This is a genomic window from Flavihumibacter sp. ZG627, assembly GCF_000814325.1.
GTDB lineage: Bacteria > Bacteroidota > Bacteroidia > Chitinophagales > Chitinophagaceae > Flavihumibacter.
In genome coordinates this window covers 461,374-519,044 of the sequence record NZ_JPHF01000002.1, presented here as the reverse complement: position 1 = coordinate 519,044, position 57,671 = coordinate 461,374, and the positions used below count along the sequence as shown (strand labels likewise).

The following is a 57,671-nucleotide window of genomic DNA, read 5'->3' as shown; positions in this document are numbered from 1 at the left end:
GTGTCTGTTGGTGGAAGGTTATACGGATGTGATATCACTGCACCAGGCAGGCATTGAAAATGTAGTTGCCAGTGGAGGAACATCGCTTACCACTGAGCAGATAAGGCTGGTGCGCAAGTACACCAATAATCTGACCATCATCTATGATGGTGATGCAGCGGGCATTAAAGCAGCTTTAAGAGGGCTTGATATGGCCCTTGAAGAAGGGCTGAATGTAAAGCTGGTACTGATACCCGACAAGGAAGATCCCGACAGTTATGTAAACAAGGTAGGCGCAGAAGCATTCCGCCAGTTTGTTGCAGAGAATAAAAAAGACTTTATCATTTTCCAGCTGGAGGTAGCGTTGAAAGATGCCGGCACAGACAGCCAGAAGAAGGCGGCGGTAGTGAACCAGATGGCAGAAACATTATCAAGGATCAATAAGGCGGAAGATTTTACTCGGCAGCAGGATTATATCCGTCAATGTTCCGAATTGCTGCAAATAGAAGAAAGCGGATTCACTAACCTGGTGAATAAATTTATAAGGGAAAAGGTTAATAAGCTGGAAAGCAAACAGTTTTCTGAACAGGCTTATTCCCATAATGAGATGCCGCCACCGATGGACTTTGATGGTTCGGCATCAGATGAAGGATTTCAGTTGTTGCTGAAAGATGAATTACAGGAAAGGGCTGTTGTGCGTGCGCTCATTGAATTTGGCAGTATGCAATGGGATGATAACAATAAGGTGGCAGACCATATTTTCAGTGAATGTGTGGAAGATGATCTTTTTGATAATAAGAAATTGCTTGAGGTGATCAATACCTATAAGCTCTGGTATGATGCAGGGCTTGAGCCCACAGCAAAGAATTTTTTCTATCATGAGAACCAGGAATTAAGTGCGGTGGTGGTTTCGCTGCTGGAGTTCCCTTATGAGTTAAGTGATAAATGGAAAGACAAATTTGAGATGGCTGTTAGTTCAAGAGAGGAATCCTATAAACAGGAAGTGATCTCTACGCTGGGGTATTTAAAGCTGAGAAAGATCAAAAGGATGATCGATGAAAACCAAAAGGATCTTGGTGTGCCGCACTCACCCGAAGAGCAGCTCAATTTATTAGCTACGCACAAAGCATTGAAAGATATGGAGCGCGAATTACTCCGTCACCTCGGAACGGTTATTGTTCGTTAAGTATCCTGTTTATTCATGGTCGATGAATGGCAACGGCTCCTGACCGGGAGGCAGCAATAGATGCACCACTAAGACTATTTTTTCTGTTGGGCGTTCTTTTAAGATTGGCTTGGAATGCCTCTTGCGCCGCTTCATTTTTACCTGCAGCCAGCAACATATCTCCCAGCAATTCCCTTGCAGGGATAACCTCTCCCGGTGTTACCGGGTGCTTTCCTGTTTTCTCTTCCAGATCTGCGGCAGCCTGCATGCCGGCTAAGGCCTTTTCTTTATCACCCTCTGCAAATTGAATCCATGCATCGGCCATTTTAACCTGTATAAGAACCTGGTTGGCCTTATAGTCATCCCCGGATTTCACCAGACGGGCATGCTGGTTTTGCAGTGAGGAAAGATCTTTTCTGGCAGCAGCAATATCGCGTGTATGTACCGCTCCTAAAACACGGGTGAAATGAATGATGGCCTTACTCCAGGGGTATTTATCCATATCGAATAAAGTAGTAGTAGTGTCGAGGGTTGCGGCTTCTTTCCAGTTGCGAAGTTCCAGTACATAACGGGCCGGCATAGCCGCAATTGCATAGGTTGATGTCTGCCCTTCGGGGAACATACTTTTCATGGAACGGAGATAATCGATTTGTTCTTTTGCCTTCTGTTCCTGTCCGGTTTGCAGATAGGCATACACAAGGTAATCCATGGCATGAAGTTCCTGGTCATTGTGTGCATTGGCACCTAGCGCTTCTGCATAGCATTTAGCGGCCGCTGCAGAAGCGAGGTTCGACTGTATAGATTCATCCCACAAACCCATGCGGGTGAAAATATGGGAAGGCATATGCAGTGCATGGGCCGATGAAGGCGCTACGGAAGCATATTTGCGGGCAGCTTCGAGTCCCAATGGTGCGAGCTCGGGATAATCATAATTATGAATGATATAATGAACAACTCCGGGATGATCGGGCCTGCCAGGATATAGTTTATTAAGAATGGCACCAGCCTTTTTCTGGTTGGTATAAGTTTTATCAGCGGGATCAGCTGTAGCATCCAGGGCGAGGGTATATAAAATTGCTGCCTCTTTATCATCAGGATATTCGAGGTAGATCTTTTCCATTGCCTGTTCATACTGCTTTGCCCTTGCCGCATGTTTTAGCTCTTCATGCCCGTTAAAGAATGTATGGATGGCTTCTATATAGGCTTGTTCCCTTTTATTACTTCCTTTCAGTTTAAGCGCGATTGCACTAGCCTTCGCTCCTTTTTGTAATTCCTCTTTATTTGGAGCAGCCCATAGCGGATGAAAATTGGCCATAGCGATTCCCCAGTAGGCCATGGCGCAGTCAGGATCATTCTCCAACACTTTTACAAAAGCTTTTTCTGCTTCACTATATTCAAAGGAATGCAATAAGGCAAGGCCCATATTGAAGGTATCTCTCGACTTTTCAGAACAGGAAAAACTGAAGTCTGTTTTGCCAAGCTGGCGTTGGTCGGGGCCGCATAGGACTATATCCCCTCTGCGTAAATTTTCTATGCTATTGATTGCATTAGCTGATTCCTGATTCTTACCCTTGCAATAAGCAAGCAATAGGCTGATTGATAGCAGCAACAGCCAGGTGGACAAGATTGATTTTTTCATTTTTGAGAGATTAAGGTTTACAGTTATCCGGCAACTCTCTCAAAAATGCCTGCAATAAGGAAGATCCAGAGACCGGCTTATCTTTCTGCCGGATTCTTCTTTCCTGCCATTAGTTTTTCAACCGTAGCAGAGAGTCGATTCTGTTTTGTTTCCTCTTTGCGGGCGCTGGTGATCCATTCAACGTATTCCTTTTTGTTGGTAAAGGAAAGTTTCTCAAAATGTTCCAGGGCCTTTTTATGCTTCTTGAGAGTGAGTTGTTTCTGAAGAGCTTCAGGGATTTCAACAGTTCGATTTTTGAAATCAACACCTTCCGTTTCAGCTGGCAGTCCACCATTAGCGGAAGCCCTTGCCATGTTCCTGATCTGCTCACATTTTTTGAAACGAAGTGCGCTCCAAACTGAATCGAGGGCCACCTGGCGTACACCTTCATAGCCGGCGCTTACCACCATATTCCAACTGCAATCACGGTTAAGATTGGAGACGATCTTGCTGGTGGTTTTGGGATAGGCGATCCAGAGTTTTGATTCTTCATGGAGAGCAGGGAGAACATCCTGGAGAATACCATTCAATTGGTTTTCGTTGATGGCAAAAACCAGGGCAAAATCTATCCTCCTGCTTTTTAGCAGCGGGGTAACATTTTTTGCGAAGGTCAGCTTGCTGAATTGCTTCTCGATGGATGATGGTAATCCCTGGATCAGCAGATTTTTTTCTTCTTTGTATTGGAGTTTCTCGAATAAAGTCTGCATCATACCTGATCTAAATTAACTGAAGAGATAATATAGCGGGAGGCAAATTTACAAAAAATCGGGCGCTATGGCAAGTAAAACCATGAAAAAATCCCACCGCATGGCGGTGGGACCTTGGTATAATAGGGTAATCGATTGATTATCTGCCAATAGGCTTGTAATATTTCATTGCTTCAGGCATCATCTTCTGCAACTGCCTGATCCTTGTTTCTTCTGCAGGGTGGGTGCTGGCAAATTCCGGCGGACGCTGACCTTTGTTAAGGGCTGCCATACGCTGCCATAATGGAACTGCCTCCTGTGGGTTGTAGCCTGATAAGGCAGTGAAGATAAGTCCCAGCTTATCGGCCTCTAATTCATTGCTACGGCTGAAAGGCAGCATCACACCATAGGTTGTTCCAATACCATAAGCATTCATGAACAAATTCTGTGTTTCAGCTGGCTTATTACTCATGGCTACTGCAAGGGCAACACCACCAAGCTGTTGTAGAAGTCCCTGGCTCATACGCTCACTTCCATGATGCGCAAGCGCGTGTGCAACCTCATGTCCAACAACTACTGCCAGCGCAGCTTCGTTTTGAGTAACAGGCAGAAGACCGGTATACACTACGATTTTACCGCCCGGCATACACCATGCGTTTACTTCTTTGGAATCAACGAGATTATATTCCCACTTGAAACCTGCAAGTTCTTCAGAAAGTCCTTTCTCTCTATAGAATTTGGTAACGGAGTTGGCAATTCTTTGTCCAACCCTTCTTACCATCTCTGCATCTTTACTTGCGGAGGCGCTAACAACTTTATTCTGCGAGAGGAATGATTGGTATTGTTCTACTGCCATCGCTTGCACCTGTGATTCAGGTACCAGTGCTAACTGGTTTCTGCCAGTGATGGGATTTTTGCTACAGGATACGATGCTGGTAGCAATAGCAGCGGCTATTAAAATCTTCTTCATGCTATTCGGGTTTACAGGTTATATATTCAATTCTTATACCAACCACTGTAAAATTACAGAAGAAGACGTTAAACCACTTAAAAAGAAGAAGTTAAAGCCGTCGTTTACGTCGCCGGTCGCGATATTTCAAGATGGGAACCTTGCTTTCACTACCCTTTAGGAGACGGGTAATATTTTTCTGGTGGGTTAAGATCACCAGCAAGGCAACAACAATGGCAAACACACGATACGCGTGATTATCAACATTGAAAATTATCAGGATAAAAACAGGGAATGCAACACTTGCAAGTATAGAACTCAGCGATACAAAACGGGTGAGATAAAGAACAAGCATAAATACGCCGGAGCATCCAAGTGCCGTCCAGGGAGAGATCCCTATTACCAATCCAAAAAGTGTTGCTACACCTTTTCCCCCCTTGAAATCGGCCCAGAGCGGAAATACATGTCCAAGTACTGCTGCCATTCCTAACCCAAGCTGAAGATTGGTAAAAGCTATATCATTATCAAAATAATAGGGAACCAGTAAGGAGAGTTTAACAGCAAGAAATCCTTTCAGCACATCAATGACCATTACAAGTGTTCCCCACTTTGAACCAAGAACCCTGAAGGTGTTAGTAGCGCCGGCATTACCACTGCCATAGTCGCGTATATCAATACCGAAATAATGTTTACTTACCCATACTGCGGTAGGTATAGAGCCGATACAATAGGCCAATAATATCAGCAGAGCCTCTTTCATGTAGTGTTTAAGTTGGATTTCAAAAATAGGGAAAACAGGCTATTAAAAATTCATCTGTTTGTTTCTTTAACAACAAGCTCCCAGCATAACCAGCTATTTCTTTCCAGCTTATTAATTAACGTAAGTGAATGCTCTTCTATTGCAGACAGGAGATCAGAACCATCAGATTGCAATAAGCCGCTGATCACAATGAAACTGCCTGCAGCACTGTGTTTCACCATTTCGCTCAACTGTGATAAAACAACATTCCTGTTGATATTTGCAAGAATAATATCATATGTTTCTGAAACAGGAATGCTATCTGTCAATTGTATTTCTATCTTAGAACAACCATTACGAGCAATATTTTCCCCGGTGTTTTCAATGCTCCACGCATCAATATCAATGGCCATTACTGATGCTGCTCCCATCTTTTCAGCAAGTATTGCGAGTATTCCTGTACCGGTTCCGAAATCAAGCACTTTTTTGCCATCAAAATTGATGGAACGCATTGCTTCCACCATCATAAAAGTGGTTGCATGATGGCCTGTTCCGAAACTCATTTTAGGCGTGATGATTATTTCATGCGTAACGCCGTTAACAGATTCATGGAAATCGGCCCTGATGGCACAATATCCATCCACCACTACAGGTTCAAAACCTGCTTCCCACTCAGCGTTCCAGTTGCGCTGTTCTATTGTTTCAGTTTCCCATTTTACTCCTAAAGGCTGCAGGATCTCCTCCACCATCGCCGGTTCAAAATTGGTGGATGGAATAAAGGCTTTTAAAACAGAGCGTTCATCCACGAATCCTTCAAAACCTGCGTCGGCCATCAGGGCCAGGATAATATCTTTCTGTTCTTCATTGGTAACAGCAATGGATACCTGCTGATAGCTATTCCTCATATAATACTAATTAAAAACCCCGACCAATGATCGGGGTTTTGGTTGTAATCTTATAATTTAATCATTACCATATTCCTGCCTTGAGTTGCCCTGGCCTTCCGGCTTGGGGAGCAGAATTTTACGGCTCAGTTTGAACTTACCTGATTTAGGATCGGTACCGGTAAGTTTAACCTTAACCATATCCCCTTCTTTCAGAACACCTTCCAGTGTTTCAAGACGTTTCCAGCTTACTTCAGAGATATGCAGCAAGCCCTGTTTGCCGGGAAGGAACTCTACAAAAGCGCCATAAGGCTGGATGCTCTTCACAGTTGCTTCATATACATCTCCAACAGTTGGCTGGGAGGCTATACCCTTGATCCAGTTTACTGCCTTATCAACATTTTCCTTCTTGGTACCAAAGATGCTTACTTCACCTTGATTATTTTTCTCCTCGATATTGATGGTAGTACCTGTTTCACGCTGCATTTCCTGGATCACTTTACCACCTGGTCCGATCACTGCACCGATGAATTCTTTATCGATAAAGAGTTTAACCATCCGTGGTGCATGTGGCTTAACATCTTCGCGAGCCTTGTCGATGGTTGCATACATGGCATCAAGGATGTGCATGCGACCACGGTTGGCCTGCATGAGAGCCTGGCGCATGATATCCATGCTAAGTCCATCCACTTTAATATCCATCTGTACACCACAGATACCGTCGCGGGTACCGGTCACTTTAAAGTCCATATCACCAAGGTGATCTTCATCACCAAGGATATCAGTGAGGACGGCAAATTTTCCTTCCTTGGTGATCAGTCCCATTGCAACACCAGATACGTGCTTAGGCATAGGGATACCGGCATCCATAAGGGCAAGTGAACCTGCGCATACAGTAGCCATGGAAGAAGAACCATTCGATTCCAGGATATCACTTACCACGCGAACTGTGTAAGGGAAATCATCACCTGGCATCATCTGCTTGAGGGAGCGCATGGCAAGGGCACCATGACCAACTTCGCGGCGGCCCGGACCTCTCATCATCTTCACTTCACCTGTTGAGAACGGAGGGAAGTTATAATGCAGGATGAATTTAGTATAGTCAGATGTGGCTGCACTTTCAACGAGTAATTCGTCGAGTGGTGTACCCAGGGTAACAGTAGTAATTGATTGCGTTTCACCACGGGTAAAGAGGGCAGCACCATGGGGAGAAGGCAATACATCAATTTCCATCGCGAGCGGACGAACATCTTCAAGGCCACGGCCATCAAGACGAACACGGTCGTTCAGGATCATATCACGAACAACATAGTATTGAAGGTCGGCATAGAAATTCTTCGCCTGCTTCTTGATGGTATCATCAAGACTTCCACCTTCTTCAACATTATATTCAGCTTTCAGGTGTTCCATCAGTTCAACACCGATAGCATCAAACTTATCGCTGCGATCATGTTTTGCAAGGGCAGCTTTGGCAACAGCATAAACCTTGTCTTTTGCGAATGCTTCAACCTTAGCTTTCAATTCTTCATTGAGAGCAGGTTTCGCATATTCACGCTTGGTAGTAACGCCCTTGAGTGCACGAAGTTCGAGTTGGGCTTTTACCTGCACCTGGATTGCTTCATGTGCGAGTTCAATAGCACGGATAAGATCTTCTTCCGAACACTCTTTAGAACCGCCTTCCACCATCATGATATTCTTTTCGGTGGCAGCGATGATGAAATCCATATCAGCTTTAGCGAGTTCAGAGCGGTAAGGGTTCACGACGAACTCACCGTTGATCCTGGCGATACGAACTTCAGAAATACTTTCCTGGATGGGAATATCTGAAACAGCGAGTGCTGCAGAGGCAGCGAGGCATGCAAGAGCATCGGGCATAACTTCAGGATCGCTCGACATGAGGGTAACGAGGATCTGAACATCGCAGAGATAGTCTTCGGGGAAAAGAGGGCGAAGTGCGCGGTCGATCAAACGGCTGGTAAGTACTTCATAATCGTTGAGCTTGCTTTCGCGCTTGAAGAATGATCCGGGGATACGACCTGCAGAGGCGAATTTCTCCTGGTAGTCGACCGTGAGAGGAAAGAAACTCTGACCTTCTTTGGGTTCTTTATTGGCGACAGCTGTAGCGAGGATAATACAATTTCCCTGGCGTACGGTAACCGCACCATCGGCCTGGCGAGCCAGCTTACCTGTTTCAATAGTGACTGTGCGGCCACTGCTGATCTCGAAGCTGACGTTAATAGGTTGTGATAACATAGAATGCTATGGTTTAAATGCTGTTAGACAAAAACAGATGGCATGCAAAAAAAACTATTCCCAACCGTTCAAATTAGTTGGGAATAGTTATATCATATCATCAGTTCACTTACTTTCTGATACCGAGTTTCTCAATCAGCTGGCGATAGCCAGTCAGGTTGTGCTTGCTCATATAAATAAGGAGGCGCTTACGCTTCCCTACCATTTGCATCAGTCCGCGGTGAGTAGAAAAATCTTTCTTGTTTGCCTGCAGGTGTTTAGAGATAGAGCTGATACGTTCTGTGAGAAGGGCGATCTGTCCTTCTATAGAACCTGTATTTGCAGCGCTGCCACCAAATTCAGTGAAAATGTTAGCTTTTTTTTCTTTAGTTAAATAAGACATCTTTTCTTTTTTTAAGAAACATCCAATAGTTAAATCTGCTTAAATTGGCGGCAAAGTTAAGGGAAATATCCAGATTTAGCTTTCAATATGCCATTTTTTTTGGATTTTGCCTCCTTATTCTACGCCCATGCCCTATCGTTATGCAATCATCGGATGTGGCCAGATCGGCCGGCGACACGCCAGCCTAGCTGCCGGCATGGGGCGGCTGGTGGCTTTATGCGATACCGACCCGGCAAAATTAACTGATCTCTGCATACAATATGGTGTGCCCGGATATGGTCAGATGGATGAACTCCTGGCAGCGGAAAAGCCTGATATTGTTGTGATCTGCACGCCAAACGGGCTTCATGCATATCAGGCTATTGATGCCCTCAGGGCGGGCTGCCATGTACTTTGTGAGAAGCCGATGGCTATTTCGGGCACGGATGCCAGGTTGATGGTTGAAGCAGCCCAAGAAGCCGGTAAGCGCCTTTTCGTGGTGAAGCAGAACCGTTTTAACCCACCGGTCACCTATATAAAAGGATTGCTGGATGAAGGGGCCCTTGGTGATATCCATGGTTTTCAGCTCAATTGTTTCTGGAACCGAAGTGCCAACTATTTTGCGTTTTCTACCTGGCGGGGTAGCCTTGATCTGGATGGCGGCCCCCTCTACACCCAGTTCAGCCATTTTATTGACCTGCTCATCTGGTTCCTGGGTAAGCCAGCCAATATTCTTCATGCATCGGGAAATAATTATTCGCATCCGGATATTTCATTTGAAGATGAAGGTCGGGTTGTACTGGAATTAGAGAATGGGGCGACAGGAACCATCCAGTATAGCCTAAATGCATGGCGCGAAAATATGGAAGGATCGCTTGCCATCTTTGGCAACAGGGGAACGGTAAGGATTGGTGGAACTTATTTGAATGAACTGACCCATTTTGCGGTGGAGGGATTAGCATTGCCTGAATTGCCGCTGGCAGCCGCGGCCAATGATTATGGATCTTATAAGGGCAGCATGAGTAATCATCATCTTGTTTATAAAGCGATGATCGATTCACTCCAGGATGATTCATACAAGTACATGGACCCGGCGGAAGGAATTCTATCGGTGGAGCTGATTGAAGATATCTATGACATCATGCGGCAACCCGGAGGGAATATTAATGGGTAAGAAAAAACTCATCTTTTCAGTAACGAACGACCTTGTGTTTGACCAGCGAATGCAAAGGATCTGCACCAGTCTGCAGCATGCAGGTTATGATGTTATGCTGGTAGGTTTTTCAACAAAATCCTCTCCCCCCCTTTCTGCACAGGTATTCAAACAGAAAAGATTCCGGCTCTTTTTTTCAAAAGGGAAGTTGTTTTACCTGGAATATAATCTGCGGTTATTTATATGGTTGCTTTTTCAGTGGGCCGACCTGATGGGTGCTATCGATCTGGATACTATTATCCCCGTTTATTATGCCTCTCGCATAAGAAAGAAAAAAAGGGTATATGACGCCCATGAACTTTTTTGTGAGATGAAGGAGGTTGTGAGCAGGCCAATTATATTTCGGATCTGGAAATGGGTGGAAAGAAAATATGTTCCGCGCTTCCCAATAGGATATACAGTGAATGCTCCGTTAGCGGAGATTTTCAAAAATGATTACGGGGTTGTTTATGAGGTAATACGGAATGTGCCGGTATTGGTGGAGAATAGTTTTTCATTGGAAAAAGAACCTTTCCTCTTATACCAGGGAGCTGTGAATGAGGGTCGTAATTTTGAAACACTTATTCCGGCCATGCAATGGGTGGAGATGCCCCTTTGGATATGTGGTGATGGAAATTTTATGGAACAGGTTAAAGAGTTGGTAGCAAAATATAATGTACAGGATAAAGTAATATTTAAGGGTAAATACTTACCTGAAAACCTGAGAACAATTACAGCAAAAGCATCACTCGGATTTACCTTATTTGAAAATAACGGGTTAAGCAACTATTTGTCGCTCGCAAATCGCTTCTTTGATTATCTCCATGCAGCCACTCCACAAATTTGTGTAGACTTCCCTGTTTACCACCAACTAAACAATATAGCCCCTGTTGCTGTTCTTGTGGATAGTAATGATCCTGTTGTGCTGGCTGTTATAATCAACAAAACTCTGACAGATACTTCCTTTTATAGAAAATTGCAGGAGAACTGTCTGATAATGCGTGAAAAATGGTGCTGGCAACAGGAAGAAATTACCCTAACCCGATTTTATCAAAAAATATTTTCTATTGGTGCCTGAGCCTGGAATTATACATATAATTAGTCATGATGTGCCATATCCTCTTGATTATGGTGGTGTGATCGATATCTTCTCTTCTATTAAGGCACTCAATGAAGCAGGTGTTGGGATAATTCTTCATTGCTTTGATTATGGCAGGGGTCCTCAGCCTGAATTAAACAAATATTGCAGAGAAGTATATTACTATGAAAGGCAGGAAGGGCATAAAGGTTTTTCATTCAGTTTACCCTATATGGTAGCGTCAAGATCAAATCCGGAGTTGCTAAACCGGCTGGCAGAAGACGACTACCCCATTTTGCTGCAGGGAGTTCATTGTACATTCCTGTTACAGGATGAGCGTTTCACTAAAAGAAAAATGGTACTCCGATTATTCAATGTGGAAAGCAGGTATTACCGGCAGTTATCTAAACACGAAAGGTCGCTGGCTAAAAAAGCGTATTACCTGAATGAAAGCAGGCTGTTATGCTCATACGAAGCAAAAATTGCAGGCAGGTTGCCTATACTGGCACTATCAGATAAGGATACCCGTTATTATAAGGAGAAGTTTAATGCCAGTCAAGTCACGACTGTTCCGGTATTCCTTCCTCACCAGCAAATAAGATCCTCTGAGGGGGCTGGTTCATTTTGTTTGTACCATGGGAACCTGGATGTTGCAGAAAATAACAAGGCGGTAGAATGGTTGCTTGATAAAGTATTTGACGAAATGAAGATACCGCTGGTTATAGCGGGAAAAAATCCTTCTTCACGCATGGAAAGGTTGGCACATCTACGCACCCATACCTGTCTTGTTGCAAATCCTGAGGAGCGTGAACTGGACGATCTTATCGCCAAGGCCCAGATCAATATTCTCCCCTCTTTTAATGAAACGGGTGTGAAATTAAAACTACTCAATGCGCTCTATAATGGCAGGCATTGCGTAGTGAATGACGCAGCGGTAGATGGAACACCACTGGCAGCGCTTTGTCATATTGCAGAAACACCGGCGGCCATGCAGCGCATAGTTCAGCAGTTATTTCATCTTCCCTTTGGAGAAGAGGAAATTAACTTGCGAAAAAATGTATTGAATGAACATTATAACAATGCCGGAAATGTAAAAAAGCTTATTGCATTCCTACAGTAGCATTGTCTTCCACCCGTCCACGTTCTGTTTTAAGTGTTCTCGCAGGGTATTTACGGATCACCACATAATCGTGGGTAGCCATAACAACTGCCGCACCGAAATCGCGACTGATATGAAACAGTAGTTGCATGATCTCGTCAGATGTTTCCGGATCGAGGTTGCCGGTTGGTTCATCAGCCAATATCAATTTGGGAGAATTTAGGAGAGCCCGGGCAATATCGACCCTTTGTTGTTCACCACCACTCATTTCAAAAGGCATTTTGAAACCTTTTGATTTCAATCCCACTTTTTCCAGAACGTCGGAAATCTTTTCATCCATGAGTTTATCGTCTTTCCACCCTGTTGCACGAAGAACAAATTTGAGGTTCTCATTCACGCTGCGGTCGGTCAGTAATTGGAAATCCTGGAAAACCACTCCCAGGTTCCTGCGCAGGAAGGGGACTTTTTTCCAGTCCATTTCTTTGAGGTTGAACCCTACTACCGAGCCCTCTCCTTCTTTCAGGGTGAGGTCACCGTACAAAGTTTTGAGGAGGCTTGATTTTCCGGTACCTGTTTTTCCCACCAGGTAAACAAACTCACCCCTGTTGATACTGATATTCACATCCTGCAGGATAAGGTTATCACCCTGGTATATATTTGCATTCTGTAATTCGATGATCTTTTCTGCCATTGCCGGATTATTGATTCCGACAAAAATAAGGAAGGTGTCTGACACATGTTCGATAAATGTTAGCTGATAAAACCAACCCCAACCGTGCTGTTGGAGCCTTCATCGATCAGGATAAACCTGCCGTTATGCCTGTTGTTCACATATTTATCTGCACTAACCGGGCGGGCAGTTTTGATGGATACATAACCGATTTCATTCAAGCCGATTTCTTCGATGCCGTCAATGGTCTTATAATCGATCACATTGATACTGCTGAAGAGATTGGTGACTTTTGCTTTAACACGATTACTTCCATGCTGAAGCAGATAGCTTCTTCCGGCTTTTAACGGGGTATGATCGAGCCAGCATACCTGGGCGGAAATTTCTTTCATCTGCTCCGGAACCTGGTCTTTCCGAACAATCATATCACCCCTGCTGATATCAATTTCACTGGTCATGGTAATGGTTACACTTTCGCCGGCCTCTATTGAGTCAACTTCTTTTTCAAAACGAAGTATACTTTCAATGGTTGATTCCTGAAGAGAAGGCAAAGCAACAATGGTATCACCTTTTTTAAGCGTGCCACAGGTAAGTTTACCGGCAAAGCCCCGGAAGTCGTGCCACTGTTCAGATTTGGGCCGGATAACATACTGAACCTGGAACCTTGCAGGATAGCGGATCTCCTGTGAGTGCCATTCAATGTTTTCCAGGTATTCGAGGAGCGCCGGACCATCATACCAGGGAAAGTTATCGGAACGTTTTGAGATATTATCGCCATAGAGTGAAGAAGCAGGGATGAATTGCAACTGCTGCTCTTTAAAATTAGCTTTTGAAAAAAGTGATTCGAATTGTGCCTGGATATTATTGAAATGTTCCTCCGAATAATTCACCAGGTCCATTTTATTTACACAGACAACAACATAGGGTATGCGAAGCAATTGGGTGATATAGAAATGCCGGTGGGTTTGCTCAACTATTCCATTTCGTGCATCGATCAATATTATAGCAACCTGCGCATTACTGGCGCCGGTGATCATGTTGCGGGTATATTCAAAGTGACCGGGAGTATCCGCAATGATGTATTTGCGGGAAGGTGTTGAGAAATAAATATGGGCAACATCTATCGTAATACCCTGCTCGCGTTCAGCAATGAGGCCATCGGTAAGAAGAGACAGATCGGTATAATCAACACCTCTCCGCTTACTTGCTTTTTCAATGGCTTCCAGTTTATCCTGGGTGATGCTGTTGGTTTCAAAAAGCAGCCGACCGATAAGGGTACTCTTTCCATCATCAACACTGCCTGCGGTTGCTATTCTAACAATATCCATATTAAGTTTTTATTCTTTTATATAAATGATTTTATGATCAGGCGTATACTCCAGATCATTACAATAATCCCCACCCCTATCATCATTGTTTTTGCGGGAAGTTTACCCGCAAGTCGGGCTGAAATTGGAGCGGCAATAGTTCCACCAAGTAACAATCCTACCACCACGGGCCAGTGCCCGATACCGGCGGTGAAAAAGAAAGTTGCAGCACTTGCCATGGTGATAAAAAATTCAGTGAGACTTACAGTTCCAATGGTAAATCTGGGACTTCTACCTTTTGAGATCAGGGTACTTGTTACGATAGGACCCCATCCGCCGCCGCCGAAAGAATCAAGGAAACCACCTGCGCCTGCAAGCCACCCCACGCGTTTTACTTTAACGTTAATGTTTGTTGGCTGGAAGGCCCTGCTGAATATTTTAAATCCAAGGAACATGGCATAGAAGGCTATGATCGGCATCAGCCATTGGCCTGCATGTTCACCCAGGAACACCAGCATTGCTGCGCCAAGGATTGCACCAAGTACGCCCGGAATAAGCAGGTGCTTGAATAATTTCTTGTTCACATTACCAAAACGATAGTGACTGTATCCACTTACCCCTGCTGAAAATATTTCTGAGGTGTGGATGGCGGCACTCACTGAAACAGGATTGACCCCTGCTGTGATCAAACAGGTTGCAGAGGTTACACCATAACCCATTCCCAGTAGTCCATCTACCAGTTGGGCCAGGAAACCGGCCAGCATAAAAAGCAGGAATTGCTGGTTTACATATTCTTTGGCCACACCCCATAGTTCAGGAATGGGGGGAAGCGGAACAGAAGAAAGAAGTATATGGCCCACAATCATTGCGGCAAAAAGCCAGATCATGCGGGATGCAATTAATTTCCATTTTCTTTCCTCGTTAATCCTTGCCGGCTGTTTATCGGCAACCAGCACTTTAGTGATGTCATTGAGTTGTTTAACCTTATCGCTGAAGCTACCGTTCATGCGCAGCCGAAGTTCCTGCATGTTGTTGAGTACCTGGTCCATCTCTGGCGGAATAGAATCATTGAACAATTCCTTAAGTCTCTTAGCAACAGTTGGCGATTTCCCATTGGTACTGATGGCAATTTTCAGGTCTCCTTTATTGACGATACTGCCCAGGTAAAAATCGCATAGGTCGGGAGTATCGGCAATATTCGCAAGCACCCCTGCTTCTGCCGCAGCCTGTTTCACCAAAGCATTCAGTTGCTTATCATTAGTAGCTGCAATCACAATATCTTTTTCAATAAGGTCACTGCTTTCAAAAGCTTTCTGCACCAGTTGAAGTCCGGCATGCGTTTCTGCCATAGTTCTGATTGCCTCACTTATTTCAATAGCAACAAGGGTGATAGTAGCATCAGGAGATGTTCTCAGGAGGGAGTTTAGTTTTTCTTCTCCTACATATCCGCCACCTACAACCAACACACGAAGCTGATCGAGTTTAAGGAAAACCGGGTAAAGGTTATTAGTGCTGGTATTAGGCATTAGTAACAATTAAAAATAACCTTCTTTCTTGCGTTGTTCCATAGCAGCTTCGCTCCTTTTGTCATCCATACGTGCACCTCTTTCAGATATCTTGGCAGATAGAATTTCGCGGATGATATCGTCTATATTATTAGCGCTCGAAGCAACAGCTGCGGTACAGGTCATATCACCAACGGTACGGAAACGGACTGTTTCTTCAAAGGGAACTTCTTCTGCCGAGGTATTCAGGAATTCACTATGCGGCCAGATCATTCCATCTCTTTCAATTACCCGGCGCTGGTGCGTAAAATATATAGAAGGGATTTCCAACTCTTCTTCCTTGATATAAGTCCACACGTCTAATTCAGTCCAGTTACTAATGGGGAATACCCTTATGTTCTCCCCTATATTGATACGACCGTTCAGCATATCGAATAATTCCGGTCTTTGCTTCTTAGGATCCCATTGGCCAAAATCATCACGTACAGAAAAGATGCGCTCTTTAGCTCTTGCTTTTTCTTCATCACGACGGGCACCACCAATGCAGGCATCGAATTTAAATTCTTCAATTGCATCCAGTAGGGTTACAGTTTGTAGTACGTTTCTGCTGGCGTATTTACCTGTTTCTTCCTTAACCTTTCCGGCATCGATGCTATCCTGCACATATCGCACGACAAGATCAGCACCAGTTTCTTTTACAAGACGGTCGCGGAATTCAATTGTTTCCGGGAAGTTATGTCCTGTATCCACATGCAATAGTGGAAAAGGAATTTTGCCTGGCCAGAATGCTTTCTGCGCCAGGCGTACAAGTGTAATAGAGTCCTTTCCTCCGCTGAAAAGAAGGGCTGGATTTTCAAATTGCGCCGCCACTTCCCGCAAAATATAGATGCTTTCATCTTCCAGCATCCTGGGAAAAGCGGGTATGGGTGATAATTTCGACATGTTGATGTTCTTACTGTTGCAAAAATTTAATTAACCTGTTGATTGGCCGGGATCTTCTCCTGGTGTAGTCCGCATTCTTTTTGCGATGCTTCCCACCACCACCTCCCTGCCCTTATATCTTCACCGGGTTCAATTGCCCGTGTGCATGGTGCACAGCCTATACTCGGAAAGCCCTTATCGTGCAATGGATTGTAGGGTATGTTATTCTCTGAAATGAATTGCAGCATTTTCTCATATGACCAGTCGAGCAATGGATTCAGCTTCAACAGTTGCCTGGTTTCATCAAATTCCGCAAACTCCAGGTTATGCCTGTTCTCACTTTGTTCGGCCCTGAGTCCAGTTATCCAAACTTTGGCTCCCTGCAATGCACGATTAAGAGGTTCTACTTTTCTTATGAAACAACATTCCTTTCTGTTTTCAACTGATTCATAAAAACTATTTACACCTTTTTCATATACCATGGCCTCCACTTTTGCTGCATCAGGAAAGTATACCCTGACAGGTATCTTATAACGCGCAATGGTTCTGTCAAGAAGGTCATAGGACTCCTGGTAGAGTCGGCCCGTATCAAGTGTAAAAATTTCGATAGGAAGCTTTTGTTTTGCAATCAGGAATGTAATGACCTGGTCTTCCTGGCCGAGTGAAGTGGAAAAAACCAATCTATCAGAAAACAGCTGGCAAATGTATGCAAGCCTGTCTTCAGCAGAAAGAGATGAGAGTTCTTTATTTAATTGTATAAGATCCATTGGAAATAAAAAATACTATTGAGATGTTATTTTAATTAATACAGGCCATCGATCGACAAATAGCGTTCACCCGTATCATAATTAAAAGTAAGAACGGTACTACCTTCAGGAATTTCTGCGAGTTTCTTTGCAACTGCTGCCAGAGATGCACCACTTGATATTCCCATGAAAAGACCTTCTTCCTTTGAAGCACGCTGTGTAAATTGGAATGCCTCGTCTTTACCCACGCCGATTATGCCATCAAGAATTTCAACATTAAGAATTGAAGGAACAAATCCCGCTCCTATCCCTTGTAATGGATGTGGAGAAGGTGATCCACCGCTTAATACAGGTGAGAGTTCAGGTTCAACGGCAAACACCTTAAGATTTGGAAATTTTTTCTTCAGTATTTCTGCACAACCGGTGATATGCCCGCCGGTACCCACACCTGTAATGAGATAATCAATACCGTTTGGGAAGTCCCGAATAATTTCCTGTGCGGTAGTCTGGCGATGTACTTCTGTATTAGCCGGGTTATCAAATTGCTGTGGCATCCAGGCATGGGTAGTTTGTGCCACCAGTTCTTTTGCTCTTTCAATGGCACCTTTCATTCCTTTTTCGCGGGGAGTGAGTTCAAAACTTGCACCATAAAGACTCATGAGTCGCCTTCTTTCAATGCTCATACTTTCCGGCATTACAAGAATGAGCTTATAACCTTTCACCGCCGCCACCATAGCCAATCCTATTCCTGTATTGCCTGATGTTGGTTCAATGATCACGCTGTCCTTATGCAGGATACCTTTCTTCTCTGCATCTTCTACCATAGCAAGTGCGATCCGGTCTTTTATACTTGCACCCGGGTTACTTCTTTCGAGCTTAATATAAACATTATGTTTGTCGCCAAACAGCCTGTTAATCCTAACATGTGGAGTATTTCCTATCGTTTCGAGAATGTTTTTTGCCAGCATAACTTAATAGAATTTTGAGTGTTTATGTTTATATCACCCAGTTCAGGGGTTCTGTAAAATCTTTTTTATTCTTGACGGTAATGATAGGCTGGTGATAAACCATACTTTGTGCAGGTACCGATTCTGTGACGAAACAGTTTCCTCCTATTATACTTTCGCGCCCGATAATTGTTTTTCCGCCGAGTATCGTACTGTTTGCATAAACAATAACATTGTCTTCAATGGTAGGATGTCTTTTTACTTCAGCCTCCTCCTTTTTCACTGCAAGCGCACCGATTGTTACGCCCTGATAGATTTTTACATTCTTTCCAATGATTGAGGTTTCACCTATCACAACGCCTGTTCCATGATCTATCATAAAAGGAACGCCAATGCTTGCGCCGGGATGGATATCGATACCGGTAATTGAATGCGCCCATTCCGATATCATTCTTGGCATTAGTGGAACCTGTAACCTGCAAAGAACATGGGCGATCCGGTAGGCTGTAACTGCCATAAATCCAGGATAGGTAAGTACCACTTCTTCAATGGAGTTTGCCGCCGGATCAAATTGAAGTAGAGCGTTCGCATCTTCCAGCAGATCTTCCTTTATCTTGGGAAGAGAATCAAAAAACTGGTTGCTGATTGCTTCCTCCCCTTCCAGTTCATAAGACTCACTGAAAGCAAACAGTATTTCCAGAAGCTGGTTACTTAGGGCCGCCTGTTTTTTATTATGACGAAGTTCATATGTTTTTTCATTTTCCACCACTGGGAAAAGGAAATCGATCAATTCCTGGGCAAAATCGATGACCTGTTTTTTTCTTGGAACTGATGAACTTAGGATATACCCATGCGTTAGGCTCATAAAATTTTTTTAATCAGGCGATTTGTTGTTTAAATAATTGCTGTTGTGCTGCAAACCAGTTAAGTTCCTGGTGGTATTTTACCACTTCACCCACTATTATAAGTGAAGGTGTACCAACTGCAGCTTCTGCAACCAATGCTTCGATGCCTGACAAATTTCCGGAAATTACCCGTTGGTTCAATAAAGTTCCGTTTTCTATTACTGCAACCGGGGTTAACGGGCACTTCCCTTCCTCAATAAGTGCAGTTGCAATATTTCCAATGTTTTTAACACCCATATAAAACACTATCGTCCCATCAAAAGCCGCCAGTAAAGGCCAGTCAAAATTCAATCCTGACTTTTTACCCTTTTTTGTATGCCCGGTTACGAACATTACGCTCTGGGATGCATCACGATGGGTTAAAGGGATCCCTGCATAGGCGCCGGCAGCGAGGCTACTGGTAACGCCAGGAACAATTTCGAACTCAATACCATTAGCTTTAAGAAAAGAGGCTTCCTCAGCACCCCTTCCAAATATAAGCGGGTCTCCACCTTTGAGCCTAACAACCTGCTTACCTTTCAATGCATGTTCTACCAACCATTCGTTAATGGTTTCCTGGCGGATTGCAGAACAGTAGGGCAATTTTCCAACAAATATCTTTTCGCAACCTTCCGATGCCCATGATAATATTTCCATATTGATCAGGTTGTCATATAAAATGATATCAGCAAGTTCAAGAACCGCTTTGGCACGAAGCGTCATCAACTGGGGATCACCCGGACCGGCGCCAGTGATGAATACTTTCCCTGGATGGTTGGTTATAGCTTTCATATTATATATGATGGAAATCTGCTTTACTAAACTGGTGTTTGATAACACCTTTTCTGACTATATAATCCCCGAAAAATTCCCCCGCTGTTTTTTCTGAAGCATAGGACCCGATCAGCGGGTCAAGCGTACTGAGAATCTCTTCTTCGGTCAATGCTTCCCGGTAGAGTACATTCATCCTGTCGCCATTGAATGCGGCACCAAGATAAAGATTGTATTTGCCCGGGGCCCTGCCCACAAACCCGATTTCACCCAGGTAAGGCCGGCCACATCCGTTAGGACAACCGGTCATCCTTATGGTGATGGGCTGGCTGCCGATACCATGATTATTCATCAGTACATAAATCTTATCAATCAGAGACGGAAGGTATCTTTCAGCTTCACTATTTGCCAGCGGACAAAGATTTAAGGCAACACATGCAATGGAATGCTGGTGCAGCATACTTACCTGTTGATGTGCTTCAATACCGTATAATTCAAGAAGGTTTTCAACAGCGGGTTTCTGTTCATCAGAAACATTTCCAATTACCACATTCTGGTTACCTGTAAGCCGGAAATCAGCCCCATCAAGCATTTCAGCTATAGCCCTCAAACCCTTCCTGAGCTGGAATTTATCTGAATCCTTCACCCTGCCACCTTCAATGTAGAGGGTGTTGAACCATTTCCCATTTTTGCCCTTAACCCAACCATAGCTATCGCCGTTAGTTGTAAAAACAAATGGTCTTGCTGGTTCAAGTTCATAGCAAAGTCTGCGATTAAGCTCGTCTTTAACGAAATCCAACCCAACCCTGTCAATTGTATATTTAAACCTTGACAGTTTACGGTTCTCACGGTTACCATAATCTCTCTGGATCGTTAATATTTTTTCACAAACATCAACTGCCTTTTCTACAGGCGCATATCCGATGATGTTACCCAGCCGGGGGTAGGTATTATCATCGCCAAAGGTCATTCCCATTCCACCTCCCACTGAGAAATTAAATCCGACAAGTTTACCGTTTTCTTCAATGGCAATAACACCTACATCATGCGCAAAAACATCAGTATCATTATAGGGAGGGATGGCGAAAGTGATCTTGAACTTACGGGGGAGGTAAGTTTTTCCATAAATAGGTTCATCAATTTCCTCATCATCTGGTTGTCCGGCCACCAGTTCATCATTCAACCATATTTTAAAATAAGACGTGGTGCGGGGGTTAAGGTGATCGCTTACTGCCTGCGCAACTGCCTGTACATCATCGTGAATGGCAGATGTATAGGGGTTCACGGTGTTCATCACATTACGGTTAACATCACCGCAGGCGGCAATGGTACTCAATAATGAATCATTGATCTCCCGGATGGTCTGCTTCAGATCATGTTTCAGGATATTATGCAATTCAAAAGCCTGTCGCGTGGTCAGTTTAAGGGATGGCATTCCATATTTTGTGGCTATATCATCAAGGGCAATCCATTGGGCCGGACTTGCCACTCCACCCGGAACCCGCACACGGATCATGAATGAATAAAGCGGTTCAAGTTTTTGTGCTTTTCTTTCTTTATCAAGTTCGCGGTCACTCTGAACATAACTTCCGTGAAATTTGATAAGCTGCTGGTCCTGCGAAAAAAGGTTCCCGGTTACTTCATCGCGGAGACTATCGGGAATAGTTCCTTCCAGGTATTTGCTTTTTTCTTTTATATGTTCTACCTCACTGAGTTTGGAACGGTCTTCGTTAAGCGACATAAAATCCTTGTGATTTGAAGTTTTTGTTTAATAAACATCTTCCTGGTACCTGCCCTGGCGGATGAGTTGTTTTACATAATCAACTGCATCTTCTTCAGTAAGACTGCCTTTGTTCTGAACAATATTTATAAGAGTCTGCTTTACGTCTTTAGCCATACGTTTTGCATCACCACAAACATAGAAATGTGCTCCTTCCTGAAGCCATGCATATAATTCATCAGCATTTTCGAGAAGGCGGTTTTGAACATATATCTTTCTGGAGGTATCGCGCGAAAAGGCAGTATTCATCCGGGTAAGTACTCCCTGCTTCAGGAAGCGCTGCCATTCAGTCTGGTAGAGAAAATCGGTGGTAAAATGCTGATCACCAAAAATCAGCCAGTTCTTTCCTTCTGCGCCTGTATCGGCCCGCTCTTCAACAAATGCACGGAAAGGTGCAATACCAGTTCCTGGTCCAATCATTATCACCGGCGTTGAAGAATTTTCGGGAAGACGGAATGATTCATTGGTTTCAATGAAAACGCCAATTTCTTTACCTGGTTCAAGCACGTCAGCAATAAAATTAGAAGCGACTCCACGGTGACGTCTTGCATGGTTATGATATTCCACACGGCTTACAGTGATATGAACTTCTTCGGGATGAGCTGCATAGGAACTGGCGATGGAATACAGGCGTGGCTGGAGCGGAAGCAGGATCTCAGACAATTGCTGAGCACTTATGTTTGCCGGGTAAGCTTTCAGTATATCAAATATATCTCTGCCATATACAAAGTTCAACAAAGCCTGCTTATCGGTAAGGATTGCTTTCAGGGAATGAGCCAATGCCGGATCGCCAATAAAAGGAAGATAGGCATTGAGAAAACTCCCACTTATAGTTGTGAGTTCAGCTTTCTTTTGCAGGAAGGTTGACAGTTCACTACTGATATCCTTTGAGGTGATTTGCTGTGAGGTATCCCATTTTTTCAGGGACAAGATCTCATCAACAAGTGTTTGTTCATTTTCAACCCAAATACCAACTGTGTCACCTGGCAGGTACTCTAAGCCGCTGCCTTCGAGTGACAATTCAATATGATAAGTTTCCTTCGCTGATCCACGGCCATTGAGTTGTATCTTTTCAAGAACTGTGGCCTTAAATGGATTTTTTCGGTTATAGCTAACTGGTTGTATCGTTTTAGCATGTCCGTTGCCATTAGAATGGATGGACTGTGTGAGCACTGCACCCGGCCCCATACCGGCAAAAGATTCCTGCAATTTATTCAGTATAGCTTCCACCCAAATTTCCGCTGTTTCCTCATAATCTACATCAGCCTCTACTCTATCCAAAAGACGTATACCTTTCAGCGCTTCAAAACGCTGGTCGAAATCGCGGCCGGTCTGGCAATAACTTGCATAGCTCCTATCACCCAGGGCAAGCACCGCATAACGCGTGTTTTCAAGGGTAGCAGCTTTCCTGCTGTGAATGAAAGCATGCAGATCTTCAGCAGCCGGTGGAGGATCGCCTTCACCATGGGTGCTTACGATCACCAGCAGGTATTTCTCCTCTTTCAACTTATTACCCTGGTATTGATTCATATCCTGCAAAACAGTGGTGAAGCCTCTCGCAATCAATTTATCGTGCAGGGTTTTAGCAACTTTCTTGCTGTTTCCGCTTTTTGATCCATAAAGGACAGTGATCGAATCCTGTGCCTGAAGAGGTTCCGTTGATATTGATTCTGCCGGAACGGGGATTCGATTGATCAGTTGGAGAAGTTGCTGGTTTCCCTGCTGGAGTCCGGTCAGGTAGCCGGCCAGCCATTGAAGCTGGCGATCTGAAAATTGCTGAAGCAGATTTTGCACCTGTTCCTGTTCTCCCCTGGAGAAGAGATTGGCCGGAAGTGCTACGGTGGCAATACTCATAAGTGGTTTTTAGAGATAGATCCTTTATTAGGATGGGACAAAGATAATAGTAAATGATATAATTCCTATCGTTTTAGTAGGTAATATTCGGAATGCAATTTGGATAAGTCGTAAATATATGATTATAAACAACTTATGTAATAGTTAACTAAATTACAAAATCTGACTCATAGCTATTACCAGATTGCATTAAGTCCTGGAGTGACTTCCCTTCTATCACTTCCAATGTAGCATCTCTGACTTCCAGAAAGATCTTCCGGATGCTGCAGGATGATTCGGGATATGGACATAGTCGGCAAGGTTCATAGAACATTTTACTTACGCAGGGAAGAAGGGCGATGGGACCGTCCATCAGGCGCATAATTTGAACAAGAGGGATCTCACGGGGGTGACGGAGCAGATAATATCCTCCATTTTTTCCGGCCTTACTGCCAAGTATACCGGCTTTCCGGAGTTCCAGTAAAATGGCTTCCAGGAACTTCGCAGGAATTTTCCGGATCTCAGCTATCTGGTTAATAGGGATGAAACCTTCCTGGTAATGTTCACCAAGAAAAGTAAGCGCATGGATGGCATATTGGGTTTTTGCTGAGAGCATAGTAGGAAAGCAAAATACTATTTCTTGCCTGAAACCGCATATGTTCCATTGGAAAGATTGCATTTATAAGCCAGTGGTTCAATTCCGAAACGAGCTTTAAACGCAGTGCTCATCCTTTCAATTACCTCATTTATGGAAAATTTTTTTACAATATTAATAGTGCAGCCTCCAAACCCGCCTCCCATCATCCTGGCGCCGGCAATTGAATATTCTTCACGGGCCAGATCAACCAGGTAATCCAGTTCAGGACAACTTACCTCATAGAGTTTGGAAAGTCCCATATGAGAAGCATACATCTTCTTTCCAAAAGTTACAATATCATTTCTCCGCAAGGCTTCACAACCAACCTGGAGACGGAGATTTTCCTCCACAACGTATTTACACCGGTTATAGATGGTTTCCGGCACAAGGTCTTTGAGCGTATATTCTATCATAGCCCGGTTGGCATCCCTTAAACTTTCCACCTGGGGATATACTTTTTGGAGCGCATTTACACCCTGTTCACATTGCTTGCGGCGAACGTTGTATTCGCCGGCCGCAAGAGAATGTTTAATCCTGGTATCCATTAAAAGTATTTCATGTTGATGAAGGTCGAGCGGCACATATTCATATTTCAGGCTCCTGCAATCAAGAAGGATGGCATGACCTTCTTTACCAAACATACTTGCAAACTGATCCATAATACCACATCTCACTCCAACAAATTCATTCTCTGCAGCCTGAGCCATTTTGACCAATTCAAATTTATCAAGGCCCAGTTCAAATAATTCATTAACGCCAAATGCTATCCCACACTCAAGTGCTGCAGAAGATGAGAGTCCGGCTCCGGCAGGAATATCTCCACCAATCACAATATTCAATCCCCCTATGACGAAATTCTTCTTTCTGAATTGCTCCAGCACGCCATTAACATAGTCGGGCCATAATTGTGGAGATCTGTCGAGCTTACCCAATTTGCCTTTGAATTGCTGACCAAAATCTACCGCAACAAAATGGAGTAGATTGTCTTTTCGCCTGCTGATAGCAATGGTGATCATTTTATCAATAGCGGCGGGTAGAACAAAACCATTGTTATAGTCTGTATGTTCGCCAATCAGATTGATTCTCCCCGGACAGGCAACTACAAGTTGAGGTGCAGCTTTGAAAATGCTGGAAAAATTTTTGGCAATAATCTCGTGTTGAGACAACAGAATCGGTTGTTTCGGCAATTTTGAGGTTGGGGTCATTTATCGTTGAGTGCTGCTAATAAAGGCGACTAAATTAAGGAAAGAAGGTTAGATATAAAAAATCAACGTATTATCGGATTCTTGCAGTATTTTACCTTGATTTTTCATTTTTTATTAGACGGATTTCAACTACGGTGCCTGCTGCATGAAGATTATACAAACAGAAATTGCTCTGAAACTAAACAGTCTCTTCACTGTAATGGAAAGGGAAGAATCTTTTTTTAGTTCCCCACTTCATTTTCATCCGGAATATGAATTGGTATACATTAAGGAAAGCGCTGGAAAAAGAATAATTGGAAACCTGATCGAAAAGTTCGAACCGGGAGATATGGTTCTTATTGGTCCCAACCTGCCACATATCTGGATGAATGATGAAATTTATCTGCAAGGTCATACAGATATGAGGGCCCGGGCAATTGTGATCTATTTTCATTCCAGTTTATTTGATAGTGGACTGTTTTCACTTGCAGAAGCAAATCAGATAAACCATCTGTTAAAGATTTCTTCCAGTGGTTTAGCTATACAGAATGAAACCCGGCAATTAATAGCGCAGAAGATGGAAAGACTGCTTCAGGTGCAGGGCTTTGAAAAAATAATGGGCTTGCTGGAAATCCTTCATTTGCTTTCCATTTCACGGGATATATTCCCCATCAATTCAGAGGAATTACACAACAGGTCAAATACTGAAAAAGACCGGCTCTGTGATGTGTATCGCTATGTGAATGAAAATTTCAGGACTGATATACAGCTTAAGGATGTTGCAAGACTTACCAATTTAACACCCCAGAGTTTTTGTCGTTTGTTTAAAAAGCGCAATAAGATCCATTTTGTTGAATACCTCAACCAGGTGAGGATCAGCAGCGCGTGCAGGTTATTACTTGACAGCGACTGGACCATTTCAGAGATTGCTTATAACTGCGGATATAAAACCATTTCCAACTTCAATAAATTATTTAAGGAAACAACGGGCCATTCACCCAAGAAATACAGGGAGCAGGCATCAGTATCCATTCACTTAAAAGATGAAGTTTAGCTCTTCACCTGGCAGAAAGAAAGCATATAATTGGCAATATCTTTCAATGCTCCCATATCATTTGGCTTCACAACATAATCAGATGCACCCATCCTAAGGCAATCAGCTTTACAGGCCGGGGATTTTGATGTACTCCAGACTATTTTCGGGATGCCAGCATAACGTTCGTGCTGGTTCAACAAATGTAGAATTTCTGCCCCATTCAGTAAAGGTAGGTTATAATCCAAAATAATCAAATCAGGCAAGCCTTCGGCAGGTAATGATTCGAGGAAACTAATTAGTAGTTTTCCATTCTCTAACGATTTGAAAATGTATGATTTATCTATAGATTGGAGCGCCTCGGCAAGAAACTCCTGGTCATCAATATCATCCTCCCCAAGAAGTATAAATTTTGGATGAGTTGTGGGAAGGGTTTGGGGAAATTTCTCTACCATATTTTGTTGAAGTCTTCTGATAACCGAAGGTATAAATTTTTATCTAGCTTTCAGACCAAATAAATGCATTATTCATGCAGCAAAAAACAACCAAGGCTGTAGCAGCAAAAGCAACTGCCCTGAACCCGTCCGATGTCCAGAATGACCATGATGATTCTTTAAGTGACGCAGAACTTCTCAAAGTACTTACAGAAGTTAAAAATGGGAATTTTTCGATCCGCATGCCCTTTGATAAATTGGGTATCAGCGGCAAGATCTGCGATACCTTAAATGAGATCATCTCACTCAATGAGATACTTACCCAGGAACTTGAAACGGCAAAACATACTATTGGTAAGCAGGGTAAGCTTAACCATCGTGTAGAGTTACCGCGATCGGCCCGGGGTTCCTGGAATAGCAGTGTTGAATCCATCAATACATTGATATCTGACCTGGTACATCCGACCATCGAAATAGCCCATGTAATAAGTTCTGTAGCCAATGGAAATCTTTCCCAGGAAATGCCCCAGAAGATCGGTGATCATTTGCTGCAGGGAGAATTTGCACGTATTGCAAAGGAAGTGAATGATATGGTGAAGCAGTTGAATCTCTTCTCCATGGAGGTAACACGTGTTGCAAGGGAAGTGGGTTCAGAGGGAAAGCTTGGTGGACAGGCAAGGGTTAAAGGAGTTGCGGGTGTGTGGAAGGACCTTACAGATTCTGTAAACCAGATGGCTGGAAACCTGACCGCGCAGGTTCGGAATATTGCGGAGGTGACCACTGCCGTGGCCAAGGGTGACCTGTCAAAGAAAATCACGGTAGATGTAGAAGGTGAGATCCTCGAATTAAAGAATACCATCAACACAATGGTTGACCAGCTTAACTCTTTTTCCTCAGAAGTAACGAGGGTTGCGCGAGAGGTGGGTACAGATGGTAAACTTGGGGGGCAAGCCGAAGTAAAAGGTGTTGCAGGTACATGGAAAGACCTGACTGACTCAGTAAACCAGATGGCTTCAAATCTTACTGACCAGGTTAGGAATATCGCACAGGTTACAACAGCTGTGGCCAAGGGAGATCTTAGCCGGAAGATCACCGTGGATGTAAAAGGAGAAATCCTGGAATTGAAGAACACCATCAATACGATGGTGGATCAGCTCAATTCTTTTTCGTCGGAAGTAACACGTGTGGCAGTTGAAGTGGGTTCAGAGGGAAAACTTGGTGGACAGGCAACGGTTAAAGGCGTTGATGGTGTTTGGAAAGACCTGACAGAATCAGTGAACCAGATGGGCTCAAACCTGACAGCGCAGGTAAGAAATATTGCGGAGGTAACAACCGCTGTTGCTAATGGAGACTTGTCAAAAAAGATCACGGTTGATGTTCAGGGAGAGATCCTCGAACTAAAGAATACTTTCAATACCATGGTTGACCAGCTCAACTCCTTTGCGTCTGAGGTAACCAGGGTGGCATTGGAAGTGGGTACAGAAGGAAAGCTGGGCGGACAGGCAAAAGTTCAGGGTGTTGGTGGAACATGGAAGGATCTGACAGATTCCGTAAACCAGATGGCCTCCAACCTTACAGCCCAGGTACGGAACATTGCAGAGGTAACAACTGCGGTGGCCAATGGTGACCTTTCTAAAAAGATCACCGTGGATGTTGCCGGTGAGATCCTTGAACTTAAAAAGACCATCAATACGATGGTGGACCAGCTAAACTCTTTTGCATCGGAAGTAACACGTGTGGCACTGGAGGTGGGAACAGAAGGAAAGCTTGGTGGTCAGGCTAAAGTAAAAGGTGTAGGAGGAACCTGGAAAGATCTTACTGAATCGGTGAACCAGATGGGATCAAACCTCACAGCCCAGGTAAGAAATATTGCTGAAGTAACAACAGCGGTGGCGAAAGGTGATTTGAGCCGGAAGATTACTGTGGATGTAAAAGGTGAGATCCTTGAATTGAAGAATACCATCAATACCATGGTGGATCAGTTGAATTCTTTTGGATCTGAAGTTACAAGGGTAGCAAGGGAAGTGGGTTCGGAGGGGCAGCTAGGTGGACAAGCAGATGTGCCGGGTGTGGAAGGACTTTGGAAAGATCTGACAGACTCGGTAAATAAAATGGCATCCAACCTTACCTCGCAGGTGCGAAATATTGCAGAGGTTACAACAGCCGTGGCTAATGGAGACCTGTCGCGGAAAATTGAAGTGGATGTAAAGGGAGAGATCCTTGAACTAAAGAACACCATCAATACGATGGTGGAGCAGCTCCGCTCCTTTGCATCAGAAGTAACCAGGGTGGCGCGAGAAGTAGGTACCGATGGTAAGCTCGGCGGCCAGGCTAACGTGCCGGGTGTGGGAGGAACATGGAAAGACCTTACCGATTCGGTTAACCAGATGGCAGGTAACCTTACTGACCAGGTGCGAAACATTGCCGATGTTGCCATTGCTGTTGCGAAGGGCGATATGAGTAGAAAGATCACGGTGGATGTTCGCGGAGAGATCCTTCAATTGAAAGAAACCCTTAACACCATGGTGGACCAGTTGAGGGCATTTGCATCAGAAGTAACAAGGGTGGCAAGGGAAGTGGGAACGGATGGAAAGTTGGGTGGACAGGCATTTGTGCCTGGTGTTGCAGGTATCTGGAAAGACCTTACCGACTCTGTAAACCATATGACAGGTAACCTGACTGACCAGGTGAGGAATATTGCAGAAGTAACAAAGGCGGTTGCATCGGGTGACCTTACCAAAAAAGTAACCATTGATGTAAAGGGGGAAATTTTTGAGCTGAAAAATACCATCAATACCATGGTGGACCAGCTTACCTCTTTTGCTTATGAAGTAACCCGTGTGGCCCGTGAAGTGGGAACGGAAGGAAAGCTGGGTGGACAGGCAGAAGTAAAAGGCGTTGCAGGAACCTGGAAAGACCTTACCGATTCAGTTAACATGATGGCATACAACCTTACCAACCAGGTAAGAGGAATTGCGAAAGTTGTAACTGCTGTAGCAACAGGTAATCTGAAGCAAAAGCTATCTATCGTTTCAAGAGGTGAAGTAGCGCAATTAACAGATACCATTAACGAAATGATCGACACACTTGCCCTATTCGCAGACCAGGTTACAACGGTTGCGCGTGAGGTGGGTGTTGAAGGAAGACTTGGCGGACAGGCAAGTGTTCCTGGCGCTTCAGGAATATGGAAGAACCTAACGGAGAATGTAAACCAGTTGGCCGAGAACCTTACAACCCAGGTAAGAGCTATTTCTGATGTGGCTTCGGCTGTAACGCAGGGAGATCTGACCCAGATGATTACGGTGGAGGCCAAAGGTGAGGTGGAAGAATTGAAGGACACCATCAACCAGATGATCGCGAACCTTAAACAAACCACCTTACGTAACCAGGAGCAGGATTGGTTGAAATCGAACCTTGCAAAATTGACACAGATGTTGCAGGGACAAAAAGATCTCAAAACTGTAACAAGGCATATCCTCTCAGAATTAGCGCAAGTGGTGAACGCACAAAAAGGTATGTTCTATATTCTGGAGCAGGATGAAAATCTTCAAAATAAAAAACTCAAGCTTTACGCAGCATATGCTTTTGATAAAGAGATAGCACTGAAAAAAGAATTCTCCCTGGGTGAAGGTTTGGTTGGGCAATGTGCATTGGAGAAGGAGCGCATACTGCTTACGAATATTCCAAGAAACTATTCCAAAATAGTTTCCGGATTAGGCAACTCCACTCCTGCCAACCTGATCGTTTTACCAGTATTATTTGAAACAGAGATCAAGGCCGTCATTGAATTGGCATCGTTTGATCATTTCAGTGAAACGCATCTTGACTTCCTTACACAGCTTACAGAAAGTATTGGTATTGTACTGAATACTATTGAAGCGAACTCGAGAACGGAAAATCTGCTACAACAATCCCAGTCTCTTACCGATGAGCTGAGAAGAGCTAATGAGGAGCTACAGGATAAGGCACATCTGCTTGTAAAGCAAAAGGAAGAAGTGGAGGCCAAGAATAAAGAAGTTGAAGAAGCCAGGTTATCGCTTGAAGAAAAGGCAGAACAGCTGGAACTCACTTCAAAATATAAATCGGAGTTCCTGGCAAACATGTCGCATGAGTTAAGGACACCATTGAACTCATTGCTTATTCTGGCGCAACAACTTTATGAAAATCACGAAGGCAACCTTAATGATAAACAGGTAAGATATGCAAAAACCATTCATAGTTGCGGAGATGATCTGATACAACTGATCAATGATATACTTGATCTTTCCAAGATCGAATCAGGCTATATCTCAACTGATTTTATAAATGTAAAATTCAACCAGATCACCTCTTTTGTTGAGACAACATTCAAGCACGTTTCAGAAAGCAGAAACTTAAGGTTCTCCATAGAAAAACAGGATGGATTACCTGAGGGATTTGAAACAGATTCACAGAGGCTAAATCAAATCCTCAAGAATTTATTATCCAATGCATTCAAATTTACGGAGAAGGGTGAGGTTAAGCTCCGAATCTATGAAGCAGATCGCGGATGGAAACATTCAAATCCGGAACTTGATAGCGCACGAAGGGTGGTAGCTTTTGAGATCAGGGATACCGGGATAGGTATTTCAAAGGATAAACAGAATATAATATTTGAAGCATTCCAGCAGGCTGAGGGATCCACCAGCAGGAAGTATGGAGGAACGGGACTTGGCCTATCGATAAGCAGGGGCCTTGCAGATCTTTTGGGAGGTACCATTGAGCTTGAAAGTGAAGCAGGCAGAGGAAGTGTGTTTACACTATACTTACCTATGGAATCTGCCACGCAGCCTGTACGTCGTGAGAAACCGACATCCAAAAAGAAAAGGGAGTTTAAAATTTCAGAGATAAGTGAATTCATAAGTAAGGAAGTTACAAATAGTGAAAAACTGACTGAAAATAATGAGTTGGAGGGCTTGAATGAAATAATCAATGACATTGGTGATGACAGGAACAATATAATTCCACCTGATAAAGTGGTTCTGGTTATTGAGGATGATGAAAGGTTTGCTAGGATTATGATTGAAAAGGCCCATGAGAAAAATATGAAGGCAGTAGTAGCCACTCATTTTGCTGATGTGTTTGAACTTGCCAACAAATTTAACCCGGTTGCCATTACACTTGATGTAAAACTTCCAGATGCAAGTGGATGGAGAATTCTTGATCTTTTCAAGACGGATATAAACCTAAGGCATATTCCAGTACATCTCGTTTCCGGGGAGGAGAACAGGGTGCTTGCCATGCAAAGAGGTGCAAGAAGTTTCCATTTAAAACCATTGAAAGCAGAGGGTTTGACAATGCTTTTTAATGATATGCAGGAGTTTTCTTCGAGGAAGGAGAAAAAACTACTGATAGTGGAAGACAATGAGACAGAATCAGCACAATTAGCAAAATTCCTTGATAACAATGATATAATTTCAATTGATATTGCTAATACTGGAAATGAAGCTTTGGAATTGTTGCATAAAAATGCATATGATTGTGTGGTGGTGGATTATATGTTGCCTGATATAGCAGGTCTTGATTTTGTTATAGAAGCAAGCGCTATTAACAAATTGCGCATGACACCACTTCTAATCTATTCTGCCCGGGATTTTTCAATAAAAGAAAAAGGAAGGTTGAAACATTATGCTAGTAAGATAATGTTGAAAAACATCAATTCTCTTGACCTTCTACTTGAAGAAATCGTGACATTGTTACATATAGATCATCAGGACCTTACCCCTGAGAAACGCACCTTAATTGAGGAACTCAGGTCATCAAAAGATATTCTTATCAATAAAACAGTTCTTGTAGTGGATGATGATGTGAGAAACCTGTTTGCACTTACTACATCATTTGAGCGATACCATATCAATACCATCACTGCCGAGAGCGGTCAGGAGGCAATGGATATTTTAAATGAAAATGATAAAATAGACATTGTTTTAATGGATATCATGATGCCGGAAATGGATGGCTATGAAACAACACAAAAAATAAGGCGTGAACATAAAAACACTACGTTACCCATTATTGCTGTTACCGCTAAGGCAATGAAAGGTGATAGGGAAAAATGTATTGAAGCCGGCGCTTCAGATTATATTACCAAGCCTGTAAAAATGGATCAGTTATTGTCACTGATGAGGGTATGGCTATATAAATAAAAAAAATAATGGACAATTTCAATGGTAGGAACCAGCTGACTAATTCCGATGTAAAGATCCTGGTGGTAGATGATCGGGAGGATAATCTGTTTTCAATTGAGACCATATTGGAGCCGAGCAGGTATACCATTGTTAAAGCAAGGTCTGGACGTGCTGCATTGAAAGCACTACTCCACCAGCATGATTTTTCACTCATACTTATGGACGTCCAGATGCCTGACATGAACGGATTTGAAACAGCATCGCTCATTTACCAGCGTGAGAAACTCCGGAACATACCCATTATATTCATTACAGCTAATGACTATGGGGAAGAGCTTATTTTTGAAGGATACAGGATGGGTGGTGTAGATTATATTTATAAACCTGTAAATCCGGATCTCCTAAGAGCCAAGGTTAGCGTATTTGTTGAGCTATACAGGAAGACACAGGAACTGATGGCACAGGAAAAACGTCTGACAGAATCAAACATTTCTTTACAGCGTGAAATACAGGAAAGAAAAGCATCGGAGGAAAAAGTTCGTTTATTAAATGAACAATTACTTGATAATAACAATTACCTGAAGGCACTAAATGAAGATCTGGATCGATTTGCCTATGTTGCTTCCCATGATCTCCAGGAGCCTTTGAGAAAAATAATGCTCTTCAGCGATCGGATCCTGCAAAAGAATATTGTTGATAATGATGTTTCTCTTTACCTCCAAAAAATTGTGAGTTCATCAAAGAGAATGGAAAATCTCATTGACGACCTATTAAGGTTTTCACGACATAATACACACCCAACTGATTTTACCCTCATTGATCTGAATAAAGTAGTTTCAGATGTTCTTCAGGATGTTGAGGTAGACATAGAGAAGAAGAAGGCGATGGTCAAGTTTAATAGTTTACCCGAAATATGGGGCATACCCATATTAATTCACCAGCTATTTTTAAATCTTGTAAATAATGCCATAAAATTTTCAAAGCAAAATGTTCCTCCCGAAATCAATATTAATTCTGAGTTGGTTGTAGAGAATGATTCCTCATCTATTTCGAGAAAACAACAGGGACTTCGTTACCAGCGCATCACAATAAGAGATAATGGAATTGGTTTTGATGCAAGTTATTCCGAGGAAATTTTCCGTGTATTTAAGCGTCTCAATAGTTATCATGAATATAATGGTAGTGGTATAGGACTTTCCATTTGCAAGAAAATTGTTGAGACACATAACGGAAGTATTAGTGCAGAAAGTGTGCCTGGGCAGGGTTCAACATTTATGATTGAGCTCCCTGAGGAACAATTATTTCCACGATAAACTTATCCATTTACGATCTCCCCTCCATTGGGGTGAATAACCTGTCCGGTAATATAAATACTGTCGTCTGTCGCCAAAAATAAATAGGCAGGGGCTACCTCGCGTGGCTCACCAGCCCTTTTCATTGGCGTGTCACTACCATGGGTTTTAACCTTTTTGGTGTTCACACTTGATGGAATCAGAGGAGTCCAGATAGGCCCGGGGGCAACTGCATTCACTCTTATACCCTTTTCAGAGAGATTTGCAGCAAGACTTCTAGTGAACGACACTATAGCGCCCTTGGTTGCGGCATAATCTATCAAAGAACTGCTACCACGATAAGCAGTAACCGAAGTTGAATTAATAATTGCTCCACCTTTCTTAATATGCTTTAATGCAAGGCGAGTAAGGTTAAAAACTGAAAAAACATTTACAGCAAAAGTTCTTTCTAATTGCTTTGCTGATATTTTTTCAAGTGAATCCTGTTCAAAGTGCAATGCTGCATTATTGACTATTATATCAATGCGGCCAAATTTCCTGATTGTTTTTGTAATGATGGCTTTACAAACCGATTCGCGTGCAATATCACCTGGAATAATTATACAATCCCTCCCATATTTTTCAATCACCTGCTGGGTTTTTCGCGCGTCCGAAGTTTCGTTGAAATAAGATATTGCAATATCGGCCCCCTCTTTTGCAAAGAGAACTGCCACCGCCCTGCCGATTCCACTATCTCCCCCTGTTATCAAAGCAATCTTACCCATTAACTTACCAGAACCTGACTTTTCGGGATAATCATATTCTGGCAAAGGTTTCATTTTAGATTCAATACCTGGCTTACGCTGGTGTTGCGCGGGTCTTAATGCTTTTTTTGAATTTACCTTTTGCATAAAAATAATAATTTACCAGCAGTCATTGTTTTTTGCCTTGATATATCCGCCATCGCAATCCGGCATATTCCAATCAGTAAATGGGTTTTTATTCTGTAGAGACTTCTCCTCTTTTCGCACAATATGAAGGGGCTCGTTTCGGGAAATTTCTTTCGCGATTAACATGTTTGAGGGATTAATTCTGATTCCTTTCTTTAGAATTCTGCTTCTCTCTCTTCCATAAAGTCTTGTCAGGTATGTTTCTTGTGCCTTAAGTGCTGTCGAGTTCATGGGATAGTTTTCCCAAAATGGAAAAACATTATGCCATCCCTTATTTACGTTTCTTATATTTTTCTGTACGTTTATCTGAAATTTTTCCTTTCCAGTTAAGTCCAAAACCAAAATCATACTTATTGCCCTGTGCATCAACATGACAATTCATATCATGAGGTGTATCTTCAAATTGCTCTTCCACCGTTTTCATATCAGCAGGCATTTGAACAGGGAGTAGTCCCGATGGTTCAACTCCTGTAAGAATATCTAAAATCGCCTGATCCTGAACACCAAAACCCAGCAGTATTCCATCAACTTTACTCTCAAATTCTGAGAATATCATTGGGCCGGATGCCTCCACACTTACTATGACCGGCTTATCTGCCATCGCAATTCTGGTATCAAGTATTGATTTCAGTTCGGCATGGTTTAATGCTGTAAATGATTTCCCTTTATATGTACGATCAGTTATAGAAGGATCAACTAGGGGATCGCCCGCGGCAATACTTTTCTCTCGCGCATTTACTGCCGTATATGGTGAATATTGCAGCGATATAGGTACATATCCACTGCCCCCTTTTTCCCGATCATCTTTCTCATAACCAACACCACCCATCGGACTCTTCACAAAAACCAATGCAAAATCAGCAACTGCTGGATCGTCACTTACATTAAAGTATTTTTTTACCAGTTCCATGTTAACAGGATAATCCAATTTTTCAGGTGTAAGATTACCGAACCAATCACGCATTGCCGGACTAAGCCTTTTGGGGATATATACTGTTTTCTTTTTTTGCAAAGGCAGTACATTAAGCCTGTTCTTTAGCATTACAATCGACTTAAGCTGGGCCTGGTAACCTGCGGTTACATACTCAGCCTTTCCAACAGTAAGTTTTGAATTCTCCGGATCCAGATAGGGGTTTTCAAAAATGCCTGTTCTGAAAATATTCAACAATAACCTGACAGCTGACTGTTCAAATCTATTGCGCATGAATGTTTCACCATGCTCTTTAACGCCCATCTGATATGCCTCTATTACAGGTGCAGAAGCATTGTTTCCGCCAAATTGATCTACACCCGCCATGAGAACCTTGTAGTGACGCTGGGCTAAATTCTCGCGCTCTACACCCCATGATTTACCCGCAAAAATATCAGGCGTCTTACCTTCATCAGCGGTAATAAGCCAATCAGTACAAACTACTCCTTCATATCCATATTTTTTCCGTAACAGATCCGTGATGATGTATTTGGAAAAACCATTTCCAACATTTTCCCCATATTTTTTATCCTGGTTAAAGCTGATCGTATAATAAGGCATCACAGCAGATGCCATTTTTGTTTTGCCAGAAAGTTTGAATGCACCTTGCAGAAAGGGGATCATTTGCAATTCAAAATTATTACCTGGATAAACGGCAAACTTACCATAAGCAAAATGAGCATCTCTTCCACCCTCTTCAGGCCCGCCACTTGGCCAATGTTTCACCATTGCATTAACACTGCTAAATCCCCATCCATCTTTCAATTCATCCACTCCCTCAGAAGTCTGAAATCCATCAATATAGGCCCGGCCCATATCCGCCGATAAATATGGATCTTCCCCAAAAGTTCCTTTTATACGATTCCACCGTGGTTCTGTGCCGAGGTCAATTTGTGGGGATAAGGCTGTAGTGATGCCAAGCGCTCTGTATTCTCTGGCTGCTATTTTTCCAAATTGAAGTACTATTTTGGGGTCGAAAGTGGCAGCGAGACCCAGCGCTTCAGGCCACATTGAAATTTTTCCACCTGCACCTGCATTATATTCTGTTGAGGCGATAGCATTATGGCGGGGATCAGAACTTGTATTGGCTGGTATGCCGAGCGCCAAACCCTCCACCATAGCCTGGAGATTATTATTCCAGCGTGCTGCAACATCCGGACTTTCCACACTTGTAATAAGAACATGGCGCAAATTATCCTTACTTAGAAATTGCTTCTGCTGATCACTAAGATCATATGCTTTTGCATCACTTTCACTAATAGGTTTACCATTATAGGTGCCGCTTCCAAAACCCCTGGAACGAGCCGGTATCGATTGATGACCACTATACAACATTAGTCCGGCGATTTGCTCAATTGTCATTTTAGAAGCCAGATCCTTTGCCCTCGCTTCAAATGAATTCCGCCAATCTTCATAGATGTCAAGTTTGCCATTCCTGTTCAAATCCTTGAATGCATAACCATCTTTCGATATTATTCGTATACCAGAATTTGGAGAGTATCCGAGAATACGTCCTCCTTTATTGGTTATTAACCTGAAATTCCCCTTGTTGACTTCTGTCCATTGCTGAGAAAGAACATTGCTGGCAAAGAGTGCCAGAACTACAAAAAAAATGGTCGGTTTCATATGACTTTATTTCATCGTGTTAATATGACACAATATATGAAATATGCAAGCTATTTTTCATACACAAATATTGATGCATGGTGTTCATTACCGTCGTCAACCAGGTTAATAAAATTTCCCATGTTTTCTTTCCCATCTGAAATTGAGGAGGATTCTCCCTCTCCCTCCTTCTGGAAAAGGTTTATATGGTAAACTGAGGTTTTAAATTTGTATTTTATAGAGACATCGGGCCATTCTGCAGGAAAACAAGGATTGAAATAAAGTTTATCTTTTCTTAGTCTCATTCCTAAGAATGATTCAAGGATAAATTGGTAAAGCCATCCTGAGGAACCCGTATACCAGGTCCAGCCACCTCTTCCCCTGTGCATTTCATTGGCATAAACATCCGCTGCCATAACATAGGGTTCGGCTTTATAAACCTGTACTTCTGCCGGGTTGGAAGCATGCCCTATAGGTTGAATCATGTTGAAGAACTCCCATACCTTATTGCGCTGTCCCAGTTTTGCAAAAGCCATTAAAGCCCAGACAGCAGCATGAGAATATTGTCCTCCGTTTTCACGCACTCCAGGTACATATCCTTTTATATAGCCGGGATTCAATCCATCGCCTTCGAAAGGAGGATCCAGTAACTGGATCAGGTTCATTTCCCTTTTAACAAGATACTTTTCAAGGGATGACATTGCTTCTAACTGTCTTTGTTTGTCACCCGCTCCTGACAATACTGACCAGCTTTGGGCAATAGCATCAATACGGCATTCAGTATTTTCTTTGGATCCCAATGGGGTTCCATCATCAAACCATGCACGTTTATACCATTCACCATCCCATGCAGCAAGTTCTATATTGGCTTGTAATTTTACAGCTTCAATTTTACATGTGCTGGCGAAATCCGGATCTCCATGATCAATGGCAACCTGTTCAAACTTCATCAGAATATCATAGAGGAAAAAGGCAAGCCATACGCTCTCTCCGATACCATGGTGGCCAACCTGGTCCATGCCATCATTCCAGTCTCCGGACCCAATAAACGGCAGGCCGTGTTTACCAAATTTCAGGCTATGTTTTATTGCCCTCACACAGTGTTCATAGATTGGTCCATGTTGTATTCCACTAACCGGAAGATCATAGGATGAATCCTCGCCGTAATTAAGTTGCCTGCTTTCAAGATAGCCTGCGTTTTCGGTTAGCAATTCCATGTCACCCGTAGCATCGAGATATTTTGAAACCACATAAGGCAACCATAAGAGGTCATCACTACATCTTGTGCGAACACCTCTCCCTTCCGGTGGATGCCACCAATGTTGAACATCACCTTCCACAAATTGTCGGGATGCGCTAAGGAGTATCTGACGCCTTGCGAGGTCGGGACGAGTGTGAATAATTGACAGTACATCCTGGAGCTGGTCACGGAAGCCAAAAGCTCCACCGGATTGATAAAACCCGCTGCGGGCAAAGATCCGGCATGCGAGGGTTTGATAGGTAAGCCAGCCATTTGCAAGCAAATTCAAAGAAGAATCCGGCGTGTTTACCTGTACCGCATTTACCACATCATTCCAATAATCTTTTGATCGTTGGAAGGCTTCTATAACCGACTCGCGGGAAGAAAACTTTTCAATTAATGCATTAGCAGCATAGGAGTTTTCTTCATTTCCCACAAGAAATACGATTTCCTTTTCCGCTCCATCGAGTAACTCAAATTTTGCCTGCAAAGCTGCACATGTATCCATACCTGCTCCGGTTCTGCCCGATAATTTCTTCTGATGGAGCGCTTGAGGGTCTTGCAGATTCCTGTTACGTCCAATGAACTCAGAACGGTCGGTGGTGAAACCGGGTTTCGCAATATCAACTTTAAAAAACGATACCCTTTCGGCGAAACTTGTATTATACCTATTGCGAAAAAATAAAGCTCCACTGCCGGTATCCTGTTCAGACAGGATATGCATATTGGTTTTTGAACGTAGATCACCCAATATGATTTCAAGATATCCGACTGTTGAAAGTTTACGTACCCTGCCCGATTGATTCTTTATCCTTAATTGGATGAATTTAACAGGTGAAACTGTATCAACAAAAACCATCATCTCGGAGAAAATTCCATTTTCAAGATGTTCATAAATACTGTAGCCAAATCCATGTGTGGTAACATAAGGCATATTTCCTCTTACCGGGAATGGTGCGGGCGACCAGAAATTACCCGTTTCTTCATCGCGGATATAAAACGCTTCTCCCCCCACATCACTAACCGGATCATTGTTCCAGGGTGTGATGCGATATTCATGTGCATTGATAGCCCAGGTGTAGGCGGAGCCTGTTTCTGAAATGACGGTGCCAAAATCGGGGTTAGCTATCACATTTACCCATGGCACCGGTGTTTGCCTGTTTGAATCGGTGATGATTTTATATTCTTTGCCATCGGGAGTAAATCCACCTGTTCCGTTGAATGCAACAAGATTGTTTGGTAATGACATCGTATGCTGCATTTCTACTACTTGTGTTTCCTTTACTTCCAGTAAAGCCGGCAGGCTTCGTTCTTTATAATGCCTGTGAACCTGGCCAGCTAAACTTCCTTTATTGCTATGAATAATGACTCTTGCAACACTTTCGAAAAGTATACGATCTTCCGTAGATAGCTGATCGGCAGCTTTTACAAAAATATTTCCAGGTTTTGTATAACCTGGTGATCCGCCTGATTCAAGGCTTATTAATCCTAATATCTCTTCCTGTAACATCTGCCTGTATGAGCCATGATCATCATTCCAGATCACAAGATCAACTGATAGTCCGGTAAGCCGCCAGTATGCATGCGCCTGTACCATTTGCCTGGCAAGATCAATTCCTTCCTCATCATATATATGAAGTAATACAATAGGGATATCTCCGGAAATAGAGTGGCTCCATAATGCTGATTGTCCACGCAGGTTACTCCTTATAATTGCCGGATCAGTTCTAAGATCTGGGTTGGAATATATTACTGAAGCTGCCAGCCTATCATATAACTGGGCGTCAGCTTCCGTTGCATTAATTTGTCGCAATAATACCTGGCTATGCGTCCATGATAATTCAAATGCCCGGTTCTTGAGGTGTTGGTCACGATATTTATGCATAAGACCTTCACAGGCAATTTTTGTATCACAGATACCATAGATCATATCAATTGTTGCCGACTGATTTGGTTTCAGGCTAAATCGATATCGTATTGAAAGTATGGGGTCAAGCACTGATCCATCGGTGCCGGATAATACATCATGATGCATTGCCTGGGGATCTGCCAGCGTATTACCCCTTCCTATGAATCGCATCCTGTCTGTTTCATAAGAAACCGAATCGGCTGTTACACCATTTACCTGCATTAGGTGGAACATCCATGGTGGTATTTCATTTGCGGAACGGGCTCTTCGGGTACAAAAGACGGCCCTGTTTTCTGGCTTTATTTCTGTTTGAACAAATAGATTACTGAAAGCGGGATGAGCTTCATCAGAAGCCTGTGATGCCATAGTTATTTCAGCATAGCTCGTAACTTCAAGTACTTTCACAGATTGAGATCGATTGGTTAACTTCACCCTTCTCATTTCTGTATCATCTTCCGGCGAAATCACTATTTCCGTTTTTGTATGAATTCCATAATCGCTTCTGCGAAATTCAACATGGCCTTGTGAAAAAACAGCCTCATATCCTTTGCCAACCTGAAGGGTAGGCTGGTGGGTATTTGACCAGAAACGTCCAGTGTAAACATCTTTTATATAACAGAAAATACCGCGGTCGTCTTTGGTAGTGTCTTCCCTCCATCGCGTTACAGCAATATCCTTCCAACGACTATAACCTCCGCCACTATTGGATATCATTACCTGGTAACGACCATTACTTAGTAATTGAACCTCGGGAATAAAGGTATTAGGGGTATTAAGTTTCCTCACCTGAATGTCAGTGGTTGCTGTATGCGTTTCAATAATATCAGCAGTGTGTGCATAAAATAAAGTTGCGCGTGGTATGCGCTCCTGCAGAAGCAACAAAGTGGCCTGAAAACGGAGTTCTGCCACAAAACGCTGCTGCATGGGCCTGTTAAGAAGCACATATGCCATAGCAAGAAATCCCATACCCTGGTGATGGACCATATAAGATTGGACAATGATACTTTCCTTTCCACGAGGAAGTCTGCTAGCTGTATAATCTATAGCTTCATAAAATCCAAACTCTCCCAAAAATCCATCTTTAGAAAGCTGTTGAAGGTTCGCTGTTGCTTTGCCAGGCGATACCATTAAGGCTAACATAGATGCATAAGGAGCTATAACAAGATCTTCTTCCAGACCGCGTTTAAGGCCAAGGCCCGGCACCCCGAATGCCCTATACTGATAATTCAGGTTTGTGTCAACCATATTATAGGCAGATTCAGATATTCCCCACGGAATATCACGTTGATCACCATACTCGATCTGTCTTTTAACAGTAGCCTTGCTTGTTTGATCGAGCAAAGTATTATCATAGGAAGGCATTACCAGTTGTGGCATCAGGTATTCAAACATGGATCCACTCCATGAAAGCAAGATTGGCTCGCCACCGGAATTGGTCAATAGTCTGCCTAAAGAAAACCAACTTTCCTGGGGTAATTTGCCCTGGGCAATTCCAACAAATATTCCCAGTCTTGCTTCTGAGGCTAGCAGATCATAATAACTATTGTCCTTCCTTTGTTCCTCAACGTTATAGCCTATGCGTAAAAGACTGGTCGATTTGTCGAGCAAGAAATCATATTCAACTGTACTTAATTGTTCACAGCGTGTTGAAAGTTCTTCTATAAGAGAAACTCTTTCCTGTGCGAGATGACTTCCTTTTTGTAGAAGGCATCGTATATTCTGCAGCCAGTTATTTTCAGCAGTGGTGAATTCAGAGTTTTCAAGGGACTTCAATTCATTGTCCAACTGGATGGGAGCCTGAATTAAACTGTTCAAACTCGGTACATCTACCAGTGAAAATATAGAAGTAAATTTTTCCGGTATGGGCATTTGCGACATCCAGGGCACCATTGCATAAAGGTCATTGCGTACCAGGTTCACCTGTTCCGAAAACCGGTTCAGCCATTTATAGAATTCATTATTGATATCAGTTTCCTCAAGTATTTGCACATCAATAATTTCAATGATTTTGCCCAGGTTAGTCTTTATGTCAGGAAGTGAATTGGATTGTTCAGCAGATGTATTTAAAAGTTCGAGCAATTTTTTTACTGCACTGGATTGATGTGCAGATGAATGTTCCTTCATCAACATTGCGGTTGTTATAAGACCCAAAAATTCCTGCCTGCGAATTAATTTTTCAGTAGGAAGAGAAATTAATCCCTGACGCAAGGTCAATAAATGACCTGCAAGATTTCCGGAATCTACGGTAGAAACATAACGGGGATTCAGCGGTAACATTGAAATGGTGTCGTACCAATTATAAAAATGCCCCTGGTATCGCTCCAGTTTAGACATCGATTCTAATGTGTTCCGGCATCGTATTAAAAGTTTTCCGGCAGAGATATATCCAAAATCGTAGGCTGCCAGGTTGGCGAGTAAAGCCAAACCCATATTAGTAGGTGAAGTTCTATGAGCAATAACAGAAACGGGATGTTCCTGGTAGTTGTCAGGAGGAAGCCAGTTATCGCGTGAGGTAACAAACTCTTCAAAATAAATCCATGTTTTACGTGCTGCTTTTTGAAGGAATAGAATTTGTTCTTCTGGCAACTCCAGACTATCTTCTTTTACTGGTTGGCTGAGGAACCATGAAATTGCAGGGGCCAGTGTCCATAGAACCAGAAAAGGCAGGGCTATAAAAAGTGCTTCGGAAGGAGATTGGAGGAATAATACCAAACAGGTTAAGGCAAGAAATGGTGCAATGAACATACTTGAATATGACCCCAGCAAATCGTTCTCATTATTCCGGGATGAGGATGCAGAGGGTGTCCATTCCAGAAGTTTTTTGCGGGTTATCAATAATCTCCATAAAGTTCGCAAAACAGCGTCGGTGAACTTAAATGCTTCATATGGCAGTACAGCTGAATTAAAAACAAATCGGATAAGGGCACCATTCACAGATGCACCCACTTCTGTTAGATGAGCCTTAACCGTTAGATCGATTGGTTTATGCATAAGCTGCCAAACTGTATTTACAACCACAGGAAGAAGTATCATGATAGTCACTGCCAGCGTCCAGAACCATGGAAGTGGAAGAACAAACCATCCAATCAGTAAAAGAATCAGCAAAGCTATTGGTACGAGGCTTCTACGGAGGTTGTCAAATATTTTCCATTTTGATAATCCGGATAATTTATTCTTTGTTAATCCTCCTTTCTTTGTTGGAATAAAGGGTAATATCCAGGCTGCAATTTGCCAGTCGCCCCTTATCCACCTGTGATGCCTTTTTACATCATCATGATATCGTGAGGGATTATCTTCATATAATAATACATCGCTTAACAGGCCTGAGCGGGTGTAGCAACCTTCCAGCAAATCGTGACTGAGGATCCTGTTTTCAGGAAAAACCTGGTCAAGCACTTTGTCAAAAACCTCAACATCATAAATGCCTTTCCCAATAAATGATCCTTCTTTGAATAAATCCTGATAAACATCTGATGATACCCGCGTATAGGGATCAATTCCGGAAACACTACCCTGCATCCACAGATATAAGGAAGGGGCCATTGTAGGGATGGAGGATGCCACGCGTGGCTGTAGGATACCATGCCCTTCAATAACACGATTCTTAACCGGATCCAAAATTGGATGGTTAAGGGGATGGGCCATAGTTGCTATGAATTTCCATACAGATTCGCGTGGAAGTTGGGTATCAGAATCTAGTGTGATAACATATTTCACATTTGTCAACACATGGTAGTCTCCCATAATGGTTGAAAATTCATTCTGGCTTCTTCCCCTGATCAACCCGTTCAATGCTGATAGTTTACCTCTTTTTCTTTCATAACCCATCCAGATCTTTTCCCTGGCATTCCAGGTTCTTGGGCGATGAAATAGAAAGAATGTATCATATTGTGTTTTATTGTATTTCTGGTTGAGATCATTGATCAGCATGCTGGCATATTCTACCAGTTCGGCATCACCGGGCTTTGTGGCTTCTTTAGCATCCGGGAAATCCGTTAGTAAACCATAGTGAAGATGCTCCATCCTGTTTGCAAGGAACCGCACTTCTAATGCTTCCACCATCTCTTCAATATATGCTTTACCCGAAAGCATAGTTGGAACAACTACAAGGGTGCGGTATTCAGGAGGAATACCTTTTGAAAAATCCATCCTGGGCAACATTTCCGGCTTAATCCAGATGGTTGAGATCCAATTAACAAGGGATACCGACAATTGTGATGCACCTACCAATGATACCAAACCAAGAATCAATAGTATCCATTTATTCTTATAACCATTGTCCCATGCCATATAAACCATTGCTGCAGAAATAACAATGCTGATCAAAGCAATGGAATTGAGGTAAATAAATACCGGCATCCGGGCAGCGCTATTGAGAAGTTTTTCTTTGATTGAGTAGCGCATGCCCGCAGCCTGCTCCGTCAATTTCCGACCTTTATCAACCAGGTAATAACCTACATGCTGTTTCCGGATAGAACTTACTCCAACGCCATGATTGAGCGCTGCCAGTTCAAGAGCTTTCTGGGCTACAGCTGTTTCAGATAGATCACTCCCTTTTGATATGGATTCAACAACATGCCTATACCTGTCGCGCGTAGCGAAATCCATCATCGAATAAGTACTGGTTTGGTCTTCACGCAATACATTTTCAACACTGCTTAATGCTTCAACAAATTCGCGCCAATCTGTTGATCCCAGAAATCTAAGTGTACCTATACTGTTTCTCACAGATACCTGGTCTGCGGCCTGTTTCTGGTTTTCCTGCCTAACCAGGTCATTGCTCGTCATGTCAAGAGCCGTCAATTGTTGCTCCATCCACGATAATGGCAATGCCAGGGAAGGGCCCTTTCCTTGAAGTTTTCGTGTAAAGCCTGCAACAAAGGGACTATCAAGCACCGGCTTTGATCTTGCCATATCTGCAATCACAAGAATGAGGCTACCCGGATCTTCCTGTACGGCCGCGATCATTTTATCAGCCCAATATTCCGCGAGGTTATGGTCAACCATGTCAAGCGCTATCTTTCCTGAAACCCTTCGCAGGTTTTCGATTACTGCAAGGCGAAGCATAATTGGGATAGCCCATAATTCACCAAGTGTCAGAACCGTGACTTGCTGGTAGGAAGAAATGAAACTACTAAGGCTTTTAAAATCTACACGTCCATCACTGTGCGAGATAATTTCCAGAACGATATCATATACACGGGGCATACCTGCAGATGCACCTGTCGAAAGATTGGGGAGGCCCTCACTATATCCTTTGGGTAAATGTTTTCGCGCTATTACAACCTGCTCTTCTATGAGGTAGAAGTTGTCAAGCAACCATTCTGCTCCGGGCGTAATTGATTTTCCAGAACGTATGCCTTCAACCAGCAGGTTTCGGACGGCAAGTAATGTCTTTTCATTATCATCGAGCCGCCTTAGAAGTTTATCAGAGGATTTTCGTTTCTGGAGTTTATGGGTACCGGCAACAACCTTTGCATGCCGGTCCATCTGGAATGAATTATAAAGATCCGACCGATATGGTTCATCAGTTCCAATATGACGGATCGCATGATCGCCCTGGAAATATATACGCAAACTGGAAAGGATATCAAATACTGTACTTGTGTTGACCTTCATATTACACTGGTGGTTCTAAGTCTTCAATGTTTATAGGGTAGCTGTATCAAGCAGGCTTAAAACAGGAAATACTGGGAATTACTTTCTACTTAGGGATTGATGTTGCCGTTATTAGTCAGATTCTTAACAGCGATGTGTTTAGGTGAATTTACTGAAAAAATCTTATGATTAGCGGCCCTGAGTTTAGAATAAATGCAGTAATAGAATGAAAGTAGAAGGAGAACTGTTACTTGAAAAAGATAAAATCCCATATAGCTTTGAATGCTAAATAGGAGCATAAAAAAAGCCTCCTTTTTGAGGAGACTTTAAAGCTTGTGATCCGGCTGGGACTCGAACCCAGGGCCCATACATTAAAAGTGTATTGCTCTACCAACTGAGCTACCAGATCAACTATTGTAAGAACTTTTGACTTGTTGTCTTTTGTTTTGGGAGTGCAAAAATAGGGATAAAACATTTCTGCCCAAATTTTTCGGGAAACTTTTTAAAAAAATATATGAATATCGTTTGTTGACTTCTGAAAAGTTTTCATCACCCTTTATACAAAGTACTCATTTTTAGGGTAGGTTTGTGTTTAATTTCTTATCCAGATATGTCATCTTTTTTTACCAATAAAGTAGTGGCTGTAACCGGTGGCAGCGAAGGAATCGGAAAGGCGCTGGTGGATGCATTGATCCTTAGGGGTGCCAGGGTGGCCACCTGTGGACGTAACTACGACAAGCTTTACAACCTTCAGATGGAATATACAAATGTTATGCTCCATACCGTTGTGGCTGATGTTAGTAAAGAGACTGATTGCAGAAAATTTATCGAATCTACCATTGAAACCCTGGGAGAAATTGATATACTTATCAATAATGCCGGTATTTCCATGCGTGCGCTTTTCGAAGAAGCTGAAATGGAAGTATTTCGTCAGGTGATGGAGGTGAACTTCTTCGGAAGTGTATACTGTACAAAATTCGCATTGCCTTCACTTATCAGGCAAAAAGGAATGGTAGTAGGAATTTCATCAATTGCCGGTTATCGGGGTTTACCAGGAAGAAGCGCATATTCTGCTTCTAAATTTGCATTGCAGGGATGGCTTGAAGCATTACGCACAGAAATGATCGATAAAAATGTCCATGTTATGTGGGTGTCACCAGGTTTTACCGCCAGCAATATCCGGAAAGTGGCTCTTAATGCGCAGGCAGAGGCTCAGGGAAAATCTCCAATGGACGAATCCAGTATGATGTCTGCTGCTGAATGCGCGCAGAATATCCTTGAATCAATGGAAAAAAGGAAACGTAGTCTTGTCCTAACGTTTACGGGCAAACGTGCCGTGTTCATGAACCGCTTTTTCCCTTCATGGGCGGATAAACTTACACATCAGTTTTTTTTCAAGGATGGCAAACTGGTGAAGTAGTACATTTACCGCGGAAGCATTCATGGCAATTATCACCCTAACATCAGATATTGGTCTGCAGGATTATCTAACAGGCGCTGTTAAAGGACAGTTGCTTCAAATAGATCCTGCTTTCAATATTGTGGATATCACCCACCAGATAAGTCCCTTTAATTTCCCCCAGGCGGCCTATATCTGTCGCAATGCCATTTATAATTTCCCCGACCTTACTTTCCATATTGTAATGGTGAACCTGTTTGAGCGGCGTCCTGAACAGTTACTATTGGCTTTTCACCGCAACCAATATATTTTATGTGCAGACAACGGGCTGCTTTCAATGATACTGGAAGAATCACCGGAAATTGTAATTGGGTTACCATTAGATAAACTTGAATATAGAAATACCCTCTATTGTACCAGGGTATTTGGAAAAGCCATCTATGATATCAATAACGGCAAGCGCTTAACTGAAATAGGTGAAGCCGATACCAGTTTTAATGAAAAAAACCCGCTTAAGCCCCTATTAAGTGATTCATGGATTGAGGGGCAGATCATATATATCGATAATTTTGAAAATGTAGTAGTAAACATTACCCGGGAGCAATTCGAAGCCCAGCGTAAAGGAAGAAGCTTTAATATAGTTTTCAAAAGAGATGAGGTCATAGAAAAGATATGTGAAACCTATGCCGACGTTCCGGAGGGTGAAAAACTGGCCATGTTTAATGCGGCAGGATACCTCGAGATTGCTATTAATAAAGGAAATGCGGCCGGACTTTTCGGCTTGCAAGGCTATCTGGAACATGCACAGAATGCATATCTTCAGAACAGATTGTTTTACCAGACCGTGAAGATCTTCTTTGGATAAATCATTAATTTTCACATTTATTTAGTTAACCCTAAAAAAGTAAGCCATTACCTTAGGCGTTAGGCCTTTGCGATGCGCAGAGTCTTATATTTGCCTCGCTTTACAAATAACCAACCACTTATGAAGTTTAACAAAGTGAACACTGTAGCCGGCTGGCTAATCTGTGCAATTGCCTGCTCCGTTTACCTGCTTACAATGGAAGCCACCGCCAGTCTCTGGGATACTGGTGAATTTATTTCAAGTGTATATAAGTTACAGGTACCACACCCCCCAGGTGCGCCTCTCTTTGTTCTTCTTGGGCGTCTTTTTGTTGTGATATTCGGAGGAAGCAACCCGGCACTCGCAGTAAATATAATGAGTGCATTGAGTAGTGGATTTACCATCCTTTTTCTATTCTGGACGATTACCCATTTTGCTAAAAAACTGGTAGCTCCAGGTGGGGTTGAGCCAACAGGCAATCAGATTTTTGCTATTATGAGTGCAGCTGCTGTTGGTGCGCTGGCCTATACTTTCAGTGACTCTTTCTGGTTCAGTGCAGTAGAAGGTGAGGTTTATGCGCTCTCGTCCCTGTTCACAGCACTGGTTTTTTGGGCAATACTCAAATGGGAGCACCATGCCGATGAACCTGGCGCTGATAAATGGATAGTATTCATCTTTTTCATGATGGGATTGTCCATCGGCGTTCACCTGCTGAACCTCCTGACAATTCCGGCGATAGTAATGGTTTATTACTTCAAACGATATGAAGCCACACCCTGGGGAACATTCTGGGCCTTCATAATGGGATGCCTTATCACAGGATTTGTTCAGGTTGTTGTAATACAGTGGTCGGTTAAACTGGCAGGATGGTTTGATGTGCGGTTTGTAAATAATTTCGGAATGCCATTCTTCTCAGGCTTTATTTTCTTTTTTGTGTTGCTTGGGGTTCTATTATGGTATGGACTTCGTGTTGCAAAAAAGAACCACTGGAACTTCCTTCGCCTCGGCATCTGGTGCGTGATTTTCATGTTGATGGGCTATTCAAGCTATATCACCACCATGATCAGGTCTAATGCCAATCCAGCGGTAGATATGTACAATGTAGATAACCCCAATTCTTTGGTGGGATACCTGGGAAGGGATCAATATGGTGATTTCCCTCTGTTATACGGCCAGGTGTTTACAGCCTCCCCTATTGATTATGAGCAAACTGGTATGAAGTATTCCAGGGGTACAGATCGATATGAAGAGGTAGGTTATGATATCAAGCCAGTTTATTCCGGGGAAGATAAAATGTTGTTTCCAAGAGTTTGGGATGCAAGTAATGACCAGGGACATGCAAACTTCTATCGTGATTGGCTGGGCCTTGCTGATGGTGAAAGACCTGGCATGGGCGATAATATAAAATTCTTTTTTGGCTACCAGCTTAACTGGATGTACTGGCGATATTTCATGTGGAACTTTGCAGGGAAGCAAAATGATATTCAGGGTTTTGGTCCGGGCAATGCCAGAGATGGTAATTGGATAAGTGGAATTTCCTTTCTGGATGATCTGCGCCTGGGAAATCAGGATGCCTTGCCAGACAGTATCAAGAATAATAAAGCAAATAATAAACTCTTCCTCCTACCCTTCCTTCTTGGAATATTAGGTGCTATATACCAGTATTTCGCCAATCGTCGTGATTTTATAGTGGCGGCACTCCTGTTCTTCTTCACCGGTTTAGCCATTGTTCTATACCTAAACCAGGCGGGCAACCAGCCGCGTGAGCGAGATTACGCATACGTAGGATCTTTCTATGCTTTTGCTATCTGGATAGGACTCGGTGTTCTTCAGGTAAGGGAATGGCTGATGCGTAAAACAAGTGAATCGGTTTCAAATATGGTTGCCGCAGCAGTATGTATGCTTGCAGTACCTGTAGTTATGGGTGTTCAGGAATGGGATGACCATGACAGAAGTAAAAAGACCCTTGCGCGTGACCTTGCAAAGGATTACCTCGAAAGCTGCCCGCCTAATGCTATCCTGATAACCTTTGGCGATAATGATACCTATCCACTCTGGTATGCACAGGAAGTGGAAGGAATTCGTCCAGACATACGGGTTATCAATAATAGCCTTCTTGGGATAGACTGGTACATTAACCAGTTAAGGTATAAAATCAACGAGAGCGATCCTATTGATGTGATCTGGTCTGCAGATCAGATACAAGGCCGAAAGCGCGATTATATAGTTTACAATCCAAGACCAGATGTTAACCAGGAAAAATATTATGACCTGTATGATGTAATGAAGAATGTTGTAGGTAGTGAAGATCCGGCTTTTAAGGTTGCCCTTACTGGAGGCGAAAGTATTAACTACCTTCCTGCACGCCGGTTTATTCTGCCTGTGGATGAACAACTGGTAAGAAGCAACGGAACTGTAAATAAAGATGATAGTGTTATCTCACAGGTTCCTGTAGTGATACCAGAAAATAAGAATACGCTTCTTAAGAATGACCTGGCTATCCTTAATATAATTGCAGCCAATAAATGGAAAAGACCCATTTGTTTTACTGCTCCGTATACTGCATCCGAACTGGGTTTTGAAAACTTTGTTCGTAAGGATGGTCTTACTTATCGCCTGGTGCCTGTTTCTAAAAATACTGGCATTAATACTGAATGGATGGTTGATAAGCTGATCAACAAATTCTCATTTGGCAGTGCAGATAAAAAAGGCGTTTATTTCGACGAACAGAACAGGCTCCACTTGAATACCATCCGTGCAGCCTATGCAGATGGTGCGGGTGCCCTTGCCGACCTTAACCGGAAGGATGAGGCGAAAAAACTGCTTGACATTGCTGATAAGGGAATTTTAGAAGAGAACAACCCATATGCGATGGTTTCCAAGAACAACCAGCATAATTACTTCACCTTTAAGTTCCTCGAGGCATCTTATAAAGCCGGGCATACCGCAATGGCTGATAAGGTATCCAAGGCGTTGCATAAAGATTTCGAGCAGCAGCTTAGCTATTATAGCCAGCTTCCGGAAAGAAAACAGGAAGCGATGAGGAGCGAGATCGCCGGAACGCAACAATTGATGCAAATGCTGGATATGCTCGAGAAGAATTACAAAGGGGGAAGTACAGTACAACCCTCCCTTGAAGGAGGTGGATTAATAGGCCCTGCTGATTCAATGTTACCAACCGATAGTCCGCGATAAGGAAGACTTTAAATCCTACATGTTACAAAGAGGCCGTCTCATTTAGTATTTTGAGACGGCCTCTTTTTGCCGCTTTCCCAATCCCAACCTAAGGGAGAACCATACTTCTGGTCCCTATCTGGTCCCTATCTGGTCCCTATTTTAAGGGTATGTCAGGATCTCAAAATTCAGAAGAAATTATATCAAAGGTTACACCTTAATGTACCCATTTTGGGCCCAATATTTTTTACCTGGTATTTCATTTTTTCTTCAACTGCCTTTTCCTTATCGTTGCTGTAGCGAACGTCAATAGCCTTTATATCATCTTCCATCTTTTTATATTCGTTCACTTTGTTTTCCCAACAATTTATTTTTGCTATCGCTTTGCTGTAATTATCAGGGTTTTTGCTCCATTTGCCACTTTCAACATCTGATTTTAAAATGCAAAGATTATACTCTGTTTGTAGCCTATCCATTTTAATAGACGCGGTTGGATCATAACGGCTTGCTACTTTTAAAACATCTGCTTTATTTGAATAGGCAATTTTGTCATTACTCTGCATTTCCAGTAATTCTTTCTGCTTCTCGTTTGATTCGTTTTTGTAAACATTTAGTGCATACTTTTTTGCGGCACAGGGAAAATTGGTATTCAGCATCTTTTGTTCATCTCTTACAAGATTTTGGTTTAGCTCATTAGTTCTATCCTCAGTTTCTTGAAGCATCTCCACGACCTTGGTTTCTTCATAAATCTGAAAAACTGAAGGATCAAAACAGGCCATGAGATTTTCCAAATCTTCGACCTCAGAAACCTGTAGCTGTGTGTTTCCATGTTCAAAACTCATGACGAAATAATTCCCCTTATCCGTTTTAAGGTAGCCCAGGCCATAGGCTCCCAGATAAGAGTATGCTTTCACATCACCCGGATAATCCTTGCCATAGAGGTAGAGAATATCCTTCATATCAGCTGACCTGTATTCGAAAGCTTTGTATTTCCCATTACAGAATTCACAGGTTTGCTGTTTTTTATAGAGCATTTTCTCCCCTATCACAGATTGCAGTGGATCTTTGTGAGTGTTTCCAGTGCTAACATAATGGTGTAATGTGGAAGGATCGGATTGTTTCATTTTTTCTTCCCTGTTAAAATATATGTATTCATTACCCTTCATTCCAAACAATATCATCAGAAATTTTTTTCTGCTTATATCCAACGAGCAATTATCGATTATTTCGTTTTGTAAGGGTTTGGCAGCAGTGATCCCCCTCTTTGTATCAACCATGAAACAGCCCAGTACTCTCCTGGCGCCTGACAGCCCTTTAATTGAGAATCTTTTATCAAAGCAAATCTTTTCATTAGGTTCAAAATTCTTTGCCAATGTGGCATTTTTCATAACATCACTTTCATATATTTTTTTTCAATCTGAGCATTTGCGCTTAGTGCCAGAATGAAAAGATGGATAAACATCAGGTATGCACGGAAGGAAGATTTTCTTGCTATCATAATAAAGCGGATAAGTTGTCTTCAAATTAAAGTCTGAAAGAATTTGCGAATATTAAAATATGTCAATATGAGCTACATTTAGGGGGGTATTTTCCCGGTGGCGCTCTTTCAGAGAACCATCTCTTCCGTTTATGTGTTTAAGTGTCTGACACATGTTCGGAAGATGTTCGAACATGTGTCAGACACCTAATTAATATGAAAGGGTTCCAATTCACCGGTTTTCGTCCCGAGAAGGGAAAATCTACGTTTGAGCAATTGCTGGAGTTATTCATCCAATTGCTGACTTATACAAACGGGGATGTGGGGGAAGCATTGCAATGGTTAAACCAAATAGATCGTGAATATGAACTCACGAGGCCCGATTATGGAATGGGGGATTTTATTGATGACCTTAAATCAAAGGGGTATATTGATGAGGACCCCGGTAATGGATCTATTAAGATCACACCCAAAACAGAACAGGGAATTCGCAAAAGATCGCTTGAAGAATTTTTCGGTAAACTAAAGAAAACGCGCCAGGGTAACCACCAGACCTTTAAACCCGGAGGTGGTGATGAACAAAGTCCGGATACCAGGCCATTTCGTTTTGGTGACCAGATTGAGCAAATCGATTTTACTGAAAGCATACGCAATGCCCAGATCAATCACGGCATTGAATCATTCAATATGCAGGAAGATGACCTCCAGATCAGGGAAACTGATTTTAAAGCTCAAACCTCAACGGTTTTGATGATTGATATCTCCCATTCAATGATACTTTATGGTGAGGATCGCATAACTCCGGCAAAGAAGGTTGCTATGGCACTAAGTGAATTGATCACCACCAAATATCCTAAAGATACCTTGGATATTGTTGTTTTTGGCAATGATGCATGGCCGGTAGAAATTAAAGACCTGCCTTATCTGCAGGTGGGACCATTTCATACTAATACAGTGGCGGGATTAGAACTTGCCATGGACATCCTTCGCAGGCGGAGAAATCCTAATAAGCAGATATTTATGATCACGGATGGTAAACCAACCTGCCTGAAAATTGGAAAGCGGTATTACAAGAACAGCTTCGGATTAGACCGAAAGATTACTACCCGTTGTCTTAACCTGGCAGCTCAATGCAAGAAATTGAAAATTCCAATCACCACATTTATGATCGCATCAGATCCTTATCTGCAGCGATTCGTAAATGAGTTCACTGAAACCAACCAGGGTAAAGCATATTTTGCCTCTCTTGATCATCTTGGAGCTTTTATATTCAAGGATTTTGAAAGTGGCAAAAGGAAGACCTTATACTAAGGGATAAGATACCCCAAACAAAAATTTCAAAGCAATAAAATAAATGAATCATAGTTCAATAACAACACTCGGCGAACTGAAGTCTACAGGATATAAAGCAAGGTCGGTACGAGAAGAAATAAGGCAAAATCTGGTAAAAAACCTTTCTTCAGGTAAGAAAAGTTTTGAAGGTATTATAGGTTATGATGAATCTGTTATTCCAGATACAGAAAGAGCGCTGCTTAGCAAGCATAATATTCTATTCCTTGGGTTGAGGGGGCAGGCGAAAACACGTATGGCCCGTCAAATGACCAATTTACTTGATGAATATGTTCCTGTTGTTGCAGGTAGTGAAATCAATGATGATCCCATGTTGCCTGTTTCTAAATTTGCAAAAGACCAGATCGCGCAGCATGGTGATGAAACACTTATTCATTGGCTTCATCGCTCTGAAAGATATGGTGAGAAACTGGCCACGCCTGATGTAAGTGTAGCAGATCTTATAGGTGATATCGACCCAATTAAAGCAGCAAATCTTAGGCTAAGCTTTGCTGATGAAATGGTTATTCACTATGGTATAATCCCCAGAAGCAACAGAGGTATTTTCGTGATCAATGAATTGCCTGACCTTCAGGCAAGGATCCAGGTTTCATTATTTAATATTCTGGAAGAAGGTGATGTCCAGATCAGAGGCTTCAAGTTACGGATGCCGCTGGATATTGTTTTTGTTTTTACTGCTAACCCTGAAGACTATACGAACAGGGGCTCGATTGTAACGCCTTTAAAGGACAGGATCGAAAGCCAGATACTTACCCATTATCCCAGGAACCTGGAAGATTCTCTAGCTATTACCGAACAGGAGGCTACCATCGCTGAGGAGCAATCAAAAAGAGTATTGATCGGTGATTTAGTAAAAAGATTAATTGAGCAGGTGGCCTTTGAGGCCCGTAATAATGAGTATGTTGACAAGAAAAGTGGCGTATCTGCCCGACTCACTATCAGCGCCTTCGAAAATGCAATAAGTGCTGCTGAGCGCCGTGGAATCATCAATAAGGAAAAGCAAACGCAGGTATGGATAAGTGATCTGGTAGGGATCATACCATCACTTACCGGGAAAATTGAATTGGTGTATGAAGGTGAACAGGAAGGTCCCTACCAGGTGGCGATGAACCTGGTTGACAAGGCTATCCGTTCACAGTTTATTCTATACTTCCCGAATCCGGAAACGTTAAAGAAACGCCGTGGTACAGGAAAAGAATCCATGAAAGGAGAGGAAAATCCCTATAAACCCATCACCAATTGGTTTGATTCGGGTAACCATATAGATATCTTATTCAACCTTTCTGATAAGGAGAAACTGATTCAGTTATATGCAGTTGACGGACTGCATGCGTTGGTTAAGAAATACTTCCCAAAAATCAATGATAAAGAATCTGCTTTATGGATGGAATTTGTTCTCCATGGACTTGCAGCTCATTCCTTAATATCAAAGAAAATTATAGATAACAGGATAGAGTTTAAAGACCTTATGGGATCTATAGTCAATCTGGGTAGCAGTACTTATCGTGATGAAGATTACGATAGTGAAGATTTCTCATAGTTTAATCTGTCTTCTTTTTTTTGCCTAACATCATTCCCAGCTTAAGGCCTCCTGAAAAAGCCAGGCCCGGGCTGCGGGTTGTGCGGATCACACTGAAATGATGGGCAGTATATTCATCGGAAGCACTACTCCAATTATTATCATCAGATTTCACATTGTCAAATGCATAGCCTAATCCCCCATAGATATCCACTAAAAAAACATCAGAAAAGATCCACTGTTTACCCAACTCAACATTCAATGCGCCATAGAAAGTAGTGGTGCGTTTGGAGTTGACGGTATTGGTTTTATACTCCAGAATATTTTCACCGTAAACTCCGGTGTAAAATGCTGGTTTGATATAAGAACCCTGCAAAAGATGAGCATATCTGACACTTCTATTAATGAAATCTGGCGTGCGGATAAATTTGTAGCCGATTCCAAGTCCAAGGCCGGCAGCATTTCTCTTAACCTCACGGTAACCAATATTCGGGTCGTAATAACTTAATTCTACCATATCATTTCTACCCAGACCAATAATGCTAACTGTGGCTTCAATGGATCTACCCGGCGCTAAACTTCTTTCGTATGCAAACTGGGTATGACCGAAAATGGGAGAAAGAAAATTGAGCTTAATTGCATTTTTTGATTGGCCGGTATATAGCTCTGGGTCTTTGAGGTTACTCTGGTAGGTTTCGGTCCGACCGTTCTCAAATACAATTTTAAGGATCCTGTCTTTCTCAATCGCATATGCAGGGCCTTCCGGTTCTTCAAACAACTTATATCGAATTTCATCCACCCCTATCTCCAGAATTCTTACCTTAAGGATGGAGCCGCCTTTCTTGAATATCCGGTCCTGGCTGAAAGATTGGATACTGCAAAAAAGCAGGAGCAAGCAGATTGGTAAAATGCGCATATAGATAGGGTTTGAAAGATTGACAACAAACCTAATCAAACTGTTGCTTTGAAAAATTAAATAATATTCACTTCCCGCTCAAGTATGACCCCGAACCTGAATTCCACACTTTCAATAATTTCCTGGCTTAATGAATAAATCTCGGATCCTTTTGCTTCGCCATAATTCACTAACACAAGGGCCTGCTTTTCATGACATCCGGCATCTCCTTTCCGCCATCCCTTCCACCCACATTTCTCTATCATCCAACCAGCAGCGAGTTTCACCTGATCTCCTGGTAAGGAATACCCGACTATTTCGGGATACTCCAGTTTTAGTTCCTCAAAGTATTCCCTGGTAACTGTAGGGTTTTTAAAGAAACTTCCGGCATTTCCGACCTGCGCAGGATCAGGAAGTTTTGACCGCCTTATATTAATTACCGCCTGTGAAATGGCACGGATACTTAATTCCTTTATACCCATTTTTTGTAATTCTTCACTGATCGCACCATAGCTTGTATGAAATACCGGCTTTTTATGCAATCGGAAAGTTACATTCAGTATAACAAACTGGCCTTTATATTTATTCTTGAATACACTTTCCCTGTAA

39 protein-coding genes and 1 tRNA gene (2 of these 40 only partly in view) are annotated in these 57,671 nt (G+C 42.7%); 12 read left to right on the top strand and 28 right to left on the bottom strand.

Annotated features, from left to right (window positions below):
• Window positions 1-1,165 carry the 3' portion of a DNA primase gene (gene dnaG, locus HY58_RS05755; protein ID WP_039129128.1) on the top strand. It extends 779 nt beyond the left edge of the window, so 1,165 of the gene's 1,944 nt are visible here — the last part of the coding sequence; the start codon falls outside the window, past its left edge; the stop codon is at window positions 1,163-1,165.
• A 13-nt stretch (window positions 1,166-1,178) separates the two neighbouring features.
• Here dnaG and HY58_RS05750 read toward each other — a convergent pair whose 3' ends face one another.
• From HY58_RS05750 to rpsO, 7 genes are all read right to left on the bottom strand, one after another.
• Window positions 1,179-2,783 carry a hypothetical protein gene (locus tag HY58_RS05750; RefSeq protein WP_052323872.1) on the bottom strand — a complete coding sequence of 535 codons (1,605 nt, stop codon included), beginning with the start codon at window positions 2,781-2,783 and terminating at the stop codon, window positions 1,179-1,181.
• Between the two features lie 77 nt (window positions 2,784-2,860).
• Entirely contained in the window at window positions 2,861-3,532 is a 672-nt protein-coding gene (locus HY58_RS19600; RefSeq protein WP_172644606.1) for a YdeI family protein, read from the bottom strand.
• A gap of 136 nt (window positions 3,533-3,668) precedes the next feature.
• Entirely contained in the window at window positions 3,669-4,478 is an 810-nt protein-coding gene (locus tag HY58_RS05740; RefSeq protein ID WP_039129126.1) for a M48 family metallopeptidase, read from the bottom strand.
• 91 nt (window positions 4,479-4,569) lie between these two features.
• Window positions 4,570-5,217, bottom strand: a complete 648-nt coding sequence (plsY, locus tag HY58_RS05735; RefSeq protein WP_039129124.1) for a glycerol-3-phosphate 1-O-acyltransferase PlsY — start codon at window positions 5,215-5,217, stop codon at window positions 4,570-4,572.
• Between the two features lie 50 nt (window positions 5,218-5,267).
• A complete protein-coding gene (prmA, locus tag HY58_RS05730) occupies window positions 5,268-6,101 on the bottom strand; it encodes a 50S ribosomal protein L11 methyltransferase (RefSeq protein WP_039129123.1) in 834 nt (277 codons plus the stop codon).
• A gap of 57 nt (window positions 6,102-6,158) precedes the next feature.
• Window positions 6,159-8,333, bottom strand: a complete 2,175-nt coding sequence (locus HY58_RS05725) for a polyribonucleotide nucleotidyltransferase (protein WP_039129119.1) — start codon at window positions 8,331-8,333, stop codon at window positions 6,159-6,161.
• A gap of 109 nt (window positions 8,334-8,442) precedes the next feature.
• Window positions 8,443-8,715, bottom strand: coding sequence for a 30S ribosomal protein S15 (gene rpsO / locus HY58_RS05720; protein ID WP_039129117.1), 273 nt, complete (start codon window positions 8,713-8,715; stop codon window positions 8,443-8,445).
• A gap of 127 nt (window positions 8,716-8,842) precedes the next feature.
• On the opposite strand from rpsO, the gene HY58_RS05715 reads away from it, so the two are divergent.
• Genes HY58_RS05715 through HY58_RS05705 form a run of 3 tightly spaced genes read left to right on the top strand, consistent with a single transcriptional unit; the run spans window position 8,843 to window position 12,084 of the window.
• The gene (locus tag HY58_RS05715) at window positions 8,843-9,868 is read left to right on the top strand and encodes a Gfo/Idh/MocA family protein (RefSeq protein ID WP_052323871.1); all 1,026 of its coding nucleotides are present in this window, start codon (window positions 8,843-8,845) and stop codon (window positions 9,866-9,868) included.
• A complete protein-coding gene (locus tag HY58_RS05710; protein ID WP_253271510.1) occupies window positions 9,861-10,964 on the top strand; it encodes a glycosyltransferase in 1,104 nt (367 codons plus the stop codon). The genes HY58_RS05715 and HY58_RS05710 overlap by 8 nt, the downstream gene beginning before the upstream one ends.
• A gap of 31 nt (window positions 10,965-10,995) precedes the next feature.
• Window positions 10,996-12,084 (top strand): glycosyltransferase family 4 protein, encoded by a 1,089-nt coding sequence (locus HY58_RS05705; RefSeq protein ID WP_253271509.1) that lies wholly within the window; start codon window positions 10,996-10,998, stop codon window positions 12,082-12,084.
• On the opposite strand, the gene HY58_RS05700 is transcribed toward HY58_RS05705, so the two are convergent.
• The 12 genes from HY58_RS05700 to galK all read right to left on the bottom strand — a co-directional run bounded on the left by HY58_RS05700 (window position 12,065) and on the right by galK (window position 25,230).
• Window positions 12,065-12,799, bottom strand: a complete 735-nt coding sequence (locus HY58_RS05700) for a cell division ATP-binding protein FtsE (protein ID WP_253271508.1) — start codon at window positions 12,797-12,799, stop codon at window positions 12,065-12,067. The two genes, HY58_RS05705 and HY58_RS05700, sit on opposite strands and share 20 nt — an antisense overlap.
• 14 nt (window positions 12,800-12,813) lie before the next feature.
• Entirely contained in the window at window positions 12,814-14,061 is a 1,248-nt protein-coding gene (locus HY58_RS05695; protein WP_039129111.1) for a sulfate adenylyltransferase subunit 1, read from the bottom strand.
• Window positions 14,062-14,078: 17 nt separating this feature from the next.
• Window positions 14,079-15,566 (bottom strand): TSUP family transporter, encoded by a 1,488-nt coding sequence (locus HY58_RS05690; RefSeq protein WP_039129109.1) that lies wholly within the window; start codon window positions 15,564-15,566, stop codon window positions 14,079-14,081.
• Between the two features lie 9 nt (window positions 15,567-15,575).
• Window positions 15,576-16,487 carry a sulfate adenylyltransferase subunit CysD gene (gene cysD / locus HY58_RS05685; RefSeq protein ID WP_039129106.1) on the bottom strand — a complete coding sequence of 304 codons (912 nt, stop codon included), beginning with the start codon at window positions 16,485-16,487 and terminating at the stop codon, window positions 15,576-15,578.
• Between the two features lie 26 nt (window positions 16,488-16,513).
• A complete protein-coding gene (locus HY58_RS05680; protein WP_039129103.1) occupies window positions 16,514-17,233 on the bottom strand; it encodes a phosphoadenylyl-sulfate reductase in 720 nt (239 codons plus the stop codon).
• A 35-nt stretch (window positions 17,234-17,268) separates the two neighbouring features.
• Window positions 17,269-18,180, bottom strand: coding sequence for a cysteine synthase A (gene cysK / locus HY58_RS05675; RefSeq protein WP_039129100.1), 912 nt, complete (start codon window positions 18,178-18,180; stop codon window positions 17,269-17,271).
• 28 nt (window positions 18,181-18,208) lie between these two features.
• Window positions 18,209-19,024 (bottom strand): serine O-acetyltransferase EpsC, encoded by an 816-nt coding sequence (gene epsC, locus HY58_RS05670; protein WP_039129097.1) that lies wholly within the window; start codon window positions 19,022-19,024, stop codon window positions 18,209-18,211.
• A 13-nt stretch (window positions 19,025-19,037) separates the two neighbouring features.
• Window positions 19,038-19,835 carry a uroporphyrinogen-III C-methyltransferase gene (gene cobA, locus HY58_RS05665; protein ID WP_039129094.1) on the bottom strand — a complete coding sequence of 266 codons (798 nt, stop codon included), beginning with the start codon at window positions 19,833-19,835 and terminating at the stop codon, window positions 19,038-19,040.
• Window position 19,836: 1 nt separating this feature from the next.
• Window positions 19,837-21,555, bottom strand: coding sequence for an NADPH-dependent assimilatory sulfite reductase hemoprotein subunit (locus tag HY58_RS05660; protein ID WP_039129091.1), 1,719 nt, complete (start codon window positions 21,553-21,555; stop codon window positions 19,837-19,839).
• A gap of 27 nt (window positions 21,556-21,582) precedes the next feature.
• The gene (locus HY58_RS05655; RefSeq protein WP_039129088.1) at window positions 21,583-23,448 is read right to left on the bottom strand and encodes an assimilatory sulfite reductase (NADPH) flavoprotein subunit; all 1,866 of its coding nucleotides are present in this window, start codon (window positions 23,446-23,448) and stop codon (window positions 21,583-21,585) included.
• 148 nt (window positions 23,449-23,596) lie between these two features.
• A complete protein-coding gene (locus tag HY58_RS05650; protein WP_039129085.1) occupies window positions 23,597-24,043 on the bottom strand; it encodes an Rrf2 family transcriptional regulator in 447 nt (148 codons plus the stop codon).
• 17 nt (window positions 24,044-24,060) lie between these two features.
• Window positions 24,061-25,230 carry a galactokinase gene (gene galK, locus HY58_RS05645; protein WP_039129763.1) on the bottom strand — a complete coding sequence of 390 codons (1,170 nt, stop codon included), beginning with the start codon at window positions 25,228-25,230 and terminating at the stop codon, window positions 24,061-24,063.
• 184 nt (window positions 25,231-25,414) lie between these two features.
• Here galK and HY58_RS05640 point away from each other — a divergent pair, with 184 nt between their 5' ends.
• The gene (locus tag HY58_RS05640) at window positions 25,415-26,302 is read left to right on the top strand and encodes an AraC family transcriptional regulator (protein ID WP_052323869.1); all 888 of its coding nucleotides are present in this window, start codon (window positions 25,415-25,417) and stop codon (window positions 26,300-26,302) included.
• Here HY58_RS05640 and HY58_RS05635 read toward each other — a convergent pair.
• The gene (locus HY58_RS05635) at window positions 26,299-26,736 is read right to left on the bottom strand and encodes a response regulator (RefSeq protein WP_039129082.1); all 438 of its coding nucleotides are present in this window, start codon (window positions 26,734-26,736) and stop codon (window positions 26,299-26,301) included. The genes HY58_RS05640 and HY58_RS05635 overlap by 4 nt on opposite strands.
• 74 nt (window positions 26,737-26,810) lie before the next feature.
• On the opposite strand from HY58_RS05635, the gene HY58_RS05630 reads away from it, so the two are divergent.
• Complete coding sequence (locus HY58_RS05630; RefSeq protein ID WP_082022055.1) at window positions 26,811-32,879, top strand: HAMP domain-containing protein; 6,069 nt, start codon at window positions 26,811-26,813, stop codon at window positions 32,877-32,879.
• 8 nt (window positions 32,880-32,887) lie between these two features.
• Complete coding sequence (locus tag HY58_RS05625) at window positions 32,888-34,174, top strand: response regulator (RefSeq protein WP_052323868.1); 1,287 nt, start codon at window positions 32,888-32,890, stop codon at window positions 34,172-34,174.
• A 2-nt stretch (window positions 34,175-34,176) separates the two neighbouring features.
• Here the strand turns inward: HY58_RS05625 and HY58_RS05620 are convergent, their stop codons facing one another.
• From HY58_RS05620 to HY58_RS05600, 5 genes are all read right to left on the bottom strand, one after another.
• Window positions 34,177-35,043, bottom strand: a complete 867-nt coding sequence (locus HY58_RS05620; protein WP_039129079.1) for an SDR family oxidoreductase — start codon at window positions 35,041-35,043, stop codon at window positions 34,177-34,179.
• Window positions 35,044-35,055: 12 nt separating this feature from the next.
• A complete protein-coding gene (locus HY58_RS05615) occupies window positions 35,056-35,313 on the bottom strand; it encodes a hypothetical protein (protein ID WP_039129076.1) in 258 nt (85 codons plus the stop codon).
• A gap of 40 nt (window positions 35,314-35,353) precedes the next feature.
• A complete protein-coding gene (locus HY58_RS05610) occupies window positions 35,354-37,678 on the bottom strand; it encodes a glycoside hydrolase family 3 N-terminal domain-containing protein (protein ID WP_039129073.1) in 2,325 nt (774 codons plus the stop codon).
• A gap of 50 nt (window positions 37,679-37,728) precedes the next feature.
• Window positions 37,729-46,425 carry a GH36-type glycosyl hydrolase domain-containing protein gene (locus HY58_RS05605; RefSeq protein WP_039129070.1) on the bottom strand — a complete coding sequence of 2,899 codons (8,697 nt, stop codon included), beginning with the start codon at window positions 46,423-46,425 and terminating at the stop codon, window positions 37,729-37,731.
• A 315-nt stretch (window positions 46,426-46,740) separates the two neighbouring features.
• Window positions 46,741-46,813: transfer RNA gene (locus HY58_RS05600), tRNA-Lys, on the bottom strand.
• Between the two features lie 201 nt (window positions 46,814-47,014).
• On the opposite strand from HY58_RS05600, the gene HY58_RS05595 reads away from it, so the two are divergent.
• From HY58_RS05595 to HY58_RS05585, 3 genes are all read left to right on the top strand, one after another.
• Window positions 47,015-47,824 (top strand): SDR family oxidoreductase, encoded by an 810-nt coding sequence (locus HY58_RS05595; protein WP_039129066.1) that lies wholly within the window; start codon window positions 47,015-47,017, stop codon window positions 47,822-47,824.
• A gap of 22 nt (window positions 47,825-47,846) precedes the next feature.
• The gene (locus HY58_RS05590; RefSeq protein WP_039129063.1) at window positions 47,847-48,668 is read left to right on the top strand and encodes an S-adenosyl-l-methionine hydroxide adenosyltransferase family protein; all 822 of its coding nucleotides are present in this window, start codon (window positions 47,847-47,849) and stop codon (window positions 48,666-48,668) included.
• A gap of 120 nt (window positions 48,669-48,788) precedes the next feature.
• A complete protein-coding gene (locus tag HY58_RS05585; protein WP_072037582.1) occupies window positions 48,789-51,842 on the top strand; it encodes a DUF2723 domain-containing protein in 3,054 nt (1,017 codons plus the stop codon).
• 182 nt (window positions 51,843-52,024) lie between these two features.
• On the opposite strand, the gene HY58_RS05580 is transcribed toward HY58_RS05585, so the two are convergent.
• Complete coding sequence (locus HY58_RS05580; protein ID WP_156123585.1) at window positions 52,025-53,002, bottom strand: hypothetical protein; 978 nt, start codon at window positions 53,000-53,002, stop codon at window positions 52,025-52,027.
• A 512-nt stretch (window positions 53,003-53,514) separates the two neighbouring features.
• On the opposite strand from HY58_RS05580, the gene HY58_RS05575 reads away from it, so the two are divergent.
• Window positions 53,515-54,609 (top strand): VWA domain-containing protein, encoded by a 1,095-nt coding sequence (locus tag HY58_RS05575; RefSeq protein WP_039129060.1) that lies wholly within the window; start codon window positions 53,515-53,517, stop codon window positions 54,607-54,609.
• Window positions 54,610-54,652: 43 nt separating this feature from the next.
• Entirely contained in the window at window positions 54,653-56,188 is a 1,536-nt protein-coding gene (locus tag HY58_RS05570) for a magnesium chelatase (protein WP_039129058.1), read from the top strand.
• Window position 56,189: 1 nt separating this feature from the next.
• Here the strand turns inward: HY58_RS05570 and HY58_RS05565 are convergent, their stop codons facing one another.
• Both HY58_RS05565 and murB read right to left on the bottom strand, forming a co-directional pair.
• Complete coding sequence (locus HY58_RS05565) at window positions 56,190-57,083, bottom strand: hypothetical protein (protein ID WP_039129056.1); 894 nt, start codon at window positions 57,081-57,083, stop codon at window positions 56,190-56,192.
• 56 nt (window positions 57,084-57,139) lie between these two features.
• A protein-coding gene (gene murB / locus HY58_RS05560; protein WP_039129054.1) for a UDP-N-acetylmuramate dehydrogenase crosses the window boundary here: on the bottom strand, window positions 57,140-57,671 show its 3' portion. It continues 494 nt past the right edge of the window; the window shows 532 of its 1,026 coding nt (coding positions 495-1,026); the start codon falls outside the window, past its right edge — the gene reads right to left on this strand; it ends in the stop codon at window positions 57,140-57,142.

Excerpts from the sequence above, each read along its gene's own strand:
- HY58_RS05750 (WP_052323872.1), bottom strand. The coding sequence starts at position 2,783 with ATGAAAAAATCAATCTTGTCCACCTGGCTGTTGCTGCTATCAATCAGC.
- HY58_RS05635 (WP_039129082.1), bottom strand. The coding sequence starts at position 26,736 with ATGGTAGAGAAATTTCCCCAAACCCTTCCCACAACTCATCCAAAATTT.
- HY58_RS05585 (WP_072037582.1), top strand. The coding sequence starts at position 48,789 with ATGAAGTTTAACAAAGTGAACACTGTAGCCGGCTGGCTAATCTGTGCA.
- HY58_RS05680 (WP_039129103.1), bottom strand. The coding sequence starts at position 17,233 with ATGGATCTTATACAATTAAATAAAGAACTCTCATCTCTTTCTGCTGAA.
- HY58_RS05725 (WP_039129119.1), bottom strand. The coding sequence starts at position 8,333 with ATGTTATCACAACCTATTAACGTCAGCTTCGAGATCAGCAGTGGCCGC.
- HY58_RS05610 (WP_039129073.1), bottom strand. The coding sequence starts at position 37,678 with ATGAAACCGACCATTTTTTTTGTAGTTCTGGCACTCTTTGCCAGCAAT.
- HY58_RS05620 (WP_039129079.1), bottom strand. The coding sequence starts at position 35,043 with ATGCAAAAGGTAAATTCAAAAAAAGCATTAAGACCCGCGCAACACCAG.
- HY58_RS05575 (WP_039129060.1), top strand. The coding sequence starts at position 53,515 with ATGAAAGGGTTCCAATTCACCGGTTTTCGTCCCGAGAAGGGAAAATCT.
- HY58_RS19600 (WP_172644606.1), bottom strand. The coding sequence starts at position 3,532 with ATGATGCAGACTTTATTCGAGAAACTCCAATACAAAGAAGAAAAAAAT.
- epsC (WP_039129097.1), bottom strand. The coding sequence starts at position 19,024 with ATGAGCCTAACGCATGGGTATATCCTAAGTTCATCAGTTCCAAGAAAA.
- HY58_RS05605 (WP_039129070.1), bottom strand. The coding sequence starts at position 46,425 with ATGAAGGTCAACACAAGTACAGTATTTGATATCCTTTCCAGTTTGCGT.
- HY58_RS05690 (WP_039129109.1), bottom strand. The coding sequence starts at position 15,566 with ATGCCTAATACCAGCACTAATAACCTTTACCCGGTTTTCCTTAAACTC.
- cysK (WP_039129100.1), bottom strand. The coding sequence starts at position 18,180 with ATGCTGGCAAAAAACATTCTCGAAACGATAGGAAATACTCCACATGTT.
- HY58_RS05615 (WP_039129076.1), bottom strand. The coding sequence starts at position 35,313 with ATGAACTCGACAGCACTTAAGGCACAAGAAACATACCTGACAAGACTT.
- HY58_RS05630 (WP_082022055.1), top strand. The coding sequence starts at position 26,811 with ATGCAGCAAAAAACAACCAAGGCTGTAGCAGCAAAAGCAACTGCCCTG.
- HY58_RS05580 (WP_156123585.1), bottom strand. The coding sequence starts at position 53,002 with ATGATATTGTTTGGAATGAAGGGTAATGAATACATATATTTTAACAGG.
- plsY (WP_039129124.1), bottom strand. The coding sequence starts at position 5,217 with ATGAAAGAGGCTCTGCTGATATTATTGGCCTATTGTATCGGCTCTATA.
- rpsO (WP_039129117.1), bottom strand. The coding sequence starts at position 8,715 with ATGTCTTATTTAACTAAAGAAAAAAAAGCTAACATTTTCACTGAATTT.
- cysD (WP_039129106.1), bottom strand. The coding sequence starts at position 16,487 with ATGTCGAAATTATCACCCATACCCGCTTTTCCCAGGATGCTGGAAGAT.
- HY58_RS05590 (WP_039129063.1), top strand. The coding sequence starts at position 47,847 with ATGGCAATTATCACCCTAACATCAGATATTGGTCTGCAGGATTATCTA.
- HY58_RS05565 (WP_039129056.1), bottom strand. The coding sequence starts at position 57,083 with ATGCGCATTTTACCAATCTGCTTGCTCCTGCTTTTTTGCAGTATCCAA.
- HY58_RS05740 (WP_039129126.1), bottom strand. The coding sequence starts at position 4,478 with ATGAAGAAGATTTTAATAGCCGCTGCTATTGCTACCAGCATCGTATCC.
- HY58_RS05650 (WP_039129085.1), bottom strand. The coding sequence starts at position 24,043 with ATGCTCTCAGCAAAAACCCAATATGCCATCCATGCGCTTACTTTTCTT.
- prmA (WP_039129123.1), bottom strand. The coding sequence starts at position 6,101 with ATGAGGAATAGCTATCAGCAGGTATCCATTGCTGTTACCAATGAAGAA.
- HY58_RS05640 (WP_052323869.1), top strand. The coding sequence starts at position 25,415 with ATGAAGATTATACAAACAGAAATTGCTCTGAAACTAAACAGTCTCTTC.
- HY58_RS05655 (WP_039129088.1), bottom strand. The coding sequence starts at position 23,448 with ATGAGTATTGCCACCGTAGCACTTCCGGCCAATCTCTTCTCCAGGGGA.
- HY58_RS05625 (WP_052323868.1), top strand. The coding sequence starts at position 32,888 with ATGGACAATTTCAATGGTAGGAACCAGCTGACTAATTCCGATGTAAAG.
- HY58_RS05570 (WP_039129058.1), top strand. The coding sequence starts at position 54,653 with ATGAATCATAGTTCAATAACAACACTCGGCGAACTGAAGTCTACAGGA.
- cobA (WP_039129094.1), bottom strand. The coding sequence starts at position 19,835 with ATGAAAGCTATAACCAACCATCCAGGGAAAGTATTCATCACTGGCGCC.
- HY58_RS05710 (WP_253271510.1), top strand. The coding sequence starts at position 9,861 with ATGGGTAAGAAAAAACTCATCTTTTCAGTAACGAACGACCTTGTGTTT.
- HY58_RS05660 (WP_039129091.1), bottom strand. The coding sequence starts at position 21,555 with ATGTCGCTTAACGAAGACCGTTCCAAACTCAGTGAGGTAGAACATATA.
- HY58_RS05695 (WP_039129111.1), bottom strand. The coding sequence starts at position 14,061 with ATGGATATTGTTAGAATAGCAACCGCAGGCAGTGTTGATGATGGAAAG.
- HY58_RS05715 (WP_052323871.1), top strand. The coding sequence starts at position 8,843 with ATGCCCTATCGTTATGCAATCATCGGATGTGGCCAGATCGGCCGGCGA.
- HY58_RS05595 (WP_039129066.1), top strand. The coding sequence starts at position 47,015 with ATGTCATCTTTTTTTACCAATAAAGTAGTGGCTGTAACCGGTGGCAGC.